Origin of the sequence: Umezawaea sp., assembly GCF_036375055.1 — a bacterium.
Taxonomy (GTDB): domain Bacteria; phylum Actinomycetota; class Actinomycetes; order Mycobacteriales; family Pseudonocardiaceae; genus Umezawaea.
In genome coordinates this window covers 1-54,886 of sequence record NZ_DASUSQ010000006.1, presented here as the reverse complement: position 1 = coordinate 54,886, position 54,886 = coordinate 1, and the positions used below count along the sequence as shown (strand labels likewise).

Genomic DNA, 54,886 nt, shown 5'->3' with positions numbered 1-54,886 from the left:
CGGCGAGGCAGGGTGAAGGGCCCGCCCGGCTCCGTGGGCCGGGCGGTGGCCGTCGGGCGGGCCTGCCCCCGCTCGTCGAAGGCGTGGATGACGTCGCGCACGGTGTCCTCGTGCGCGGCGAGCAGCCGGGCGGTCGAGGCCACCGGTGTTCCCCGTCCCCGACGGCGACGAACCGCCGTCGGGGACGGGATCACCACGGGTCAGGGCTTGAGCAGACCCCAGTACGCCGCCCACGGCACGAACACCGCGCCGACGGCGGTCAGCACCCGAACACGCACACCCGTCCGCGTCCCCCTGGAGCGGAGCACGGCCAGCACCGTCGCCGCGGGCACACCGGCCGACAGCAGTTGCAGCACCAGCCAGGGCACGGACCGGCCGCCGACGACCGGACCCACCGAGGGGTTCTCGGTGGTGGTCAGCCGGAAGAAGTAGCCGACCCAGCCGAGCACGGCGGCGAGGCCGAACCTCGACCCCCAGCGGACGGGCCCGCGAACGCCGCCGACGGCGAACGCGACCACGAACACCACCAGCGCGCCGATCTGGACCGGGCCGGACTCCCACCAGGCGACGCGGGCGAGCGGCCTGCTCCGCGCGTCCTGGTGCGCGGGCGCGTCGGTCGTGGCGCCGGTGGGGCCGTAGACGACCCACGAGGTGACCAGGTCGAGGTAGCCGGGGGCGAACTCGGGCAGCCGGTCGTAGCCGTCGGTGGTGCGGCGCGCGGCGTGGTCGGCGCCCGGCAGGGTCCGGAGGGCGCACCGCTCGTTGCCGCCGCGCTCGAAGGCCCGTCGGAAGATCTCCAGGCTCTCCCCCGGCGGGGTGAGGCGGTCCAGCTCGCCCCAGATCGCCAGCACCGGCTGCCGCACCCGCTCCAGCACGGGCACCGTGTCGTAGTGCGCCTCGGGGAACAGCCCACCCGCGACGAGCTGGCGCATACCGGTGTCGGCGACCGCGTCGACCATCGACCCGGTGACGCCCTGCCGCCGCAGGTGCGCGGCGGTGGCCCAGGCCTGCTGCCTGCTCGGCGTGAGGCCGTTCGCGCCGAGCGTCACCACGAACGCCACGTCCGCCGACCGGGTCGCGGCCAGCGGCGCCACCCAGCCGCCCTCGGAGAACCCCCACAGGCCGACCCTGTCCGGGTCGACCTCGGGTTGGGCGCGCAGCGCGCGCACGGCGGCGAGCGCGTCGTCGGCCAGCAGCGAGTAGTCGCGGCCGGTGGACGAGTAGCCCGTCGTCCGCTTGTCGTAGGCGAGCACGGCGATGCCCGCCGCCGCGAACGCCTCGGCCTCGTCGCGGAGCCCCGAGGCCCGCCCCGGACCGGAGCCGTGCACCAGCACGAGACCGGGCAGGCCGGACGGTCCGGTCGGGAGGTGGAGCGTGCCCCGCATGATCAGCTCGCCGCTGGCGAACGTCAGGTCACGGATGATCACTGAACGGCTCCTTCAGGCCGGAAGGCGAGCAGCGCCCTGGACACCGACAGCACCGGCGTGCCGTCGACCAGGCTCTCCCCCTCCACGGCCACGGTGTGGACCAGGTCCTTGACCAGGCGGACGTCGTGCCTGAGCACGTCGCCGGGCAGGACCCGGTGGTGGAACTCGACGTCGGTCAGCTTCCCGGCCAGCATCACCTCGCCCGGCGCGGCGACCCGACCGAGCCCCAGGCGGATCAGCAGCCCGGCCGCCTGCATCCAGGACTCGACCAGCAGCCCCTCCGGGTAGGCGTGGTCGTCCTCGTCGGACAGTCCGGCGTACCAGGGTTCGTTGCAGGTGACCGCTTTCACCGCCGTCAGCCGGGCGCCCTCGACCACCTCGGTCACCCGGTCGACGAGCAGCACGGGGTAGCGGTGCGGCAGCAGCGCGCGGACGCCCGTCACCTCGATCACCGCGACTCCCCCGCGAGGAAGCGGAGCCGCACCACGGCGGCGGCCCCCCGGTCGGTGCTGACGTGCCCGGTGCACCACCGCGCCGCGCCGTCACCGCGCCAGTCCAGCGCGATGCGGACGGTGTCGCCGGGGAAGACCGGGGCGAGCCAGCGCACCGACTCCAGCGCGGCGAGCCGCAGGGGCCCGGCGTCCTCGGGGGCGGTGAGGTGGGCGCCGCGGCGCACGCACTCGACGACGCCCACTCCGGGGAAGATCGGGAGGTGCGGGTAGTGGCCGCGCAGCACGGGCTCGTCGGCGGAGATCTCGACCGTGGCGGTCGACGGTCCCGAGGCGTTCGCGACGACCTCGCTGATGACGAAACCGGTCACCGCGGCGTTCCGTAGCGGTGCAGCTCGGAGAAGAAGTCCGGCACGACGTGGAGTTCGCCCGCCGCGGCGATCTCGTCGTGGACGTGCTTGCCCACGGCGAGGTCCAGCACGCCGAGGCCGAACGGGGAGAACACCACCGGGTGATCGGTCGGCACCTCCACCGCGCCGGTCAGGACGTCGTGGAGGGTGCCGTGCAGGAAGTCGCGGTTGCCCACCACCTGCTCGGCCAGGTGCGGGGACGTGTTCGCCTTCAGGCAGTGCTCCACGTCGTCCACGACGTTCACCGAGGACAGGACCACCTCGGGGGACAGGTCGCGCAGCGACACGTTCAGCACGAGCGGGTTGTGCCGGAACCACGCCGGGTCGTGCACGTGCGGCTCGCTCGCGACGGTCGCGAACACCACCAGGTCGGACTCGCGGACCACCTCCTCCGCGCCGCCGCGCACCCGCGCCCGGCCACCGGTGCCCCGCACGTAGGACGCGAAGCCCTCGGCGTGCTCGCTGGACAGGTCGTGCACGGCGACCTCGTCGAAGTCCCACCCGGTCGCGGTGAGGTAGGTGTGGACGTACCGGGCGACGAGACCGGTGCCGATGAAGCCGACCCGTGACGGCCGAACCCGGCCCCGGCTCAGCCGGTCCGCCGCGAGCGCGGCCGACGCCGCCGTGCGGACGGCGCTGATGATGGAGCTCTCCAGGCAGGCGAACGGGTACCCGGTGTCGGGTGAGTTGAGCACCAGCACGGCGGAGGCCCTCGGCAGTCCGCTCGCCACGTTCTCCGGGAAGCTGGAGATCCACTTCAGGCCGTCGACGTTCACGTCGCCGCCGATGGACGCGGGGAGCGCGATGATCCGCGCGGTCGGCCGGTCCGGGAACCGCAGGAAGTACGACGGCGGGTTCACCGTCCGCCCGGCGCCGTGCGCCAGGTACGCGGCCTCGACCAGCTCGACGACGCGCTTCTCCTGCCCGTGCAGGACCTTGCCCACCTGCGCGCCGGAGATCACCGAAAAGGACAGGTCGTGCGACATGCTCGTCTCCATGCTGTCGGAACTGGTCATCGGTCGAAGATGCGGAACACGCCGCAGCCGACGTGGCCGTCGCCGTCGACCGAGGTGACGACGGCGACGTCTCCCCCGGCCCCGCAGGCGATGGCGGTGCTCAGCTGGAACGCGGCCGACGCCCCGTCGGTGTCGCCGATCAGGCCCGCGGGTTCCAGCACCCGCGCTCCCGCGCCGAGCACCGCCTCCACGGCGGCGAGTTCGGCGGACGACGACCCGGACACCGCCGCCGCCCACACGTCCCCCTCGGCCACTCCCGCCCGGTGCAGCGCCCGCCGGACGCGGGTGGCCAGCGCTCCCGCGGCGGCCTCCGGACGGGGCGCGTAGCCGAACTCCAGCGCCAGCACCTCGGCCACGGGCCGCCTCCCGTGCGCGAGCGCCGACTCCTCGGACTCGGTCAGGAACACGCAGCACCCCTCGCCGAGCGGGTCGCGCGCGCCGAGGCCGTGCCAGGCGAGCCACGAGCGCCGGGGGTTGAGGTCCTCCACGGCACCGGCGAGCACCACCGGCGACCGGCCCCCGCGGTGCAGGCGCCTGGCGTAGTTCAGCACCGAGAGGCCGGTCGTCCTGCCGGTGGTCACCGTCGAGTTGGACCCCTTGAGGCCGAACCTGATCGCGCACTGCGCGGCCGAGTAGTTCATCACGCTGCTGGGGAACGCCTTGGTGTTCACCTGGTACGGATACGGGTTCGTCAGCGACTCGCGCATGATGCCCATCGCCCGGTCCGAGCTGATCAGGCCGCCGCCGAGCACCAGCGCCCGTTCGGCGGGCTCGAACTCGGCCAGGTCGTGCTCGCGCAGCAGCAGGGCGACCGCGCCGACGGCCAGGCCCGCCGCCCGCCCGAGGTTGGCCAGGTTCTTCGTCTCGCCCAGGATCGCGCCGACGTCGAACCCGTCGACCGCGCCCTGCACGGCGAACGGGACATCATCCTCCACAGTGGACAGTCTGGGTTCACGCGCCAGCACGCCGTCGGCGAACGCACCGGTCCCCAGGCCGAACGGGGAGATCACGGACATCGCGGAGATGATCACCGGACCACCTCGTCCCGGTACCGCCGCAGGACGACGGCGGCGTTGGAGCCGCCGAAGCCGAGGGCGTTCACCAGCACCGTTCGCGGTTCGCCCTCCCTGGCCGCGTTGGGCACGCAGTCCACCGGGCACTCCGGGTCGGGGGTGCGGTGGTTGGCGGTGGGCGGCAGGAAGCCGTGCTCCATCGCCAGCAGCGCGGCGACGCACGAGTGGGCGCTCGCGGCGCCCATGGTGTGCCCGATCATCGACTTGATGGCCGACACCGGCGGAACCGCGCCGCTCCCGAACACCTCGGCGAGCGCCGCGGACTCCATCGAGTCGTTGGTCGGCGTCCCGGTGCCGTGCGCGAAGACCAGGTCGACCTCGCCCGGCGCGACCCGTGCGTTGACCAGCGCCCCGCTCATGCACGCGGCGACCGACTCCCCCACCGGCCTGGTGGGGTGGAAGGCGTCGCAGTTGAGGTTGTGGTCGAGCACCTCGGCGTGGATGACCGCTCCCCTGGCCAGCGCCGTGTCCAGCGGTTCCAGCACCAGCACGGCGGCGCCCTCGCCGAACACGACGCCCGTGCGGTCCACGTCGAACGGCCTGCACACGTCGCGGGACAGCGCGCCCATCCGGTAGAACGTGGCGAACGTCCGGCGGCAGAAGGCGTCCGCGCCGCCGCACAGCGCGTAGTCGGCGTCCCCGGACCGGATCGCGTCCAGCCCGTAGCCGATGGCGTAGGTGCCCGCGGCGCAGACGTCGGGCAGCGTGATCAGCTCGACGTCCTCCAGTCCCAGCTCGTCGGCGACGGCCACCGGCATCCGGCTGAACCGGGCTCGTCCGGCCAGCAGCGGGTCGAGGTCGGCCAGGCCCTTCGCCACCTCCACGGCCGCCAGGTCGTCCAGGTCGCGGGCGTCGCCGTCGGTGGTGCCGATCGCGATCACGCCCGAGGCGCCGCGCAGCCGCTCCAGGTCGAGGCCCGCGTCCCGCACGGCCATCCCGGCCGCCGCGGCGGCCATCCGCGTGGCGCGGCCGTACTCGGACCGCTCGTCGTCGGCGAAGTCGGGGACCTCGCAGGACAGTCCGTGGGCGAACCCCTCGGTGTCGAAGGCGGTGACCGGTCCCGCGCCGTCCCGGCCCGCCCGCAGGCCGGCGAGGAAGCCCTCCCGGCCGCTGCCGATGGCCGAGATCACGCCGAAGCCGGTGACCACGACCCGCCGCTCAGGCACCGTACCCACCGTGGACCTCCACGACCGAGCCGGTGACGTACGTTGCGCGGTCGGAACTCAGGTACGCCACCAGGTCCGCCACCTCCTCCGGCCTGCCCGCCCGTCCGAGCGCGATCCGCTCGGACATCTCGCGCCGGACCGCCTCGGACAGGTCCTCGGTCATCCGGGTGTCGATCAGTCCCGGCGCGACGACGTTGGCCCGGACGCCGCGGGGGCCGACCTCCCTGGCCAGCGACTTGGCGAAGCCGATGATCCCGGCCTTCGCCGCCGCGTAGTTGGCCTGCCCAGCCCTGCCGTGCACGCCGGAGACGGACGAGATCATGGTGATCGACCCGGACCTCCGCTTCACCATCGGGAAGAGCACGGCCCGGCAGACGTGGAAGACGCCGTCCAGGTTGGTCCGCAGCACGTCCTCCCACCTGGCCGAGGACATCGACACCACGAGGCCGTCGGAGACGATGCCCGCCGACGTGACCGCCGCGCTGATCGGGCCGAGTTCGCGCTCGGTGCGCGCCACCCAGTCCGCGACGGCCCCGGCGTCGGTGACGTCGACCCTCGCGGCGAGCGCGCGCACGCCGAGTTCGCCGATCTCCTTCTCCAGCTCGACCGCGCTCGCCTCGTCCGACCGGTAGGAGAACCCGACGTCGAACCCGTCGGCCGCGAGCCGCAGGACGCAGGCCCGACCGATGCCGCGCGAGCCGCCGCTCACCAGCGCCACGCCCGCCATCAGCGCTCACCCGCCAGGCGCAGCAGGACGGCGGCGACGGTGCCGTGCGGATCGCCCGACACGACCACCACCGGTCGGCCCGCCGCCTCCGGCAGGCGTTCGGCGATGCTGAGCACGGACGCGATGGCGAACGCCGAGGACGCCGCCCCGGTGTCGCCGATCTGGTGGCCACCGGGAACGCGGGTCAGCGTCCTGAGGTCGAACAGCTCGGCCAGCGCCTCCCGCTCCGGCTCGGACGCGGTGGTGGACACGACGGCCCACACGTCCGCCGCGGGCACGGACGCCCGGTCCAGCAGCGCGCGCACGCAGTCGTGCAGCGCCGGACGGGCGGAGCCGTCCAGGCACACCCTGGTCTCGACGCCCAGCACCTCGGCCAGCGCCGCGCGGTGCGTGGAGCCCGGTTCGAGCCGGAAGAACGCGCCCCCCTCGCCCAGCGGTGACCCGGAGCCCCTGCCGTGGTGCGCGAGCCAGGCCCTCGCCGACGAGTACTCCTCGACCGCGCCGACGATCACCGAGTCCGCCCGGCCCGCGGCGAGCAGCCTGTCGGAGTAGCGCAGCGCGTGGACCGCGGCGCTCCGACCACCGGCCAGGGTGGTGTTCGGTCCGGTGATGCCGTAGCGGATGGCGCACTGGGCCGCCGCGCAGTTCATCGACCCGCTCGCCAACGTCTTGGTGTTCAGCAGGTGCGGCCTGCTCTTCACCAGCGAGTCGCGCATGTGGTCCATCTCGGTCTGGACGCTGCCCGACGTGGTGCCGAGCACCACACCGGCGCGCTCCCCCGTGTCGACGCCCTGCTCGACCAGTCCGCCGACGGCGACCAGCGCCAGCGCGCTCGCCCGGTCGAGGTGCCGGAGCCCCTTGCCGCCGACGAGTTCCTCCACGTCGAAGTCGGGCACCAGGCACGCCCGGTCCTCCGGCACCGACCACCGCTCGGGGTCGACCGGGACGGCCGTCGGCCGTCCCGACCGCACGCCCGCCGCGTAGGCCTCGCGGCCGTGGCCGAACGGCGACACCGCCGACCATCCCGTGATCACCGGCGCAGCGCCCGCCATCAGACCGTCCTCCCGTGCTTGCCGAGCACCAGTACCGCGTTGTCCCCGCCGAAGGCGAGGCCGTTGTTCTGCACCACCCGGAGATCCGCGTCCACCGCGTGGTTGGGCACGCAGTCGACCCCGCACGCGGGGTCGGTCACCCGGTGGTTGGTGGTCGGGGGGATGAACCCCCTCGTGATCGCCAGCGTGCTGGCGACGGCCGCCAGCGCGCTGGCGGCGCCCATGGTGTGACCGAGCATCGACTTGATCGACACCGTCCTCGGCGGCTCGTCCCCGTGGACGTCGCGGATCGCCTCGCACTCCGTCACGTCGTTCAGCTTCGTGCCGGTGCCGTGCGCGGAGATCAGGTCGACCTCGTCGGGCTTCACCCCCGCGTCGTCGAGCGCCAGTTGCACGCACCTGGCGACGCTGGACCGCGACGGGGACACCGGGTGCCGGGCGTCGCAGTTCAGGCCGTAGCCCAGCACCTCGGCGTGGATCGTCGCGCCCCGCTCCAGCGCGGAGTCCAGGCTCTCCAGCACGAGCACCGCCGACCCCTCGCCGGTGAGGATGCCCCTGCGGTCGCGGTCGAACGGCCTGCACACGTCCGGGGCGACCAGCCCCAGCCGGTGGAAGGTCGCGAACGTCCGCCTGCTCAGCGCGTCCGAGCCGCCGCACAGCGCGAAGTCCACCTGGCCGAGCCGCACCGCGTCGACCGCGTCGCCGATGGCGTAGTTGCCCGCCGAGCAGGCCGTCCCGATGACGTAGGCGTCCACATCGGACAGCCGCAGCTCGCGGGCGATCGACAGGGCCAGGTTCTGGGCCGACACCCGGTCGACGAGGTCCGGGTCCATCCGCTCCGGGCCGTCCACGACCGCGGTCTCGGCCAGCCGGTCGACGTCCTGCGACTCGCCGCTGGTCGTGCCCATCACCACCAGGCCGCGACGTTCACCCAGCGCGCAGGCGTCGCCGCCCGCGTCCTCCACGGCCATCCGCGCGGCGGCGACCGCGAACCGGCTCGCCCGGCCGAGGTTCGCCGCCGGGACGGTGCGGATCCACCGGTCGGGGTCGAACCCCGTGACCTCGCAGGCGACGTCGGACGGGAAGCCCGAGGCGTCGAACGCGGTGATCGGACCGGCGCCGCTGCGACCGGAGCGCAGGCCGTCGGCGAACGCGTCGACGCCCACACCGATGCTCGACACCACGCCCATGCCGGTCACCACCACCCGGCGGCGTTCCTCGACCCGCGCGGTCATCGCACCGCGACGTTCTCGTCCACGGTCGACGACCACCCGGCGAACTCCGCCACGACCTCGTAGACCGAGTCGAGGTCGACCATGCGCGGCAGCTCGTCCTGGTCGATCGCGATGCCGAACTCGGTCTCCAGGTTCGCCAGCAGGTCGATCGTGCTCAGCGAGTCGACGCCGAGGTCATCGGTGAACAGCGTCGTGTCGTCCAGCTCGTGCGGTTCGACCTCGAAGGCCGCGCACGCCAGTCTCTTGATGGTGGCCTTGCGCTCATCGACTACCGCGCTCATCGGCGTATCCCTTCGTTCGTCCTGCCGGTGGCCGCGGAGCGGGGTCGAAGTTGCTCCGCAGCCAGTTGTCGTCGTAGATCGAGTCCAGGTAGCGCTCACCGAGGTCCGGCGAGATCAGCACCGCGGTGCCGCCGCGCGACTCCTCGTGGGCGTCCAGCCAGGACATCGCGCCCGCCAGCACCGTGCCGGTCGAGCCGCCGAGCAGGAACCCGTGCGCCGCCAGCTCCTGGCACATCGCGATGGAGTCCGGTTCGGCGACGTGCACCACGTCGTCCACGTAGGACCGGTCGAAGATCTCCGGCCGGGTGCTCGTGCCGAGGCCGGGGATCAGCCTGCGGGCCAGCGGTGTCCCGAAGGTCACCGATCCCACCGCGTCGACCGCCACCACCGTGACCGGCAGCCCCTCGTCGCGGAAGTACCTGGCGCAGCCCATCAGGGTCCCGGTGGTCCCGGCCCCGACGAACAGCACCTCGACGTCGGGGAACTGCTTGACGATCTCCGGGCCCGTGGTCCGGTGGTGCGCCCGCCAGTTGCCGGGGTTCGCGTACTGGTTCAGCCAGAGGTTCCGCTCGTCCCGCGCGCACAGGTCCCGCACGTGCTCCAGCCGCGCGCCGAGGAACCCGCCGTCGGCGCCCGGCTCGGTCACCACGTGCACCACGGCCCCGTAGCTCTCCATGAGCCGCACCGCCGCCCGGTTGCACCGGACGTCGGTGACGCAGGTGAACCGGTACCCGCGGCTCGCGGCGATCATGCTCAGCGCCACGCCGAGGTTGCCGGAGGAGGACTCCACCAGCGTCGTGCTCGACGTGAGCAGGCCCGACCGCTCCGCGGCGTCGACCATCTCGGTCGCCGCCTTCAGCTTGATCGACCCGGCGAAGTTGAAGCCCTCGCACTTCATGTAGAGCCGACGGCCGACGACGTGTTCGAGATCGATGTACAGATCCTCAACGTTGAACTCGTGTGGCGCGGTGATGACCGGCACGGCAAACCTCCTCGGGGCGTCTCTTCCGCTGGTCAGTCACTGGTCCACGCCTCTCCCCACCGCTCCCGGTAGGCGACCTCGGGCACGGGTGTGCGCCTGCCGACCGAGAACCGCCCCACCGGCCAGCCGACCGGCACCAGCGCGGCGGGCACGACCCCGCTCGGGATGTCGAGGATCTGCCTGAGCTCGTCGTAGATCGACACCGGACCGGCGGCGTCGCCCTCGGGCGTGATGCCGCCCAGTGCCTGCAACGTGGTCAGGGTCGCCCCGAGCCCGACGGCGCGGGCGGCGAGCAGCATGTTCTGCACGGCCGGGTAGATCGACGCGGCGTTGAAGAAGTCGGCCGGGTTGCGCCGGGTCGGCAGGTAGCACACGACGATCACGACCGGGACCTCGTCGAAGTGCGCGGCCAACTGGCCGGCCGCGGCCATCTCGCGCCCCTCGTCGGGTGCGGCGTCGTTGCGGACCACCTCGGTGCGGGACCACGCGAGCACGTCCTGGTAGCCCTGCTGGTACCACTGGCCGAGCCTGGTGCGCTGCGCCGGGTCGCGGACCACCACGAACCGCCACGGCTGGCGGTTCTTCGCCGACCCGGCCTGGATCGCGTGCCGCAGCACGAAGTCCACGAGTTCCGGTCCGACGTCGGCGCGCTGGAAGCGGCGCACGGCGCGCATCGTGGTGATGCAGTGCGACACCGCGGAGATCGCGCTCGCGGACAGCGCCTCGCTGTTCGGCGCCTTCACGACGGTCATGACGTGCCTCCCTCGTACGGCGTCAGCGGAACCAGGTGCCGCGAGATCGTGCGGAGCTTCTCGCGGGTCTCCTCGCGCTCCCGCTCCGGACGGGACCGCGAGACGATCCCGGCGCCCGCGCGCAGCCACGTGCGGCCCCGGCTGTGGAACAGCGAGCGCAGCGCCAGCGCGGCGTCGAGGTCGCCCCGCGCGCCGCAGGTGAAGACCGTTCCGCTGTACAGGCCCCTCGGTTCGGTCTCGAACCGGTGCACGGCCTCGTACGCGGCGTCCCTCGGGATGCCGGAGACCGCCGCCGCCGGGAACAGCCGGGCGAACGCGTCCCAACAGGACAGTCCGAGGTCGAGCCGCCCGGTGATGGTCGAGTCGAGGTGCTGCACGCTGCCGCGCTGCCGCACCGACATGAAGTCCTCGACGTGCGCGGTCCCCGGCAGGCAGATCGTCGCCAGGTCCTCGCACGCCGAGCGCACGGAGATCGCGTGCTCGAAGACCTCCTTGGGGTCGTTGAGCAGGTCGTGGCGCAGCCGCGCGTCGGTCGCGTCGTCGCCGGTGCGGGCGCACGTGCCCGCCACCAGCCTGGTGGTGACGCGGCCGTCCGGTTCGACCTCCAGCAGCGTCTCCGGGCTGAACCCGGTCGCGGCCAGGCCGCCCATGTCCAGCAGGAACGACCGGGCGGGCGTGTTGGCCCGCCTGCCGACCACGTAGGTGCCGACGAGGTCGACGTCGAAGTCGACCGGGACGACGCGGGACACGACGACCTTGTCCAGCTTCCGCGCGCGGACCTCCTCCACGGCCGAGGCCACCGCGTCGAGGTACTCCGCCCCGTCGTCGTCCGACGTCAGCGGCCGGGTGGTGTGGACGGGCTCGGGCACGTCGGCGCGGACGAGGTCGGCGACGCGCTCCAGGGTGTCCCGGTCGGTCGCCCGGACCACGGCCCGGTCGCGCTCCAGCCTCACCTCGACGTGCGGGACGACGAGGTGCAGCACCACGTCGTCGCCGACCAGGTCCGTCCGGCCCGACTGGAGGTGCCCCAGTTCGAAGGCGGCGTAGCCGTAGGCCCGCCAGTCGCCGACCGGGACGCCCCGCAGGAACTCCTCGACCAGGTCGAGCGGCCGGACGTCCAGCGGCTGCCACTTCTCCTGCTCGGTGTCCCACCGCGTGGTGGCGCCGAGGCGGTCCACGACGACCTCGCCGAGGGCTCCGCCCGCGAACGTGGCGGTGCCGCCGGCCTCGTAGACCACGTGCGGGTCGAAGCCGCCCGAGCGGGCCAGCCGCGCCGCGACGGCCACCGGGTCGGTGGCGACGTCGAGCACCAGCTCGTGGTAGCGGTTCGCGGCCGTGCCGGGAACCGGTTCGTGGTAGCGGGTCACGCCCCGACCTCTTCCACCTGTCGGGCGGACCGCACCCCGGCGGCCAGCTCGCGGAGCCGCTGCTTGCGGATCTTCCCCACGGGGGTCAGCGGCATCTCGTCCACGACCTCCAGCCGTTCCGGGAACTTGAAGGCGGCCAGACCGCTGGCGGCGAAGACCTCGCGGACCTCCTCCAGGGTGAGCGTCCGGCCGTCGCGCAGGACCACGCAGGCGCAGACCACCTCGCCGAGTTCCCGGTGGGGTGCCGCCACCGCGGCGGCCCGCGCGATCTGGGGCATCCGGTTCAGGACGTCCTCGACCTCCTCGGCGTGGATCTTCTCGCCGCCGCGGTTGATCACGTCCTTCACCCGCGACTCGACCACGAGGTTGCCGCTCGGGTGGCGCCGCACGACGTCGCCGGTGCGGTACCAGCCGTCGACGGTGAAGCACTCGGCGTTGTGCTCGGGGACCCGGAAGTAGCCGGGGATCGTGGTGGGGCCCCGCACCAGCAGCTCGCCCGCCTCGCCGTCCTCGACCTGCCGCCCGTGCTCGTCGACGACGCGGATCTCGTCGGCCGCGCTCATCGGACGGCCCTGCGTGGCGACGACGACCTCGATCGGGTCGTCGAGCCGGGTGAAGTTCAGCAGCCCCTCGGACATCCCGTAGACCTGTTGCAGCGCGCAGCCCAGTGCGGGCTCCACGCGCAGCGCCAGCTCCCGCGACAGCCGCGACCCGCCGACCTGGAGCAGCCGCAGGCTGGACAGGTCCCACTCGGCCGACTCGGACGATTCGAGCCACCGCTGCACGACGGCGGGCACGGCCGCGGCGACGGTCACCCGGTGCGTGGCTATCGCCTCGAACGCGACCTCGGGTCGCGGGGACGACACCACGACGACCCGCCCGCCGTTCATCAGCGTGCCCAGGAGGCCGGGGCTGCCCAGCGGGAAGGTGTGCGCGGCGGGCAGCGCGACCAGGTAGGCGGTGCTCCGGTCGAAGCCGCAGACCCGCGCGCTGTGCCGCGCGCCGTACTCGTAGTCGTTGTGCGTCCTGGGGATCACCTTCGGCACACCGGTCGTGCCGCCGGACAGCAGGAACAGCGCCGTGCTCGACGGGTCGGGGGCGAGCGCGTCCAGCCTGCGCCTGCGCTCCCACGTCTCCGCGTCGGGCCGGACCAGCGCCCGCAGGTCGACGTTGCCCGGCTCCACGTGGTCGCCCGCCACCAGGACGTGCTTGACGCCGCCGCAGGTCGAGGCGACCCGCCGGGCCAGGGCCTGGTGGTCGTAGTCGTGCACCCGGTCGGGCACGACGACCGCCTTCGCCGCCACGTGCCGGGCGATGTGGGTCAGCTCCTGCTCGCGGTGCGCGGTCAGCATCATCGTGGGCACCACGCCCACCCGCGTGCAGGCCAGCATCAGCACGATGAACTCGGCGCAGTTCGGGAGCTGCACGACGATGCTGTCACCGGAGCGCAAACCCAAGCCCAGCAACCGTTCCGCGAGCACGTCGACCTCGGCGGCGAGGTCGAGGTAGGTCAGGCTCCTGCGCTCGTCGACCACGGCCACGTCGGACCCGTAGCAGTCCGCCCAGGACGTGACGAGCGAGCCGATCGCCCGGCCGCGCCAGTGGCCGAGCGCCCGGTAGCTCGCCGCCCGCTCGTCCGGCCAGGTCACCACTCCGCTGGGGGTCATCGGCGGGAGCCCTCACCGCTGGAGGTCGCCGCCGGGGCGGTGGCGACGAGCCTGCCCGCGAGCAGCGGGACCTCGCGCATCAGACCGGCGAGTTCCGCCATGTCCTCCGGTGCCAGGGCCTGCGGTCCGTCGCACAGCGCTTCCTCGGGCCGGGGGTGCAGGTCGACGATCAGCCCGTCGGAGCCGACCGCGACCGCCGCCCTGCTCAACGGGAACACCAGGTCGCGTCTGCCACCGGAGTGCGAGGGGTCGACGATCACCGGGAGGTGGGTCAACTGCTGCACGATGGGCACGGCGCTGATGTCGAGCGTGTTGCGGGTGGACTTCTCGAACGTGCGGATCCCCCTCTCGCACAGCACGATGTCGAGGTTGCCCTGTTCCGCGACGTACTCCGCGGCCATCAGCCACTCCTCGACGGTGGCGCTCATGCCCCGCTTGAGCAGCACCGGCAGGCCGGTCGCGCCCGCGGCCCGCAGCAGCGCGAAGTTCTGCATGTTGCGGGTGCCGATCTGGAGCATGTCGGCGTGGGACGCGACGAGGTCGACGTCACGGGTGTCGAGCACCTCGGTGACGAACGGCAGACCGGTCTCGTCCCGCACGTCGCTGAGGATCTTCAGCCCGTCCTCGCCGAGGCCGTGGAAGGAGTACGGGGAGCTGCGCGGCTTGTACGCCCCTCCCCTCAGCATGGCGGCACCCGCGGCGGCCGCCATCAGCGCGGACTCCATGGTCTGCTCGGGCGTCTCCACGGCGCACGGGCCCGCGACCAGGGTCACCGTGCCAGGGCCGAACGGCACCCCGCCGACGGTCACGGTCGACCTGTCGCGCTGGTGTTTCGCACTCACTAGCTCATAGGGCGCGGTGACGAAGTCGCGCCGAACTTCCAGCCGGCTGTCGGGCACTGCAACTCCTTGCTATCGGTGTAAGGGGGAGTCAGGCGACTCGGTAGCGGAGGCCGGTCAGCTCGACCCGCGAGTTGACCGCGAGCTTGCGGAAGATCCGCCCCAGGTGGGCGTGCACCGTGTGCGGGGAGACGAACATCCGCGCGGCGATCTGCCGGTTGGTGAGCCCCTCGGCCACGAGGTCCGTGACCTGGCGCTCGGTCTCGGTGAGGCTGTCCCAGCCGGTGGCGGAGCGCTCGGCGTGGGTCCAGTGCTTCCGGCGGACGCCGAGCGCCCTGAGTTCGCTGCGCACCCTGGCCACGTCGCCGGTCGCGCCCGCCGTCTCGTACCTGGCCATCTCCTCTTCGAGGGCGGACACCAGGTGTGCCGTCGCCTTCGGATCGGAGTTGTTGCGCTGCAACAACATCTGGCCGACCTGGCGGTGCAGCGCGGCGGCGACCGGCGCGGCGATGGTCTCGTGCACCGCCCGCCAGACGAGGTCGTGGCTGAACGACAGGGTGTCCGCGTGCTCGTCGCAGTCGAGCAGGCCGACCCGCAGGACCTCGCGGATGCCGCGCAGGACGTCGGCGGACGTCCGGCCGAGCACCTCGGCCACGTCCGCGAGCCGGAACGACCTGCCGAGGATCGCGGCGATCTCCAGGACGCCGATCGTGTCGGTGCTGAAGCCCTCCAGCCTGGTCCGGACGGCCGACGTCAGGTGGCGGGGCAGGCGGCGCGTGGTGAGCCGGGCCCCCGACTCGCCGACCTCCACCGCGTCCTCCGCGCGCAGGCCGTCGAGCAGCTCCGTCAGCAGGGCGGGGTTGCCGCGCGCGCCGGCGGCCAGCTCGGCCAGGTCGTCACCGGGGGGCGCGGCGAAGTGGTCGGTGACGATCCTCGCGACGGCGTCGTCCGGCAGCGGTTCCAGCCGCAGCCGGGTGGCGCCCAGCGCGGTCAGCCGGTCGAAGAGCCTGCCGACCGTGATCGCCTCCCCGGCCCCGTCCCGGCAGGCGAGCAGCCACACCACCGGGCTGTTGCGGAAGTGCGCGACGAAGGACTGCACCGCCGCCAGCGTGATCTGGTCGGCCCACTGGAGGTCGTCCAGCGCGATCACCAGCGGTCCCGCCGCGGCGCGTTCCTCGATCTTGCCCAGCAGTTGCGCCGCCAGCTTCATCGGGCTGCCCGCCAGCGCCCAGATCGTCTCGCCGAGGGCGGAGACGACGGGTGCGAGCGGGGTCCAGCGGGTCAGCTCGTCGGCCTGGGCCGAGCAGGTCCGGATCCCCTGCTCGGCGGCGACGGCGAGCGCGTCGGCGATCATCCGGCTCCGGCCGATACCGGGAGGACCCTCCAGCAGGACGACCGAACCACGTCCGTCCCGAACGTCGAGGAGGGACAGGACCAGACGTTGCCAGTCCTGACCATGGTCGTTTCCGGAATTCATCGGCACTATTTCCTCCCTCTGCCCGAACGGATCCGGCACGGCCGATCCGTGAATTCGACGCTATGACAAGTCGCGCAAGTCCGTCCATGCGCAGAATGCGGAATTCGAGATAACCCGTCAGCTAACACCAAAAGAGACGCGAGAGGTGGCGAGTTGATGCCCGAATTTACTTCACGGGATTCCCTTATCACCACAAGCGCTGATCGGAACCGGTATTGCGGTGCCGGCAGAACGCGGCCGGGCCGCGGTTCGCGAGCCGTCGAACGGAAACCGGGCCCGCGCCGCCCTAGGCGGCTTCGGAGAGCGCGTACGCGGTCATCGCCGCGCCGAGCACCCGGACCCCGCGGCTGCTCATCGGGTCGTACCCGGTCAGCTCCTCGATGCGGCGCAGCCGGTAGTCGAGCGTGCTGCGGTGGATGCGCAGCTCGGCGGCGGCGCGGGAGCGGTTGTAGTCCGCCCTGATCAGCGCGGCGAGGGTCTCGTACCAGACGCTGCTCGACGAGGTCAGGGACGCGATGATGGCCACCAGGCTGTTCGCCACCGCGTCGTTCTGGGTGACCGCGTACTCCACGAGCACGTCGTCCAGGACGTAGACGCCGGGGGAACGCCCGGCCGCGAGGACGAGGTCCAGCACGTCCGCGGCTTCCCGGTACCCGGCCGGGACCTCGGTGCCCGGCCTGCTCGCCATGGCGCACCAGGCCCGCCCGTCGAGCCACTCGCCGAACTCCTCGACGAGCCAGGTCGTGCGGAGGTCCTCGCCGTCGGGCACGAGCACGACGGCGCCCCTCTCCCCGATCACGTACCGCGTGCCCGCGACGCCGTACCCGTCGAAGTACTCGGCGACCTGGTCGACCACCGCGGCGGTCGGGTCGCCGAGCACCAGGACGAGGTACGCGGCGCTCGTGTCCGGTCCGCCGGGCACGAGCGCCGCGACCTCCTCCTCGGCGGGTCTGCCGATGGGCGTCCGCGCGGACGGGCCGCCGGGACCGTGGTCGACAGTGGTCATGCGGTCGTCTCCCCTGCTGCTCCGCGAACTGCGTCGAAGTGGTGGTCGAGCACGTCGAGCACCTCGGCTTCCCGTGCGTCGAGGTAGAAGTGGCCGCCCTGGAAGGCCAGCACGTCGAACGCGCCGGTGGTGTGCCGGGACCACATGACGGCCTCGTCCATGCCGGTCAGCGGGTCCTCGTCGCCGACGAGGACCGTGACGGGGCACCGGACGGTCGCGTCCGTCCGACCCCGGTAGGTCTCGACAGCCCTGAGGTCGGCGCGCAGCACGGGCAGGAACAGGCTCGCCATGCCCTTGAAGTCGAGCACCGCCGAATCCGTGCCGCTCAGCAGGCGCAGCTGCGCCACGAGCCCCTCGTCGTCGCGCAGGTGCACCGCCTCGTCGCGGTGGCTCGACGGGGCGCGGCGGCCGGACGCGAACAACCGCGTCAGCTCGCGCCCGTCCGCCTCGGCCCGCTGAGCGACCTCGAACGCGACGACGGCGCCCATGCTGTGCCCGAAGAACGCGAGCGGCAGGTCGTCCTCGTCCCGGAGCGCCTCGTGGACCCGGTCTGCGAGCACCCCGATGTCCTCGACGAACGGCTCGCCCCTGCGGTCCTGCCTGCCGGGGTACTGGACCGCGAGGACGTCGATCCCAGGGCTGAGCGCCGCGGACCAGGAGAAGTACCTCGACGCCGCTCCCCCGGCGTGCGGGAAGCACACGAGGCGCGCGACCGCCTGCGACGTGCGGTGGTACCGGCGAATCCACGGGTTGACGTGCATGGGTGGAGGAACCATCCGAATCTTCAGCTCACCTGACGGGCGGCGCGCGCGGCGCGGACTCGCCGGACGCCGAACTCGCACCACCGCACCCGAAATAGGAAAAGAGATTTACCCACCGAAGTCCGCCGGGTCCGACCCGAACGTCGCAGGTGAGCCGAGAAAAGCACCGACCGCATTAGAACTCCTGCGATCCACCGCACACGGCTACTGCCTCTCCCGATCCACACACATTTCCGGCGTGTGAATAAAGATATCAGCGGGTTCGGGCGCAGTCAGCCGACGGAGGTCGTTTGAGCCTTAATCTCGTGGCCGTGCGGCCGGATGGTTCGGTGTCGGCCGCCGCGAGCATCGGAGGTTTGGTTCGGGTGCGGGCCGGTCTTCGGCGCGAGGGCGACCAGATGTGACGCAGGACTCTCAGCCACGGCTATCGCGGGCCCGGACGCACGCCTACCACCCGGTCACCGACAGCGGTGACCGGGTGCTGTCGGCAGGCGCGCCGGGGAAGCGGCACGGGACGTCTACGGCTCGCGGGTGAAGAACGGGTCGTCGAACACGTAGAGCCAGCGGCCGTCGGGCTGTCGGCGGGCGACCTCGGTGGTGTCCACGACGGTGGCGGCCCCGTCGGGTCCGGTCAGCGTCGCGGTGTGGGACATCAGCGCCAGCCCCGGCCCGTGCAGAACCGAGCGGCGGACGAGGTCGACGGCGACCCCGGCCCGGACCAGTTCCCGGAGTTCGGCGCGGATCGCCTCGTGGTCCACGGCCGGGTCACCCGAGGCCCGCCCGAGGAGCGCGCCCGCTTCGTACAGCGCCACCAGGCCGTCGAGGTCGCGGGCGCGGAGGCGTTCGACGAACAGCTCCCCGAGCCGTTCGGGGGTGCGGGCGACCTCCGCCGCACCCGGACGGAGGTAGGACGGCCGGTCGCCCCAGCCCGCGGCGGTGACCACGTCGAACCAGGTGACCACGTCACCGGGCGGGCCGGCGATGGCGGCGACGTGGCCGGGGAAGTTGATCGGCGACGCCTTCGCGGGCGTCCTGGCGATCTGGGCGGCGATGTCCTCCGCCAGGGTGTAGCCGATGTCCTGGCGTGGCCACGCGAGGAGGGCGGCGGTCACGAGGTCGTCGGGGAGGGCGGCGCGGCCGACGCCCGCGATGTCCGCGGCGATGCCGAGCTGGGCGGCACCGGCTTCCGGCGACACCCCGGCGGCGATGCCGTCGGAGGTGTGCAGGGCGATCCCGGTCCACACGGCGGCGGCGCGCTCGGCGTCGACCCCGGCGTCGAGCAGGAAGCTCCGGGCGAGGTCGGCGCCGTCCACCTCGAAGCGCTGCTCCCCGTTCCCCGCCTCGCACAGGCCCAGGTCGTGCAGCAGGCAGATCAGGAAGACCAGCTCCTCGTCGTAGTCCCTGCCCGGTTCCATCCCCGCCGCGGCGGCGGTGGGTCGGACGAACAGGAAGCTCCGGGCGCTGTGGGCCATGACGTGGTCGGGCAGGAGGGAGGCGGCGTGGGCCACCGCGGCGTCGGCGACGGCACTGGGGCCGGACAGGCCGAGATCGCTCGACGTCAGCCGTCCGCCGGTCTGCTGGGAAGTGTTGATCATCCTTCGATTCTGGGCAGCCCGCACCGGTCGAACCAGTGGCTCGAACAACGAATACTGTTAAGATCGCGCCATGCACCGGGTAGCCGTCCTGGCGTACGACACGGTCGTGGCGGCCGAGCTGGCCATGGTCGTCCAGGTGTTCGCGACGGCGAACCACTGCGCGGACGCCGCCTTCTACGAGGTCGGCGTGGCGGGTGCGGCGGGCTCCGTGGTGACCGCGTCGGTGCCCGGCCCCTCGCCCGCGCACATCCCCTCGCCCGCGCACGTCCCCTCGTACACCCTCGGCCCCGACCGATCCCTGGCGTGGGCCGTGCCCGCGGACACCGTCGTCGTCCCCGCGCACGGGTCGTTCCTCGACCCGCCGCCCGACGCCGTGCGCGCGGCGCTGCTGACCGCGCACGGCCGAGGAGCGCGTCTGGCGTCGCTGTGCGTCGGCTCGTTCGTCCTCGCCTCCACCGGCGTGCTCGACGGCCGCCCGGCCACCACGCACTGGTACTGGGCCGACGAGTTCGCCGTCCGCTTCCCCGCCGTCGACGTGCAGCGGGAGAAGCTCTTCGTCGGGCGGGACGGCGTCTACACCTCCGCGGGCATCACCGCCGCGCTCGACCTGGCGCTCAACCTGGTGGAGCAGGACCTCGGCGCCGCCACCGCCGCCGCCACGGCGCGCTTCCTGGTCGCCCCGATGCGCCGCGAGGGCGGCCAGGCCCAGTTCATCGAGTACGACGTCCCCGGCAGGGCGGACGCGCTGAGCGACACCCTGCGCTGGGCCGAGGAGCACCTCGCGGACGACCTGAGCGTGGCGGACCTGTCCGCCCACGCGAACATGGCCCCGCGCACCTTCACCCGGCACTTCCGCGCCGGTGTCGGCACCACCCCCGTGGACTGGCTGCTGCGCACGCGCGTCCGCCGCGCCAAGGAACTGCTGGAGCGCACGACGTGGTCGATCGACCGCATCGCCGCCGAGACGGGTTTCCGCTCGACCGTCACCTTCCGCCACCACTTCGGCAGGCTGGTGCGGGTGACCCCCGCCCGGTACCGGCGGACGTTCGGGTCGGCGTAGCCGAGCGGGGTAGCGGTGCACCACCCGCTCGGAACCGGTCGGCCGTCAGGCGACGGCGCCGAGTCCGGAGCCGCCGTCGGCGACGATCTCGGTGCCGGTGGCGAAGCGCCCGGTCGGAGGCGGCGAACAGGATGAAGTCGGCGATCTCGTCCGAGGTGGCCGTGCGCGGGATGGCGAACCCGTCGACCGGCACCGGTTCCCGCCCGTCGGGGCCGTAGGCCAGCGGCGTGTCGATGACATCGAGGCGCACCCCGAGCGCCGGACCGGGCAGCGCGGCGGCGCTCCGGTCGGCCCCCGTCCTGGCCGCGACGACGGTGTTCGCCCCGGCCTGGGCGAACCGGGTGGACAGCACGGTGCCGAGCGCCCCAGGGGCGCCGGCGACGAGGACGGTCTTGCCGGTGAAGGCGAACACGGGACCGACTCCTTCGTGGTCGGTGGTGATCAGTTGCTCGCGGCGGCGGTCACGTCGTCGGCGTCGGTCGAGTGCGCGAGGTCCCGTCCGGACTCCAGTGCCCGCAGGCGGTCGCGCAGCGCGCCGGTGGCGAGCGCGTACGCGTCGGAGCCCAGCGTCAGGCGCAGCGGGGGCTCGGCCTGGTCGGTGGAGGCGATGATGGCCGCCGCGATCTTCGCGGGGTCACCGGGCGCGGGCAGCGGGGGCAGTTCGCCCGCGACCGCGCGGCGCAGCCGCCCCGACGGGCCTTCGGCGTACTCGGGCAGCGCGGGGCCGAAGACCGAGCCGCCCTGGCCGAAGTTGGTGCGGGCCATGCCGGGCTCGACGATCGTCACGCCGATGCCGAACGGCGCGAGTTCGGCGGCGGCGGACTCCCAGAAGCCCTCGATGCCCCACTTCGTCGTGTGGTAGAGGCTCATGCCGGGGAAGGCGATCTGGCCGCCGACGCTGGCGACCTGGACGAACCGCCCGCCGCCCTGGCGGCGCAGGTGCGGGGTGGCGGCGCGGGCGAGCTGGATCGACGCGGTGAGGTTGGTCGCGATCTGCCGGTCGATCTGCTCGTCGGTGGCCTCCTCGGCCGCGCCGAACAGGCCGTAGCCCGCGTTGGAGACCACGACGTCGATCCGGCCGAGGTCGGCGAAGGCGCGGTCGACGGCCTCGCGCAGCGCGGGGGTGTCGGTGACGTCCAGCCCGGTGCGCCAGAGCCGCTCACCGTGGCGGACGGCCAGGTCGTCGAGCACCTCGGGGCGGCGCGCCGTGGCCGCGACCCGGTCCCCTCGGCTCAGGAGCTGCTCGGTGAGGTGGCGGCCGAAGCCGGACGACGTGCCGGTGATGAACCAGGTGCGGGTCATGTGGACTCCTCCGTAGGTAACTAACTAGATACATTCCTACACGACGGCCTGTCCTATGTAAATACCTGGATGGTTATGTACGATGGCCCCATGCCACCCGACGCCACCGAGACCAAGCGACGCCTCCTCACCGCGGCGGTCGAGGAGTTCGCCACCCACGGCCTGGCCGGTGCCCGCGTCGACCGCATCGCCGAGAACGCCTCGGCCAACAAGCGGTCGATCTACATGCACTTCGGCACCAAGGAGGAGCTGTTCGACCGGGTCGTCGCCGACAGCATGTCCGAGCTGGCGCAGGCGGTCTCGATCGACGCGGGCCACCTGCCCGACTACGCGGGCGCCCTGTTCGACCGGCTGCGGCAGCGCCCGCACATCACCCGCCTGTACCTGTGGGCCGGGCTGGAACGCCAGCAGCCCATCGACGCCGAGGTGCGGGAGTACCGGCGCAACGTCACCGCGATCGAGGCCGCGCAGGACGCGGGTCGGGTCCGCACCGACATCCCGGCGGTGGAGCTGATGGCCATGGTGATCGCGCTGGTCATCAGCTGGGACACGGCATCCTGGTCGCTGAAGGCGCTCCAGGCCGGGACCGGGCACGACCCGGTCGACGACCGCAGGGCCGCGGTGACCGCCGCCGTGGCGGGCCTCGTCCACCCGCGCTGAGCACGCGGACGCGCGTCAGCGGCCCTGGCGAGGGCGTCCGCGTGCCACCCGGCCGGCGCTGGACGTGCCGTGGTCGGGTGTCGGGCAGCGGCTCCGCGACGGGCACCGGGCCCGTGCGCGTCAGATGACCGCCGTGAGCGGCAGGTGGACCACGGGCGGCAGGGGCGCGCTGGACGACTCGGTGTCGAACGACCGGACGAGCAGTGCCGCGAAGCGGCGGGAGGCGGCCACGGCGTTCGCGTTCGAGGTGGCGCGGATGCCGCCGTTGGCCATGAGCACCATGATCAGGTCGTCGAGCACGAGGCGCACGCCCTGCCGCGCTACCCGACCACCGCCCACGGCGGGCGGCACCGGGTCGCGCCGGCCGACGGCGAGGCCTGCGGCGAGGTCATCCGCGCGGGCGAAGGGGCGATCGCGTCCAGCGACAGCGGCCACCGCGAGCCCGAGGCCGTCCCCGGCGACCCGAGATCTTGCCCGACAACCCCGAGACCTTCCCCTCCGACGTCCGGCAGGTCGCGGCCGTGTGCCCGGCGCTGACCATCACCGTCCAGGGCTGGTTCAATTATCTTAAGATCCACATCTTGAAAATTAAGGTTTTGACGGGTATAAATTGAACTATGGCCGACGAGGCACTGGACTGGCAGGAACTCACGAATCTGACCCGTGGTCGGCCCTTCACGGTTGAACGGGTGCGCCTGGCCGACAGCGGCATCGCGATCGAGGGCGGGTTCGAGCTGCCGCAACTGGCTCAGCTCACCGTCGAGGACCAGGTCTTCGTCACGGCGTTCGTGCGGTGCCACGGCTCCATCAAGGAGATGGAGCGGATCTTCGGGGTGAGCTACCCGACGATCAAGTCCCGCCTGAACCGGATCACGCAGATGCTCGACTTCGTCGAGACCGATCCGGCGCCATCGCGGGCCGACGTCATCGACAGGCTGCGCCGCGGGGAGATCGACGCCCAGCAGGCTCTGTCCGAACTGGACGGTTGATCGTGCTGCCCCAACTGGTGACCGTGCGGGTTCGCCGCCCGCGCGGTCGCACCATCAGGGTCTGGGTGCCGCTGCTCCCCTTCGTGCTGCCGCTCCTCCCCGTCGTGGCGCTGGCGGCGGTCGTGGCCTGCCTCCTGCACCACGTCAGCGTGCCGCGGGCGCTCGTGCGCGGCTGGCGCTTCGTCTCCGCGCTGCCCGGCACCCGGTTCGACATCGAGCAGGGCGGCACGGCCGTGCTCATCACCATCAAGTAGGGGGAACGCGATGAACGAGCAGCGCAAGGACGTCCTCGACCTGCTGGCCGAGGGCAAGATCACCGCGGACGAGGCCGAGCGGCTCATCACCGCGCTCGAACGGGACCAGCCGCCCGCGGTGGTGGACCTCGACGCGCGGCCGAGGGGCAGGGCGAAGTACCTGCGGCTGGAGGTGGACACGCTGGACAACGGCGAGCCGGGGCGGATCAACGTCCGGGTGCCGCTGCAACTGCTGCGGGCGGGCGTCCGGCTGGCGGCGCTGATCCCGCCGCAGGCACTGGACCGGGCGTCCGCCGAGTTGGCCAAGTCGGGTGTGCCGATCGACCTGAAGCAGCTCAAGCCCGAACAGCTCGAAGCCCTCGTGGAACACCTGGACGACCTCGTCCTGGACGTCGACCAGCCCGACGCCAAGGTGCGCGTCTTCTGCGAGTAGGCCGTCATCACCACATCACCTTCTCGGAAAGGATCGACAGCATGACCGCAACACAGGACCAGCGGCGCGGTGACCTGGTCGAGGACGGCTGGGGCCGGGTCGCCGACGTGTTCCGCGCGAACTTCGAGGGCGACCCCGGCGAGGTCGGCGAGGTCGGCGCGGCGTGCGCCGTCTACGTCGGCGGCCGTCCCGTGGTCGACCTGTGGGCAGGCCTCGCCGACCGCGAGGCGAACCGGCCGTGGGGCGGCAGCACCGTCGTCCAGGTCGCGTCCACGACGAAGGGCGCCACCGCGATCTGCGCGCACCTGCTGGTGCAGCGCGGTGAACTGGACCTGGACGCCCCGGTGGCCCGGTACTGGCCGGAGTTCGCCGCCGCAGGCAAGGAGCGGATCCCGGTGCGCTGGCTGCTGTCGCACCAGGCCGGGCTGCCGGTCCTGGACGGACCGCTGACGTTCGAGCAGGCGTGCGCCTGGGACCCGGTGATCCGTGCGCTGGAGAAGCAGCCGCCCCTGTGGGAGCCGGGCACCGAGCACGTCTACCACGCCGTCACCTACGGGTTCCTGGTCGGCGAGGTCGTGCGCCGGATCTCCGGCAGGTCGCTGGGCACGTTCTTCGCCGACGAGGTGGCCCGCCCCCTCGGCCTGAGCGCGTGGATCGGGCTGCCCGAGGAGCACGAGGACCGGGTGGCCGCGCTCCACTACGCCGCACCGTTCAGCGTGGAGGAGCTGATCACCGGGCTGGTCGGGCTGACCGGGCTGGACGCGGACACGGTCACCGCCTGGGTGCGAGCGCTGTACTCGCCGGGCTCGGTCCAGATGCGCGCGGCGGAACTCGGTGGGGCGCTCGACAACTCGTCCGACTACTTCACCTCGCGCGCCTGGCGCGCGGCGGAGTTCCCGGCCGCCAACATGGTCGCGGACGCGCACTCGCTGGCACGGATGTACGCCGCGACGGTGAGCGAGGTCGACGGCGTGCGACTGCTGAACCCGGCGACGGTCGAGACGATGACGGCCGTCCACACCGACCGGACACCGATGCACGGCCTGCCGCCGGGCCTGAACATCCCGGCCGACCGCTCGTTCTACATGTCGCTGGGCTTCATGCGGGCGGCGCCGCCGATGCCGATGACCGGGCCGAGCTCATTCGGCCACCCCGGCTCAGGCGGATCCATCGGCTTCGCCGACCCCGACTCCGGCGTCGGCTTCGGCTACGTCACCAACAACTGGAACTTCCGCCCCGACGACCCGCGTGCGGCAGACCTGGCCAGGGCCGTCCGCGACTGCCTCGGCTGACAGGTGTCGCGGTCGGTCGGCGCAAGACCGACCGCGACACCCGCGGCAGACGGCCGCGTACTCCTCGACCGGGTCCTCCCCGTGCGCGGACGCGGCCTCCGCGGGGTCGAAGGACACCGTCCCGGACCGGACCGCGCCGTCCGGCAGTCCACTCCGGACGGTTGTCTCCCCCGCATCGCGGCCACCTGCCGGAACTCGGCCGCGCAGACCGACCGGTGCGGCTCACCAGTACGATGACCGGCGTGAATTCCCCACGACGGCGCAGGATCGACGAGATCGGCGAGGAGAGCCGCCGCCGCATCCTGGACGCGGCGGAGGAGCTGTTCGGCGAGCGCGGGTTCGACCGGACGTCCTTCGTCGACATCGCCGAGCGCTCGGGCATCAGCCGCGGCTCCATCCCGTGGCACTTCACGAACAAGGACGGTCTCGTGATGGCCGTCGTCGAGCGCGCGATCGACCGCGCGATGCCCCCGGAGCGCTACCAGTTCGTGCCGCCGCTCGCCGAGGTGTTCGAGGACTCCGCGGCGCTGGTGCGTGACGAGAACGCGCCGCTGCTGTTCATGATCCTGGCCGAGGCGATGACCGGCAGGGGTGCCGTGCACGGTCAGTACCAGGCGTTCCTCACCCGGAGGCGGGAGGGCCTCGCGCGCTGGTTGCGCGCGCAGCGCCCCGAGGGGGTGGATCCCGGGACGGCGACGGCGAAGGAGCGGACGTTCGCGGGGGTGCTCAACGGGGCGCTGCTCGGGATCCACCTCCAGGCGCGCGTCGACCCGGACGGCTTCGACCTCGACGAGGCGCTGCGGTCGGCCGCGGCCCTGTTCGAGAAGGACCTCGCCGAACTCTGGGACACCCCGCCCGCCGCGGGCCGGAAACCCCGCGAGCGCACCGGTTGAGCCGCGTTCCCCCTCAGGCGGTCGGGACCGGGATGGACTCCAGGAGGGCCGCCATCCGCGCCTCCAGGTAGGGCCGCACGGCGTCGTCCGTGTGGATCCACAGCGCTCCGGCCTCCATGCCCGCGACGACCATCTCACCGACGGAGTCGATGTCGGTGCCACCAGCGAGGTAGGCCTCGACGGCCTCGCGGACGCTTCCCCCCAACCCGATGCCCACGCCCTCGTCCGCCGCCAGGGTGTTGCGGACGATGTCGGTCGCGACCGGGCCGGGGCACAGCACGCTGACCTCGACGCCGTGCCGCGCCACCGCCGACCGCAGCGACTCCGACAGCCCGACCACCGCGAACTTCGCGGTCACGTACAGCACGTTCGGCGAGGCATCCGCCACCAGGCCGGAGCCCGACGAGGTGTTCACCACGTACCCGCCCCGACCGCGCTCGATCATGCGGGGCAGGAACGTCTGGATCCCGTTGACCACACCGGTGAGGTTGACCCCGAGCGCCAGGTCCCACTTGTCGTACCCCAGCTCCGACACCGGCGAGTACGGCGCGATGCCCGCGTTGTTGAACAGCAGCGTGACGTGGCCCAGCTTCGCCTCGACCTCGTCGGCGGCCGAGGCGAACGCGGCGCGGTCCCGCACGTCCAGGCGAACGGCCTCGACGGCCGTGATCCGCGACAGCTCGTCGCGGCTGCGCTCCAGCGCCGCCTCGTCGACGTCGGCCAGCGCCAGGCGCACACCCCGTTCGCCCAGCGCCCGCGCGATGCCCAGACCGATGCCCTGGGCACCTCCGGTGATGAACGCGACCGAACCTTCCCATTCCCGCACGGGACCGCCTCTCCTCGACGTGCTGCCGGACCTACCGACCAATCGCTATGCTGACTAACATAGAGAATGTCGGCAAGCATTGTCTACGCCGTCCGAAGCAGAGCCGTTGAGGGGCCGTGATGACCGAAGAAGACCGTGCCGTGACCAGCCGTCCCCCCGCGCCGGGACCCGGCGGCGACGCGGAGCCCGCACCCGAGATGGGGTTCCGGGAGGTCGTGTCCGCCGGCGGGGGCACGACGCTCGTCGTGATCGCCGGGTTCCAGGCCCTCGACAGCGTCGACAACGCGATGTTCGGCGTGTTCGCACCGGACGTCCGCGAGTCGCTCGGCCTCACCTCGTCCGAGATCACCCTGGTCGCGGCGCTGGCCGGCGTCATGGTGGCCGTCGGCGCACTACCCCTCGGCTGGCTCGGGGACCGGCGCCGCCGCACCACCGTCGCGGGCCTCTGCGCCCTCGTCTGGACCGCCGCCATCGCGTTCCTCGGCGTGGTGCAGAGCTTCTGGCAGCTCGTCACGACCCGCGTCGTCGCGGGCATCGGCAAGGCCAGCGAGGGGCCCGTGCAGGTCTCGATCCTCTCCGACGCCTACCCGCCCGCGGGCCGCGGCCGGGTGCTCGGCATCCACCGCGGGGCCCAACCTCTCGGCATCATCGCGGGCCCGGTGCTGGCCGGGATCTTCGCGCTGCTCGTCCCCGAGGGGCACGAGCCGTGGCGGTGGGCGTTCCTCTTCCTCGCCGTGCCGGGGCTGGTCGTCGGCCTGAGCGCCCTGCGGCTGCGCGAACCGGTCCGCGGCCACTTCGAGCAGGAGGCGCTGCTCGGGGGCGACCCGTCGCCGAACCCGAGCGCCACGCCCGTGCCGCTGCGCGTCGCGTTCGCGCGGTTGAGGAAGATCCGCACCTTCTCCTTCGTCATGGTCGCGCTCGGCGCGTTCGGCCTGTGCGTGGCCACGGTTCCGCTCTACCTGAGCTTCATCCTCGAAGACCACTTCGGGCAGGGGGTCGTGGCGCGCAGCGGGATCGCCGCCGTCAGCGCCGTCGGCGGTCTGGCGGGCGCGGCGCTCGCGGGCGTGCACAGCGACCGGCTCTTCCGCCGCAGCCCCAAGGCGGCCCTGTTCCTGGCCGGCGGGGCGCTCGCCGCGCTCGGCGTCGGCTTCGCCTTCCAGGCCTACTCCCCCAGCATCCTGGCGTTCACGCTCATCGGGATGTTCACCCAGGCCATGACGTTCGGCGGCCTGGTGCCGTTGAGCCTCGTCGTCGCCTCGGTGACCCCTCCCGAGTTCCGCGCGACGGCGTTCGCCGTGGTGGGCCTGTACCTGGCGTTCGTCGGCGGCCTCGGCGGCGCCCTGATCACCGACGTGGCCGAGCAGCTGTGGGGTGCCCGGACGGCCGTCGCCGTGGTCGCGCCGACCGCGTCCGTCCTGGCGGGCCTCGTCCTGGCCGCGGGCGCGGGCCACCTGCGCGGCGACATCGCACGGGCCGCCGCCGACGTGGTCGGGCAGCGGCGTCCCGCGTGAGGGCGCCGTCCACGGTGGACGGACGGTGGTCCACCGTGGACGGACTCCGGGTCACACCTCGACGGGCACCGCGTCGGCCCGTGCCGCTCCCCGCGGCGAGGGGGACGGGGAGAACCGGAGGCCGGGGAGGTTGCGGCGCCGGACCATGATCTCGGCGACGACGATGTTCGGCAGCCAGCACAGGAACGGCACGGCGGCGTACGCGTCGGTCATCAGCTGGTCCACCTCCGCGTCCGGGCCACCGACGCCGAGCGCCACCTGGAACAGGATCAGCACCCCCAGCCACAGCCTCAGCGTGGGAGCGGCGAAGGTGAGCGCGAAGCTGCGGATCATCCACGCCTGGTGGCTCGCGACGTCGCCCTCGCGGACGGCGCGGTAGCCGCGCCACGTGGTCCAGCCCCAGAGCACGGACAGCGTGCCGAAGCCGAAGAACCCGACGAACGCGGCGGAGCTGAACGCGGACATCACCAGCCCCGAGACCGAGGCGAACGCGATCGACACCGCGTAGGTGCGGCCGATCCAGCGGTGCACGGCCCGGTAGCGGCGGCGGATGGCCTTCGCGAACTGGAACGGCCCCACGACGAGGGCGGTTCCCGCCGTGGCGATGTGGACGTAGAACGCGATCCGCACGGGGAACGGCCTGCTCGCGTAGGTGGAAGCCAGGCCCACGCCCTGCTCCCCGAGGGTCGCGAGGCTGCCCACCGCGTACTGCCCGACGAAGTACCCGGAGATCGCCAGGGAGATCAGCGTCACCGCGGTCCAGCTGACGGGGGAGGCGCGGCGGGGCCGTTCCGGGGCCGCGATCGGTGGCGAAGTCGGCGCGGTCATCGCGATGAACCTGCTTTCCGGGGGTGTGCGGGTGGTCCGCGCGTGAGGGCGGACCCCAGCGAGGAGGGGCGTGGGGGAGGGACGAGAACGCGCCGGAACACCGTGCGGGAACACGCGCCGCCGAGGGCTGCGCGGTCGACGACGCGGCGTTCCGGATGCAATCTGGACAGTGTGAGTTTCACTCGCGCGGCGCGCGGTTGTCAAGTGGCGGCCCCACGTCCTCGAACCCTCCCGGCAGGACGTCGACGGCAGCCCGCCGGGACGGGGGGCACGTCCGCGCGTGTCAGGATCTCCCCATGGAACAGCGACGGAAGCGCACCACCTACCACCACGGTGACCTGCGGGCGGCGCTCGTCGAAGCGGGCGTGGAACTGGCCCGCACGGGTGGTCCGCACGCGGTCGTCCTGCGGGAGGTGGCCAGGGTCGTCGGCGTCGCGCCGAACTCCGCCTACGGCCACTTCGCGACGCTGGGCGCGCTGAAGCGCGCCGTGGCCCAGAAGGCGCTGCGCGAGATGGGCGGCGCGATGCTCGCCCGGCTCGCCCGGTTCGAGGAGCCCGCCGACCCGGCGGAGGCCGCGAAGGCGTACCTGCGCGAGGTCGGCCGCGCCTACGTGCGGTTCGCCCTGGACGAGCCCGGCCTCTTCGCCACGGCCATGGGCGGCGATCCCGCGGGCACGAAGACACCCGGTTTCGTCGAGGACACCGCGGATCCGAGCTACGAGGACCGCCCCAAACCCGACACGGTGGTCCTGGACGCGCTCTCCCGGCTGACCGAGGCGGGCTACACGACGCCGGGGACGGTGCAGGCCGCGGTGATGGCCTGCTGGGCGACGGTCCACGGCCTGTCCACGATCCTGCTCGACCTCCAGCCGAACCTGCCGGAGGCCGAGCGGGACGCGGCCGTCGACTCCGCCCTCGACGTGCTGATCCTGGGGCTCACGACGTCGAGGCGGCAGCCGTGAGCCGCACCCGTCAGGGCTCCGCGATGTCCAGCGCGACCCCGGACAGCGGGCGGCCGACGCACGTCAGCACGTAGCCGTCGGCCTTCTGCCGCGGTGTCAGGCAGTTCGGCTCGTTCATCGCCACCTCCCCGCCGCGCAGCTTCACCGCGCAGTCCCCGCAGTTGCCGACCGTGCACGAGTACGGCATCGGCAGCCCCGCCGCGAGCCCGGCGTCGAGCATCGTCTGGCCGGGCTCGACCACCGCGGAGCCGACCGGGCTCGTCCCGTCCTGGACGACCATCTCCTGCGGCGCGGTGGCCGCACCCGCCGGGTCGGCCCCGCTGGTGTAGCGCTCGCGGTGCACGCGGTCGTCGGGCACGCCGAGTCCGGTCAGGACACCCTGGACGGTGTCCATCAGCGGCTCGGGCCCGCACAGGTAGAACCGGGCGTCCCGCGCGGGTCGCAGTTCGGCGAGCCAGTCGCGCACGCCCTCGGCGTCGAGCCGTCCGCGCTGCCCGGTCAGGACGTGGGTGACCGTCAGCCGCTCCGGGTTCTCCCCCGCCAGCCGGAGGAGTTCGCCCGCGAAGATGACGTCCTCCTCGCGGCGGTCGCTGCACAGCAGCGCGACCCGGCCCGCCCCCGGTGCCGCCAGCAGGGTGCGGATCACGCTCATCATCGGCGTGACACCGCTGCCCGCCGCGACCAGGACGACCTCGTGGCCCGCCGCCGCGTCGACGTGGAACGACCCCGACGGGCCGCGCAGCGCCAGCCGGTCGCCCACGCGCAGGGTCCGGTGGACGTGGGTCGAGAACCGGCCGCCGTCGACGTGCTTGACCGTGACCTCCAGCCGGGACGCCCCCGGCGCCGACGACGCGGAGTAGGCGCGGCGCACCGGCCTGCCGTCGACGTCGGCGACCAGCGTGAAGAACTGGCCGGGCCGGAAGTCGAAGGTGCCCGGACCGTCGGCGTCCTCCAGCACCAGGGTGACCGCGTCGGGCGTCTCCCGGCGCACCTCGGCGATCCGCACCTCCCGCGGGCGGTTCACCGCGGGGTGGACGGCGGGGGCGGTCGGCCGCGCGTCGACCTCCACGTCGTCGTAGCCCTCCTTCCGCAGCCCGGACCGGTAGGCGAGGTTCATCACCCGCCTCAGCAGCCCGCCGATCCCCGGCACGCCCGCGACGCCCTTGAGCACGCGGGCGAGCATGCCCTTCTCGGCGGCGGCCACGTTCGCGGCGAGGTGGTCGCCCGCCAGCACCATCAGGTCCGGCACCGCGCCCCGCTCGGGAGGCGCGGCGGTCCACACGCGCGAGCGCGCCACGGCGTCGTTGGCCGTCACCTCGGCGCGGTCGACGTCGACGAGCAGCGCGGCGTGCGGGGGTGTGCCCCGCAGGGCCATCGTCGCCAGCAGCGCCGGGTCGTCCGTGATGGAGCCCCGGCCGCTGACGTGCAGCACGCCGGTCCGGCCGGGGACGAGGGCGGCGAACGACAGCCGGTCGTCCTGGAGGAGGTTGCGCAGGCTGTCCGCGCGCTTGTTGCCCCTGCGGTCCGCGATGACGAGCGTCCGGCCGTCGAGGACGCGCGCGACGGTCGGCTGGTCCCCGCGCGGACTGGTGTCGCCGCCGCCCGATCCGTCCCAGGTGGACAGTGCGAGGAACGGTGCGGCGGCCAGGAAGTCCGCGACGCCGGGTCCACGCAGCGGCCCCTCCCCCACGACCTCCGGCGCGGGTCCCGCGGGAGCGGAGGGCTGCCACAGGCGCGACCGGATGACGGCCTGTGCGCAGTGGACGTACGCCTCCTCCACGTCGACGACCGTCTCGGCGCCCGTCCGCTCGACCGCGGAACCGTTGACGCGCAACGTCTCCCCCACCCCCGGCAGCAGGAACACGAACGACACCGGGCCGTGCGCGCGCCCGTCGGGCAGGGTGAACGAGATCTGCGTGGGCGAGTGGACGCGCACGAAGCCCGGCGCGCCGCCGATGAACGTCGTGCGGGGGACGCCGTCGGCGTCGCGGTAGCCGAAGCCCGCGAGCGGGCAGTGCGCCAGGACGGCCCGGCACCCCTCGTCGAGCGCGCTGATCTGCTTCAGCTTGATCATCGACGGGGGCCGCCCGAGGGCCGCCTCGACCTCGTCGACCGTCGTCATGCGGTGCGGCGATAGCTGGGGCTGGCTCACGAGGCGCCACCTGAAGTTTTGTTTCCGCAGCTCATAGGACTATTGTGAGCATTAGCTCAGATATTTTCCACTCGCTTTTGCCCACCGCCGGGAGGACTCGGATGCCGTCGGCCGACCGCCGCCTAGAGCCACGTCGCAAGCCCCGCCAGGTGCGTGCCGAACTCACGCGCGACCGCATCCTCACCGCGGCTGCTCACATTTTCGCCGAGCACGGCTACGCCGCGGGCACCACGAACCGCATCGCCGAGCGCGCCCGCATCTCCATCGGCTCGCTGTACCAGTACTTCCCGAACAAGGACGCGATCCTCGCCGAACTGCTGATCCGGCACATCGACCGCGGCACCTGGACCGGCGCCGACGACCTCGACCTCTCGCCGGGGACGCTGGGGGCGACGGTCAGGGCCCTCGTCCGCGACGCGATCGACAACCACGGCGACGACCCCCAACTGCTCCGGGTGATGATCGAGGAGGCGCCGGTCTCCCAGGAGCTGCGCGACACGATCGACCGGCACGGCACGCGGCGCACGGCCCAGCTCCGCGACGTCATCGTCCGGCACCCGGACGTGCGCGTGGGCGACCCCACCGTGGCCGCGGAGATCATCCTGCTCACGGTGGAGATCAACACGCACAAGTTCATGGCGGCCCCGCGCACCACCCCCGTCGAGACGTTCGAGGACGAGCTGGTCGCCATGGTCACCCGCTACCTGCGCGGGGACCGGTGAACCGCGCCAGACCTCCAGCGCCGCGGGCGTGAACCCGCCCTCTCGAACACCCCGGACGCACCGAACGGACTCGCCGGGTCCACCGCCCCGGCGTCGGTGAGCGGGGTGGGCCCCGCGCGCACCGGGTCGACGCCTGCCACCGCGCACACCGCCGTCGCCGGTCGTCCGGCCGGGACGTCCCCGGTGCGGTGGCCGCCCTAGCAGGATGGGCGATGTGGCCGGGCGCGCACCCGGACAGGCTCGGGCGATGCGTTGCCACATCGCGTTCCTGGGGATCGACGGCGCCGGGAAGTCGACGCTCGCGTCCGCCCTGGCGACCCGGCTGCGGCAGGAGGGCGAGCGGGTGCGGCTGGTCTCCCTCAAGGACTACCTGCGGGCCGACTCCGACGTCCCGCTGCTGCGCACCGTGTACCGCTCGGCCCTCCAGGCGGCGTACGCGGGCGCGAGGACACCCGGCGGCGACCCGGCGCTGCCGCTGGTGCCCGCCGACGTCGAGGACCCGGACGAGGCCCTGGGGTCGATCCCGGTGGCCTCGAACGACCCGGCCTCGATCCTGGCGGCCGGGCTGCTGGGCGTGTCCGCCGAACTCCTGCTGCACCAGCTCGTCGTGGCGCCCGCGCTGGCCGGGGGCGAGGTGCTGGTGCAGGACGGCCACGGGCTGAAGACCGCCGTGAAGGCGGCGCTGATCGCCGAGGCGGCGGGCGGGGACGGCACCCGTTTCCTCGGTTACGCCACCGAGGTGCTCCCCCGGCCGACGCTCGGGGTGTTCGTCCGCGGCGAGCCCGCGCTGGCCTCCCGGCGGCGGCTGGCCCAGCACGGCCGGTTCGGCTTCTCCGAGCACCTGGGCCTGGCGGGACGGCCGCGGGCGACGTTCACCTCGTTCCAGCACCGCGCGCAGCAGCTCTACGCCACCGTGGCGGCCGACCGGGGGTGGCTGACGGTCGACATGACCGACCGGCCCGTCGAGGAGAACGTCCGGGCGGCGCTGTCCCTGATCGGCGAGGAGCTGGCGTGACACCGGACCGCGGGTTCACCGCGCGGCACCGGGAGGTCGCCGCGGACCTCCTCGCGACCCGCCTCCCCCACCGGGAGCGGATCGGGGCGGTCGTGCTCAGCGGCAGCCGGGCGGCGGGCCTCGGGCACGCCGAGTCGGACCTGGACGTGTACGTGCTGCTGCCCGACGAGGAGACCAGGACCGCGTTCCGGGCCCACCTGCCCCCGTCGGCGGAGCTGGAGGAGCGCTACGGCGTGCGGATCGACGTGAACCCGCTGACGGTGCCGCAGGTCCGCGGCTTCGGGGAGCGGCTGGCGGGGTTCCCGGTGCGGATCGCCGACCGCAGGGACCTGTGGGCCACCCAGTACGAGTACTACGACTGGTCGCGCACGATCCGGCTGGTCATCGGCGAGCGGGTCTTCGCCACGGCGGCGGGCCACGACCTCCTGGCCGGGCTGGACCGCACCGTGCTGCGGCGGTGGCTGATGGCGATGTGGTCGGCGCGGCAGACCTCGCTGCTGGAGGACGCGTCGGGCGCGGTGCGGACCGGGGACCACCTGACCGCGCTGGCCGCGGCGGAGGCGACCCTGCGGTGCGCGCTGGAGGTCGCGCTGGTCGGGCTGGACGACCTCTACCTCGGCGACAAGTTCCTGTGGCGCCGGATGGCGAACCACCCGGACCTCGCGGGCCTGCTCGACGACGGAGACCTGTTCGGGCTCGGCGGGCGCGACCCGGAAACCGTGGTGCGCCACCGCCTGTGGCTGGCGGGCCACCTGTCGGCGACCACGCTGCTGTCCGCCTGGTCCGCTCCGGTGCGCGCGGTTCCCGCCCCCGCCGTGCCCGACGGCGGACCGCGGCGCAGTCCCTACCGGACGCTCCTGCGCCTGGCCGACGGCTTCGTGCTGGGCGGGCTCGACGACGGCGTGGTGATCACCGAGGAGACCGCCCGCCGCTGGTGCGCCCTCGACGGCAGACCCTGGCACGGGGAGGTCCCCCGTGAGCTGCGGCCGTTCGTCCTCGACGCCCACCGGGGCGAGTCGGGCACGGCGGCGCACTACTAGGTAGTGACTAACCACGCAAGCACCGGTATAACTTGTTCTTATAAGTCAAGAGTGAGGAACATCACATGGCCCGCACAATGACGTGTGACAATGACTCCGGGGGAATCTCCCGCCGTACCTTCATCGCTGGAACAAGTTCTATTCTGGGAGCCGTGGCCCTCACCGGCCAGGCTTCAGCGGCACCGGTGGGGGCCGCCTCCGCGCCCACCGCGATAGCCGACGCGGCCACCGTCCCCGCCCTGGTGATCGGCACCGGGTACGGCGGTTCCGTGACGGCGCTGCGCCTCGCCGAGGCGGGCGTCGACGTGCACATGGTCGAGATGGGCATGGCGTGGGACACCCCCGGCGCGGACGGCAAGGTCTTCGCCAACACGACGAACCCCGACCAGCGGTCGTTCTGGCTCCGGACCAGGACGAAGCAGCCGCTGAGCAACTTCCTGGGCTTCCCGATCGACCGGACGATCCCCCGCTACACCGGGATCCTCGACGCCGAGGACTTCAGCGGCATCACCGTCTACCAGGGCCGCGGCGTCGGCGGCGGCTCGCTCGTCAACGGCGGCATGGCCGTCACGCCCAAGCGCGAGCACTTCGGCGGCGTCCTGCCGTCGGTGGACCCGCGGGAGATGTACGACGTCTACTACCCGCGCGCCAACGCCGAACTCGGGGTCGCCTACATCGACCCGGCCTGGTTCGACACCACCGCGTGCTACCAGTACGCCAGGGTCGGCCGCAAGCACGCCCAGCGGTCCGGCTTCCCGTTCGTCTTCGTGCCCACCGTGTACGACTGGGACTACATGAAGCAGGAGGCGGCCGGGACCGCCACGAAGTCCGCGCTGGCCGGGGAGATCCTCTACGGCAACAACCACGGCAAGAAGTCGCTCCAGAAGACCTACCTCGCGAAGGTCAGGGCGACCGGCAGGGTCACCATCTCCCCGCTGCACAGGGTCACCTCGGTCGTGCCCGCGACGGGCGGCGGCTACACGGTCACCATGGACCAGCTCAACACCAACGGCGACACGGTGACCACCAAGGCCGTCACCGCGGCCAGGGTGTTCTTCGCGGCGGGCAGCGTCGGCACCAGCAAGCTGCTGGTCAAGCTGAAGTCGACCGGCGCGCTGCCGAACCTGAGCGCCGAGGTCGGCAAGGGCTGGGGCGACAACGGCAACGTCATGTGCGGCCGGGCCAACCACCTGTGGGACCCGACCGGCGACCTCCAGTCGTCCATCCCCACCGCCGGGATCGACAACTGGGCGGCCGGGGGCGCGTTCGCCGAGGTCGCGCCGCTACCGACCGGGATCGAGACCTACGCCTCGTTCTACCTGTCGATCACCAAGAACACCCACCGCGCCGAGTTCTCCTGGAACGCCGCCGCGGGCAGGGTCGACCTGAACTGGCAGACCGCGTGGAAGCAGCAGTCGATCGACGCCGCCAAAACGATCTTCGACAAGATCAATTCCAAGGAGGGGACGATCTACCGGACCGACCTGTTCGGCGTCTACAAGATCTGGGGCGACCACCTGACCTACCACCCCCTCGGCGGCGCCGTGCTGAACAGGGCCACCGACAACTACGGCCGCCTGCACGGGTACGCCGGTCTCTACGTCGTCGACGGCGCGCTGATCCCCGGCAACACCACCGTGAACCCGTTCGTCACCATCACCGCTCTCGCCGAGCGGAACATCGAGAAGATCATCGCCACCGACCTGTGACGGTGGTCCGGGGCGAACCCCGCCTCAGGGCTTGGGCAGCACGCACGCCGCGTCGAGGCCCAGAACGCGGTTCAGCCTGCCGAACGCGAGCCAGGCGCCGATGCTCATGCTCAGCTCCACGATCTCCACCTGGCCGTAGTGCGCGGTCATCCGAGACCAGAACTCGTCGTCGAGACCGTGGTGATCCAGTGCGTACCGCTCGGCGTACTCCGCGGCCAGCCTGGTGCGGTCGTCGAAGGCGTCGGTGGTGCGCCACTGGGTCACCGCGTCGGCGAACCCCTCCTCGACCTTCTGACCGTCCCGGTCGGTCCGCCAGTCCAGGCAGAACAGACACCCGTTGATCTGCGCGATCCGCAGCCGCGCCGCCTCGAACTCGCGCAGCCCCAAGGTGGTGTGGCTGTACACCGACAGCGAGAAGTTGGAGGCGGCGACCCCGATGCCGGGGACCATCTCGCCCCACACGTAGCCGATGGGGTCCTTGCCCGGCGGGATGTCGACGTTCATCGCGGTGTCCTTCCGATCTTGCCCGCCGCGGGGCGGAGCGGGACGTCCAGGGCGTCGTACAGTCCGGGATCGGCTTCCACGAGCCAGTCGACGGCGTTCACCAGGCGGCCGACCGCGGTCGCGTTGCCTCCCGCGGACCGGTTCTCGCCCTCGTCGTCGGCCTCGATCGAGACCTCGATGCGCGGACGGCCCTCGATGATCACCTTGTGCGCGCCGGAACCGGAGGGCGGCAGCGGCCAGTCCGTCGCGCACGACGGGTGGATGCGCGTGACGTGCTCGACGACGATGCGCGGCTCACCGCCGACGATGCCCTGCACCTCGAACCGGACCGCGCCCTGCGTGCCCGCCTCGAACTCGCCCATGGTCCTGGTGGTCACCGTGTCGTCGAGCGCGCGCCGGTCCACGGTCTCGCGGATCTCGTCCAGCTCGACGCCCAGCGCCCTGGCCATCAGCCGGATCTGCCCGCCCCACACCATCGTCGGGACCGTCTCCATCAACATCGGCGCCTGGTAGTCCATCGGCTGGCCGAAGCCGATCAGGAACCGCACCGCGTCGGGCTGGTCGTAGGTGGAGTAGTCGAAGACCTCCTGGCAGCGGATCCCGTCCACGACGCTGCCCAACCCGCTGACCAGCAACGGCATCACGTCGTTCGCCCAGCCCGGATCCACACCGGAGACGAACAGCGAACCCCCGCCCGCCTCGACGGCGGCCAGCACCGGGTCCCTCAGCTCCGGCGGGGCGCCGTGCCGGTCGTAGAGCGCGTACAGCGAGGGCGTGACGACCACGGCACCGGCCCGGATCGCCCTGGTGATGTCGGCGAGGGCGTCGTCGGGCCGGATGTCGCCGGACGCCGCGTACACCACGGCACCGGGGCTCGCGGCCAACACCGCGTCGACGTCGTCGGTCGCCGCGATCCCGAGTTCCACGTCGAGTCCGGCGAGGTCGCCCGCGTCGCGGCCGACCTTGTCGGGGTTGTGGACGAGCACGGCGGCCAGTTTCAGCGCTGGATGGGCGTCGACGGCGCGAATCGCGGCACGACCGACGTTCCCGGTACCCCACACCACTGTGGCGATCATGTGTTGCAGGCTAACGACATCACGCTCCCGTGCATACCGCCGCGGCGATCCCGGTCCGATGTCCACCCGCGGGGAGCAGTGGCGGCCGTCCGCGAAAACCTCCGCCGCTCCTGGGGTGTCGGGCCGGTCGTCACCGGGCCGCCGCGGCGAGCCCGCCCGCCGCGCGGAGGTACGGTTCCGCCTCCCCGTCGTGGCCGAGTCCCAACAGGAACAGCCCGGTGGAGACCACCTCGGTGACCGCCCACTGCCGGACGGCCTCCGGGTCGACCCCGGCCAGCCGACCCAGGTGCCGGCAGCCCCGTGCCATCGTCTCGACCGCCCGCCGCGGGTCGCTCGCCGCGAGCCCGTCGATCCACTCCCGCACACCGCGGGCCAGGACCACGCCGAGGTCGTGCGCGGGTTCGGAGGCGAGCCCCTCCGGGTCGACGAGCCGGAAGCCTGCACCCGCTCCCCGCAGGGCGTTGAACGCGTGCACGTCGCCGTGCACGAGCACCGCCCGGCCGGGGTCGGCGGCGGCCTCGCGGGCGGTGGCGCAGGCGACGGCCAGGTCCACGACCGCCTCGGGGCACGGGCGGGCCAGCGCCTCCCACGTCGAGGGGATGAAGTCCACGTGCCAGCGGGCCGCCTCCGCACCGTCGGGGAACCGGCCGTCGTCCGGGACCGGGCGCCACCCGCGGGCGGCGGTGCGCGCCAGCGCGTCCACCTGGCTCTCGACGGTCCAGCCCAGGTCCGCCATCGGTGGGCCGAGGCGTTCGAGCAGCAGGGCCTGGCGCGGGACGTCGTGGCGGAGCAGCCCGACGTACGGGTCACCGCCCGCCAGCAGCAGGGCGGACAGCACCCGGTCGAAGGGGGCGAACGCGTCGATCCCCGGCGGGATCGACACCTTGAGCACGACCGGCGTGCCCGCGCGCGTCACCGCCTCGGCGACGTACGCGGCCTGACCACCCTCCAGCGGCGCGCCGACGGTGATCGACCAGTCGGCCTCCAGGCTCGCGACCAGGGCGGGCAGGTCGGCCAACCACGCCCGCCCGACGGCACCCAGCGCCCGCGCCGACCGCGCGAGCCGGTCGGGGACGACGGCAGGTGCTCCGTGCCGAGGATCTCCTTGGTGGGACATGGCTTCCCCGTTCCGGCGGGACGAACCGGCGGCCCGCCCGGCTGCCGCCCGCGGGCGGTCCTGGTGCGCGCGGCGGCGGAACAGCGCACGCGACCACCGTAGCCGATGTCCGGCGCACCGACTTGACCTCTACTTTGGTCGAGGTCTTAGCGTTCTTCGCATGACGCGACCACCCATGCAGCCACCCGCTGATCAGCCGATCGGGTTCTGGACCTTCCGCGCGGGAGAGGCGATCCGCGCCCGCATCCGCGGCGCCCTGGAGGAGAGCGGGGTGGCACAACCGGAGTGGTGGGTGCTCCACCAGCTCTCCCGGTACCCGGACGGCGTCGACCGGGCCGTGGTGGTCGAGACGATCGGGTCGAACGACACCCCGGCCGCCATCGAGTCGGCCATCGACGGGGCGGTCGAGAAGGGCTGGATCCGGGTCGACGGCGCGGCGCTGCACCTGTCGGAGGTCGGGACCGAGCGGTTCGAGCGCGCCGCCGCCGTGCAGAAGGTGCTGCACGAGGAGCGGATGCGGGGCATCACCACCGAGGAGTACGCGACCACCATCTCCGTGTTGCAGAGGACGATCACCAACGTCGGCGGCGAGGCCTGGCACTGGTGACGGCGGTCGGGGCGCGCCGCGGCGCCCCCCGACCGTCCACTGTGGACGTCCTACGACCCGGCCGGGGCCCTGGCGTCGAGCGCGTGACCGAGGCGCACGTCGTGGTCGGCCTCGCCGTCCGCGAGCACCACCTCGCTGCTCGCGGGCGGGTAGCCGCTCGCGACCACCGTGTAGGCACCCGAGGGCAGGTCCCGCACGACGTACCGGCCCTCGCCGTCCGTCCACGCCACCGCGGCCACGTTGCCGTCGCGGTCGAGCACGGTGATCCGCGCGTCCGGGACGACCTTGTCGCCCACCGTCCTGGCGACGCCGGACAGCAGCACCGAGTTGAGCAGCGCGACGTCGTGGTGCAGCGCGCCGCCCGCGGGCATCGTCAGCGGCACGGCGGCCGACCGGAAGCCCGGCCCGCTGACGATCAGCGTGTACGTCCCGGCCCCGACCTCGCGGAAGGCGTAGGCGCCGTTCGCGGTGGTGATGGAGGCCCCGTTGACCTCGCCGCGGGAGTCGATCAGCGTCACGGTCACGTTCGCGACCGGAGCGCCGGTCGCGGTCGCCGTGACGGTGCCGGTCACCTCGCCCGCGCCGACCAGCGTGACGTCCACCGCCTCGGGGCCGCCGCCGACCACGACGTTCCAGGCCTGCGGCTGGTGCCCCTGCGCGGACACGATGAGGACGTAGTCGCCGGGGCCCCGGCTGCGCACGGAGTAGCTCCCGTCGGGGCCGCCTGTGCCGCGGGAGACCTGGCGGCCGAACCGGTCGAGCAGGGCCACCGCCGCGCCGGGCACGCGGGTGCCGTCCTGCCTGCGCACGTGCCCGGTCACCGGTGCCCCGTGGGCCTCCTGGCGCCGCTCCCGCGTCGGGGTGCCGAACGCGCCGTCGAAGCGGTTGAGCGGGCGCCGCCGCTGGAGCGGGGGTGCGGCTCCCCCGCGGTCGGCGGGCGGCGGTGCCTGCTCCGGGGAGCGGCGGTGGTCACCGGGCTCGAACCCCTCGGGTGCCGAGAGCCACCCGCCGATCAGGGCAGGGCCGCCGTCGGCCGCCACGGCGACCTTGATCGCCTCCATGACCTCGGTCGGCTCGTCGTCGGCCCGCGGGACGGCGATCGGCTCGACACCGGCCTGTTCGACGGGGGCGGGAGCGGCGACGGCGGGCGCGACCGCGGTCGGCTCGACACCGGTCGGGGCCGGGGCCGCCCCCGCGGCGGCGAGCGGGATCTCCTTCATGGCCAGCAGCACCAGCGTGGCCAGCAGCGCCACGGCACCCGCGACGTAGAACACGGTGGTGATCGACTCGGTGAAGCCGATCAGCACCGGGGTGCGGATCGCCTCCGGCAGGTCCCGGATGCCGCTGGTGTTGCTCGCCAGGTCCGGGAGCCGGTCCCCGGAGCCCGCGGGCACCTCGTCGCCCAACGCCCTGGTGATGTTGCCCGGCAGCACGGTGAACAGGATCGTCAGGAACACCGCGACACCGGCGGTGCCACCGATCTGGCGGAAGAACGTCGCCGACGCGGTGGAGGCACCCATGTCGCTGCGCGGGCCCGCGTTCTGCGCGGCGAGGACCAGCGTCTGCATGCACTGCCCGAGGCCGAGCCCGATGACGGCGGCGGCGACCAGCGGGTGCCACAGCGCGGAGTCGTAGTCCACCTGCGCGAAGAGGAACGAGCCGCCCGCGATCAGCACGGTGCCGAGGATCGCGAAGACCTTGTACCGCCCGGTCTTCGACGTGACCAGACCGGACAGGATCGAGCTGATCATGATGCCCGCCATGAGCGGCAGCATCAGCAGGCCGGACTTGGTCGGCGTGTGGCCCTGCACGACCTGGAGGAACTGCGGCATCATCGTGATCGCGCCGAACATCGCGACGCCGACGATGACGCTGCCCAGGATCGCCATGCTGAACGTCGAGTTCTTGAACAGCCGCAACGGGATCAGCGCCGCGTCCCGCATGCCCCGTTCGACCAGGGTGAAGGCGAGGACGCCCGCGCTGCCGACGGCGTAGCAGTAGATCGACCGCTCGTCGCCCCAGCCCCACTTCTGGCCCTGCTCCGCGACGAGCAGGAACGGCACGACCGCGACGACCAGCGTCAGCGCGCCCCACCAGTCGATCCGGTGGTCGTGCCGCTCGTGCGGCACGTTCAGCACCTTGGCGACCACGATCAGCGCGATGATGCCGATCGGGACGTTGATGAGGAACACCCAGCGCCAGCCCGCGACGCCGCCGAGGGAGTCGAAGCCCGCGAGGAGACCGCCGAGGACCGGTCCGAGCACCGTGGACAGACCGAAGACGGTCATGATGTAGCCCTGGTAGCGCGAGCGTTCGCGCGGCGGGACGATGTCCCCGATGATGGTCATCGCCAGCGACATCAGGCCACCCGCGCCGAGGCCCTGCACCGCGCGGAACGCCGCCAGCTCGTACATCGACTGCGCGAACGTCGAGGCGAGCGAGCCGCCGACGAAGATCGTGATCGCGACCAGGTAGAACGGCTTGCGGCCGTAGATGTCGGACAGCTTGCCGTAGATCGGCGTGACGATCGTCGAGGTGATCAGGTACGCCGTGCTCACCCACGCCTGGAGGTCGAAGCCGTCCAGGTCGTTGGCGATCTCGACGATCGCGGTGCCGACGATGGTCTGGTCGAGCGCCGCGAGGAACATGCCGCACACCAGGCCGCTCAGGATCGTGACGATCTGGCGGTGGGTCAGCCGCGGCGGTTCCTCCACTTCGGACACCCGCTCGCGTTCTTCGACGGTGGAAGTCATGTGGAAGCCCCCCTGGCCTGTGACACCTCGGTGTTGTCCGCGAACTGCGCGGAGTTCTTCTCGATGCCCGCGTTGAGCTTGCCGAACAGCCGGTTCAGGTTCTGGCGGTCGTCGTCCGCCCAGTCCTCCAGCACCTCGGCCAGCCACTGGTTGCGCTGCTTGCGGTTCTCCTCGAACACCCGCAGCCCCTCGGCCGTGGGCGCCAGCAGGCAGGCCCGGCCGTCCTTGGGATCGGACTGGCGTTCGAGCAGCCCGTGCTGGACCAGCAGGCTCGACTGCCTGCTGATCGTGGAGATCTCCGAGTGCAGCGACTCGGCCAGCCAGCTGGCCCGCTGAGGGCCCTCGTGGATGAGGGTGAAGAGCATCGCGTACGCCATCCGCTCGATCCCGTCCGGACCCTGCTTGATGACCTGCGACTTCGTTCTGTTGATCAGGCGGACGAAGCGCACGAGCTCGTGGCCGAGCTGGTCCGCGAGGTCCAGCTCGGCCTTCGGCCTCGCGGAGCTGTGGGGAGCCATGGTGTTCCTCCGCACGACGAGCTGTTGGTTGACGAGCGCAACTAGTTGCCGAACGCAAGGATGCACGGCGACAGCGGTGGGGGCAAATGTTCGAGCACGCGGTGGAAATGGCGAAAAACTGGCAATACCGGATGGTTGACACGAACTGCTGCCACATGGGATGGAATTCCGCATCAGCGCCGGTCATAACGTGGTGACCACGAATTCCGGAATGTGTCCGATATCAACCCTTTGTCGCGAAAGCCGTGAGCGAGGGGCCACCACCCCTATCTTGTTGACCGTTGGCGCCGTGCCGCACATCACGGCCGAGGCCCGCCCGCCGACCGGCATCGGAACCCCTGCCAGGGCATCCGCGGCGAAGGTGTCCGCAGTGCGGTTGGTCCCGCTTCATCGGGGTATGCACCCATCCGGGTAGCGATGCCCTTCCCCGACACCGAGCACTACCGACGGTGATAAGACTGGTAAACGGTCCGATTGAGCAGCCAACCGTGGCCGATCGGTCGTTTCAGGCGACCACGATCCGGAACGACGGAGGCCACCATGCTGCACGTGGACCTGACGGTGAGTTCGAGCGGTGACGTGGTGTTGGCGATGGCGGGCGAGGTGGGTCCGGCCGCGGCGGGTCTCCTCGCCGAAAGCCTCGACCGCGCCCGCGCGGCGGTCGCGGGGTCGGGCGCGATCGTGGTGGACCTGACGGGGATCCGGCTGCTGGACGACGCGGGCGTGGCCGTGCTGCTGGCGTTCGGCCGGGAGTGCGACCGGCGCGGCGTGCCGCTGCGCGTGGTGAGCGAGCACCCCGCGCCGGCCGGGCACCCCGCACCCGCCGACCACTCCGCACTGGTCGACCACGACGCCGCACCCGTCCCGGACACCGTGGCGGTGCCCGCCGCGCGGCGGCCGGAGGAGGTCGACCACCGGGCCGTCGTGGGCCAGGCACTCGGGATCCTGATGGCGGACCTGGGTCTCGACGAGGAGCGGGCGCGGGCGCGGCTGACCGAACTGGCCCGCCGCTCCGGCCTGGACGAGGTCGCCGCCTCCATCGAGGTCGTCTCCCGGACGGCGGCCCGCCCCACCGCCGCGACGCCGTCGAAGGCCTCCGCGACGCGCACGGCGCCGCGACCGCTGGAGATCGACTTCGTCGCCGCGTCGTGGGAGGCGGAGTCGACGGAGTACCGGACCCACATCGCCGACCTCGCCGCGGCGCTGAGCCGCTCGGGCCACGCGGTCACGCTGCACATCCGCCGCGACTCCCCCGAACTCCCCGACGTGGCGCGCACCCGACGCGGGTACCGGCTCGTGCGCGTGCCCGCCGGGCCGCCCTTCCCCCTGTCGCAGGAGGCCCTGCTGTCCTGCCTGGACGGGTTCGCGGCCTGGCTCGACCACCGGTGGGTCGACCACGTCCCCGACGTCGTCCACCTCCACTCGTGGATGTCGGGGCTGGCGGTCCGCGAGTGCGACGCGCCGCTCGTGCAGTCGTTCCACGGGCTCAAGGTCGCCGAGCGGCACGGGCTCCACGCGGTCGAGCGCGAGATCGGCCGGGGCGTCGGAGGCCGGGCGAACCTGGAACTGCTGATGGCGCTGGCCGCCGACCACGTCATCACCGCCAGCGGTGACGAGAAGCGGGGACTCGTGCGCAGCGGGGTGCCCGCCACGAGCGTGTCGCTGGTGCCGTGGGGCGTCGACACCGACAGGTTCAGCCCCGAGGGCCCCCGCGCCGTCCGCGGCCCGCTGCGCCGGGTGGTCGCGTTGGGCGAACTGGTGCCCCACAGCGGTTTCCGCGCGGTCGTCGAGGCGGTGGCCGGTGTTCCCGACGCCGAACTGCTGTTCGTCGGCCCCTTCCGCTCGCCCTTCCGGTACGAGACACCCGAGCTGCGCGGGCTCGCCCGGCACGCGCGCGACCACGGCGTTGCCGACCGGACGCGGTTCCTCGGGCGCGTCGAGCGCCAGGACCTGCCCGCGCTGCTGCGCTCGTCCGACATCGCGGTGCACGTGCCGCGGCACGAACCGTCGGGCATCGCCGCCCTGCGGGCGATGGCGTGCGGCGTCCCGGTGATCGCGTCGGCGGTGGACGCGCTGGCCGACATCGTGGTCGACGGGCTGACCGGCAGCCTCGTCCCGCCGCGCGCCCCGGTCGCGCTCGGCCGGGCCCTGCGGCGCCTGCTCGGCGATCCGACGCGGCGCGGGATCTACTCGGCCACGGGCGTCGACCGCGTCCGCAGCCGGTACTCGTGGAACCGCGTCGCCGCGGACGTGGCCGACACCTACCACCTCGCCGTCGGCACGGCCCGCCGCAGGTCGAGGACCGAGACCCCACGCGGGCGCGGGCAGCTCTGACCGCGCGGGCGGGCGGTCGCCGTCGGGACGACCGGGGGCCGCCCCGGAGAGGGCGCGCAGATCGGCGAAGGCTCGGAGGAGTTGCGCGTCCACACCCGGCGAGGGGTCGGGGGCCCAGGCCTGGACGGCGTGCTCGAAGGCGGCCCAGCCGGTCCGGGCGGCCGGGTGCGCGAGCCCTTCGGGGACGCCGCGCGGCCGGACGTGACGCGCACCGCGCGCGTCGGGCCGGTGCTCGGTGCACCGGCCCGGCCGCGGGTCGAGCCTCAGCGGGTGGTCAGGCGTCCTTCGGCTCCAGCACGAACACCGGGATCTGCCGGTCGGTCTTCGTCTGGTACTCCGCGTAGGACGGGAAGGCCGCCACGGCGCGCTCCCACCACTCGGCGCGCTCGTCGCCCTCGACCTCGCGGGCGGCGTAGGTCTTCGTCACGGTCCCGTCCTGCAACGCGAACTCGGGGTGCGCCTTGATGTTGTAGTACCAGGTCGGGTGCTCGGCGGCACCGCCCTTGGACGCCACGACCGCGTACCGGCCGTCGTGCTCCACCCGCATGACGGGCGTGTAGCGCAGCGCTCCGGTCTTCGCACCGCGCAGCGTCAGCAGCACGATCGGCGCTCCGAGGACCCTGATCCCCTCCGTGGTCCCCGTCTCCAGGATCTTCTTCGTCTGGTCCTGCACCCACGAGGTGGGGCTGAGTGCCACAGTTTCGTCCGACATGCCCCACCCCAACGATCGCGGGGCCTCCGTTATTCCCGACCCCCGACCTCGATCGGCGGGACTCGGTGGCGAACCGGTCGGTGCCGACCACGACGAGCAGGGCGAGCGGCGGGCACGTCAACACGCGTTGTCGATCAGGACGTCGAGGTCGCCGGACCGGGCACGGGCGAGTTCGCGGGCCGTGGTCAGGCCCGGTCCACCCGGTCGTGGGTACCGGCTCCGTTCGCCGGTCGATGACGGCCCCACCGGTGAACGGAGTCCTCGGGAGCGGAGGGAGGACGCGCTCAACCGCTGGACGGGAGGTCGTGGTCCAGCGCGTCCGGCCGTGCCTTGCGGGCGAGCAGGTTGACCTCCTGGAACTGCCTCCGGTCGGCGGGCTGGGGCTCGCGCACCATCCGCGCCACCTCGGCCAGCCCGGCCTCGCGCAGCAGCGACGAGAGGTGGTCGGGCCACCACCGGTAGGCGGGCGCGACCGCGTGGTCGAAGACCTCGGTCGGGTGGTCCGGGTCCCCGCTCGCCCAGAACCCCACCAGGAGGTGACCGCCGGGCGCCAGCACCCGGTGGAACTCCGCCAGGACGGCGGGCAGGTCCGGCGGCGGGGTGTGGATGACGGACCACCGCGAGAGCACGCCGGCCAGCGCGTCGTCCTCGATGGCGAGCGCGGCCATCGAGCCCACGTCGAACCGCAGCCGCGGGTAGGCCCGGCGGGCCAGCTCGATCATCGCGGGAGAGGCGTCGACGCCGAACACCGCCGGTCCCAGCCCGTCCAGGTGGGCGGTGACGTCGCCCGGCCCGCAGCCCAGGTCCGCGACCCTGCCGTCCCCCACGACCTCGGCGAACACGCTCAGCATCGCCCGGTCGAGCGGCCGGTCGCGCAGCGCGTCGCGGAACAGCCGCGCGTAGGTCGGGGCCGCGGCGTCGTAGGCCTCCCTGGTGGCGCGGAGGGCGTCGTCTTCGACCATGCGCGGGAGGGTAGTGCCCCGGCCGCGGGCCGGGCGGCGTGCCCGGCGCCGTTCGGCGGAACCCGGCCCGGTGCGACAGGCTGGTGGTCGTGCGCGTACTCGTGACCGGAGCGTCGGGATTCATCGGCGGCAGGCTCTGCCCCGTCCTCGTGGAGGAGGGGCACGACGTGCGCGCCATGACGCGCCACCCGGAGGACTACCGGGGCGCGGGGACGGCGGTCCGGGGCGACGTGCACGACCCGGACTCGCTGGCCGACGCGCTGGAGGGCGCCGAGGTCGCCTACTACCTGGTCCACTCGCTGGACGACCCGCGCTTCGCCGACCGCGACGCCGAGGCCGCCCGGACCTTCGCCAAGGCCGCGGCGGACGCCGGGACGCGCCGGATCGTCTACCTGGGCGGCCTGGGCAACGACTCCGACGACCTGTCCGAGCACCTGCGCAGCCGCCGGGAGGTGGAGTCGCTGCTCGCGGGCTCGGGGGTGCCGGTCACGACCCTGCGCGCCGGGATCGTCATCGGGCACGGCGGGATCTCGTGGGAGATGACCCGCCAGCTCGTCGAGCACCTGCCCGCGATGGTCGCGCCGCGCTGGGTGCGCACCCGCTGCCAGCCGATCGCCGTCGCCGACGTCGTGCGCTACCTCGTGGGGGTGCTGGGCGTGCCGGAGACCGAGGGGCGGCCGTTCGACATCGGCGGGCCGGAGGTCCTGGAGTACGCCGAGATGCTGCGCCGGGTCGCCGCGATCGAGGGCCGCCGCGTGCCGGTGCTGCCCGTTCCGCTGCTCACCCCCGGGTTGTCCTCGCGGTGGCTGGCGCTGGTCACCGACGTGGACGTGCAGACGGGGCGGTCGCTGATCGACTCGATGGCCAACGAGGTCGTGGTGTGCGACGACTCGATCCGCTCGCTGGTCCCGTTCACCCCGGCCGACTTCGACGCCGCCGTGCTCACCGCGCTGGGCGAGCGGGCCAAGGCCCGGCGCGGCGGTGACCGCGGATGACGCTGCGGCAGCGGCTGCTCGCACGGGTTCCCGCCTGGCTGGTCGAGAAGGTCCCGCGCGAGCACGACGAGCCCGACGAGGTGTTCCACAGGCGCCGCCGGGTGGTCGCCGCGACGTCGCTGGCGGGTGCCGGGCTGCTCGGCGCGTCCCTGTCGTCCACACCGGACTCGGCCCGCTTCTACGGCCTGACCGCGGCGACCGCGGCCACGTGGGTCGTCGGCGGCCTCGCGTCCGGCCCGCTGCACCTGGGCCGGGTGCGCTACCGCGACACGCTGCGCCGACCGGTCGTGACACCGGTCCTGGTGGGCGTCGGCGCGTTCGGCGTCTTCTACGGGTGCGCCCTGGTGTGCAGGCACGTGCCGTTCCTGGACCGCGCCATCTCGCGGGTCCTGCGCTACGCCGACCGCGGCTCGACGGCCCCGGTGCTGGCCACGACGCTGCTCAACGGCGCAGCCGAGGAGGTCTTCTTCCGCGGCGCGCTGTACGCGGCGGCCGGTCGACGACGTCCCGTCGTGACGTCCACGGCGGTGTACGTGCTGGCGACCACCGCGACCCGCAACCCGTCGCTGGTGCTGGCGTCGGGCGTGATGGGGGCGCTGTTCGGCCTGCAACGCCGGGCGACGGGCGGCATCCAGGCCCCGCTCATCACCCACCTGACCTGGTCGGTGCTCATGCTGCGCTTCCTGCCGCCGCTGTTCCGCCACCACGGCCTGCCGGTCGACCCGGACCTGCCGTCGGACACCGGCTGACCCTCACGCGCCGGCGGTGAGCGGGCCGCGACGGCGTTCGAGGGCGGCCCGCCCGCACCGTCACCGTCGTGAGCAACCGGGTCGCGGCGTCCGCGCGCTCCGGGAGGGCAGGGTGTTCCGCGTCCGCCGGTACGTGGACAGCGCTCACCTCCAGACGTCCGCCGCGCACGTCGTCGAGGCGGCGGGTTCGGGGTCGTCCGGAACGGGCTGAGCCTCGTTCCGACCACGCCAGGGGCGTGGCGGGCACGAACCCCGCGGCGAGCCCCGGCACCGGGAGCACGCCCCGACGGCGAACGTCCTCGGCGCAGCCGTCACGAGGCTCGACCGGGTCTCGGCCCGCCGACGGCCGCGATCGCGCTGCCCGGAAACACCCTCCCGAGCGCCGTCGCCCTGCCCTCCCACCGCCCTGACCGGGTGCGCGGCGCCGTCGTGAACTCGGCGGGCGTGGCTGACCTGACCCGGTGGTCCCGTTCCCCTCGGCGGCTCGGCTGAGCCGCTCCCCCGACTTGACGTCGACTCTGCCTATTCACCTATAGTGCTAGGTACCTAGTTAAACAGGAGCGCCCCAGTGATCGAGTTCCACTTGGACCCGAGGTCCGGCCTGTCGCCGTACCAGCAGGTGGTCCAGCAGGTGCGGCACGCGTTGCGGCTGGGCCTGCTCCAGCAAGGCGACCAGCTCCCCAAGGTGAAGGAAGTGGTCAAGGCACTGGCGATCAACCCGAATACGGTCCTGAAGGCCTACCGCGAACTGGAGCACGACGGCCTGGTGTCCGCGCGCCCCGGCGTCGGCACCTTCGTGATCGGCACCCTGGCCTCCCCCGCGCCAGAGGACCTGGCACCGCTGCGCAGCGGCCTGGCCCTCTGGCTGAAGCAGGCACGTGCGGCGGGCCTGGACGACGAGGGCATCGAAGCCCTGTTCACCACTTCCCTCCGCGACAGCACCACCGAGGAGAATCAGTGACCTCAATCGTGAGGACCTCAGCGCTGACCAAGCGCTACCGCAGGACCGCGCTCGACAACTGCACGATCGACGTCCCCGCTGGTCGGGTGACGGGCCTGATCGGGCAGAACGGCGCGGGCAAGTCGACCCTGCTCACCATCGCGGCGGGCATGCTGGAGCCGACGTCCGGCTCCATCGAGGTGTGCGGCGGAACACCGGGCAGCGGCAGGGAACAGCTGGAGAAGGTCGGGTTCGTCGCGCAGGACACCCCGACCTACTCGCAGCTGACCGTGGCAGAGCACCTGCGGATGGGCGCGGCCCTGAACCGGCGCTGGGACGCCGCGCTCGCCGAGAAGCGCGTGGCGGCCCTCGGGCTCGACCCGCGGCAGAAGGCGGGCACGCTCTCCGGCGGTCAGCGCGCGCAGCTGGCGCTCACGCTGTGCGTGGCCAAGCGGCCGGAGCTGCTGCTGCTCGACGAGCCCGTGGCCGCGCTGGACCCGTTGGCGCGCAGGAACTTCCTCAGCGACCTGATGGAGGTCGTCGCGGACACCGGCATGAGCGTGGTCCTGTCGTCGCACCTGATCGCCGACCTGGAACGGGTCTGCGACCACCTGGTGCTGCTGGTGACGGGCCAGGTGCGGATGGCGGGCGACGTGGACGACCTGCTGGCCACCCACCACCGCCTGACCGGCCCCCGGACCGAGCGCGAGGAGGTGCCCGGCGCGCACGTGCTGCACGCGAGCCACACCGAGCGGCAGACGACCCTGCTGGTGCAGGCGGACAACCCGATCGACGATCCCCTGTGGACGGTGAGCGACGTGTCCATCGAGGACCTCGTGCTGGCCCACATGGAAGCCGCGCAGTCCGCGCGGGCACTGGAGGTGGCACGATGACCTGGTTGACCCTGCGGCAGTTCCGCGTCCAAGGCATCGCCATGGTGGGTCTGGTGGGAGCGCTGGCGGTGCTCTTCGCCGTCGCGGGCAAGGCGGGCCCGGCCCCCAGCACGCTCGTGAACTCCCTGTACTACGTGGGGAACATCGCGATCTTCGTGCTCCCCGCGCTGCTCGGCGCGTTCTGGGGCGCGCCGATGGTGGCGCGCGAGGTGGAGGCGGGCACCCACAGCCTGGCGTGGAACCAGGGCATCACGCGGGGGCGGTGGCTCGCGACGAAGGTCGTGCTCGTGGGCGGTGCGGCCGCGCTGCTCACCGGCCTGGCGAGCCTCGCGGTGACCTGGTGGGCCGGCGGCGCGTCGCAGGAGGCGATGGGCCGCCTGCTCCCGGTCACGTTCGGCGCGCGCGGCGTGGCGCCCGCGGGCTACGCGCTGTTCGCGTTCTCCCTCGGTCTGGCCGCGGGGATCCTGCTGCGCCGGGTGCTCCCGGCGATGGCCGTGACGCTGGCCGTGTTCCTCGCGGTGCAGATCGCCGTGCCGGTCGTGGTGCGCGACCTGCTGCTGCCCACCACGCAGGAGACGGTGGCGATCACCCCGCAGAACATGGAGTACGTCTACCTGGTGAACGCGGGCCGCCCCGAGGACGGGGTGCGGGAGGTGGGTGTCCGCGGTCCGGAGAACGCGTGGGTGATCGACAACACGCTGGTGGACGCGGCGGGCAACCCGACCGCGGTGCCGCCGGTGCTGGCCTCGTGCATGATCAAGCTGCACACGACCGGGGTCGCCAGGGACGAGTTGGAGACGTGCCTGGCGAAGACCTCCGAGGCGGGCTACCGGCAGCGCGTGACGTACCACTCGGCGAGCAGCTTCTGGCCGTTGCAGTGGACGGAACTCGGGCTGTTCCTCGTGCTGAGCGGCGGCCTGGTCTGGTTGTCGTTCCGCAGGATCCGCAAGGTCCACTGACCGGTGCGGTGGGCCGCGGCGACGCGGCCCACCACCCGTGCGGGCTCACCAGGTGTGCGCGACGTCCACCACCAGTTTGTCGGTCAGGGTGAACGCGCGGAACGGCAGCCGCGCCCGCACGCCGAGCCCGACCATCGTCTGCCCCTCGAACGACCCCGCCCACGCGACCTGCCGGAACGTCCGGTACCCGGCCACGTCCACCAGTTCATCGCGGTTGGCGTAGGTGTAGGTCGGGTTGAACGACTCGTCGTACGCGGGCGAGTGCGCGACGATCCGCAACTTGGCCCCACCGCGGAGCGGCACGAGTCTGCCCGATCCGTCCTCGTGCACGTCGCTCACGTAGTCGACCTGGAACCCCTCGCTGGTACCCCGGAAGTCGAACACCACCCGGTCGTAGCAGTCGTGCCGCCCGGCCCGCAGGTCGGTCATCTCCCCGGTCGCGCCGGGCGCGGCCACCTTCGCCGCCGACCCCCACGCCGTGTCGCAGACCGACTCCGCCGAGGCCGCCGCGGGCACCCCCACGACCGCCGAGGCCAGTACCGCAACCAGCAGGACCGCTTTGCTCACCATCACCGTCACCCCTCTGCTGAACGAGTCGAGAACTCGACCCTGCCAAGGTGACGCCTGCCACGTCCGAGGGTTGCTCACAAATCCTGATGGCATCGATCCCCATAGCCCTGCCCTATCGGCGGGATGTCGCGAACCCGGAACAGGACGTCGCGGCGGCTAACGCTCCACCGCCGGGGAACGACGTGGAATAGGTGGTGCGAATGGGAAGCACGTGATGCCCGCGGCAGCCGGTGGCGGCCCGCGCGCGCGGCCGTGGTGGCTTGACGCGGTGTGGACGGCGGTAGCCGCCGAGCTGCGGGGCCACCTGCGAAGCGGACTGCGCGGGGTGCTCACGGAGGACGTGGTGCGGTTCTCCACCGCACGAGCCTTGGTGGCGGCGGGTGTCGACGCGACCGGGCTGCGGGTCGAGGCACCGCACCCGACGTTGAAGGGCTCGCGGGTCGACCTGGTGGTGGGACGGGATCGTCCGGCGGCGCTGGTCGAGTTCAAGTTCCCCCGAGAACCGAACGGGTGGAACGCCCCGTGGACGATGACCATGGGCGAGGTCCTCAAGGACTTCTACCGGCTGGCCGCCTACCCCGGCGAGGTCGACCGGATCTTCGTCTACGTCGAGGGAGCCCGCCTGCGCGGGTACATGGCGGGCGTCGCGAGGCGGCACGGAATCGACCTGGACACCGACACCGTCACGCTGACCCCCGCTGCCATCGCGAGCCTGCCCGCGACGGCGTCGATCGCCGTCGGCACCGACCTGACCAAGCATCCCGTCACCGCGACGCGTTTCGCACTCATCCCGGTCGACGACACCCTCCGCCTGGCCGTCTACCACGTCGACCCGCAGGTCGACAGCGCGAGCGCGAGCAGGCCCGACCTGGGTCGGTGGCCGAACCCGGTCGCCGCCGCGCCGCCGCCGCCGAGTTCTGCCGCCGCTCGGGCAGGTGCGCGCCGGGAGATCCTCGACGCGGTGCGAGCCGTGCTCGGCAGGTCCGGCGCGTCCACCTTCACGCTGGCCGAGATCGTTGCCGAGATGACCAGGCGGCACAGCGGCTACGCCGAGTCCACCGTCCGCACCATGGTCACCTCGCACCTGTGCCGCGACGCCCCGGACCACGCTTCCACCACCTACGACGACCTGGAACGAGTGAGCCGAGGCGTCTACCGTCTGGCGAGGGACTGACCGTCGCGTGGAATCGCGACGCAGGAGCCCGTCCGCAAGCGGTTCGGAGGCGATCGCCTCTCCGTGCACGGCGCGATCGCACACCACCTGCCCGCCGTTCACGCCCTCGCGCACGACCCGCCACCGCTGGCCGAGCTGGTCAGCCGCATTTCCGAGGTGCACCCCCGTGCCGCGGCACCCCACGCCACCAGCTCGGTGCCGGGCCCGCACAGCCGCACGACGTCCCCCGACCCGTCGACCGCCGCCACCACCCGACTCGTCACCCCGATCACGCGCGCGGTCTCCCGCCGCCCCTGACGGCTCACGCGGTGCCCCGGCCGGCGTCCGCCGCACCGTGCAGGTCGTCGAGCTGCCGCTGCACGCGTTCCGCGTCGGCGTCACGGCCCTGTTCCCGGTACAGCTCGACCGCTTCCCGCCACGCCGCGCGCGCCTGGTCGTGGGTGCCGAGGGCGGCGTGGGGGTGGCCGAGGTTGTCGAGGGTGTTGGCGGCCTCGCTGGCGTTGCCCAGGGTGCGGTACAGGGCGAGGGCCTGGTGGTAGTGGTGGACGGCTCGCTGGTGGCGGCCGGTGTGGTGCTCGATGTAGCCCAGGCTGTCGAGGGTGGCCGCCTCGCCGTCCAGGTGGTGGTGTCGGCGGCACAGGGTCAGCGCGTTCCGGCAGTGGTCGCGGGCGGTGTCGTAGTCGCCCAGGCGGGCGGCGAACCAGCCCACCGCGTTGAGCGCCTCGGCCTCCCACACCGGGTGGTCGAGGGTGCGGTAGATGTCGAGTGCGTGGTGGACGTGCTCCAGCGCCCGCCGGTCGTCGCCCTGGGACTCCCACGCCTCCGCGATGGCGTGGTGCGTGGTGGCCCGCTGGACGGGGTCGTGGTGGTGTTCGGCCAGCGCCAGCGCCTCGTGCAGGTGGGCGACGGCCTCGTCGTGCCGTCCCAGTTCGGCGTGGGCGTCGCCGAGGAGCCGGTGGGCCGCGATGCGGTGGGTCGCGTCGGGCAGGAACGCCGCGGCGTCGAGCGCGGCCCGCCACGCGGTCAGGTCGTCGTGGCGGCGCCCGCGTCGGTGGTGGAAGGTGCCCAGGGTCCACGCCAGGTGCCACACGAC

General features: G+C 72.9%; 57 protein-coding genes (1 of these 57 cut by a window edge). 22 read left to right on the top strand and 35 right to left on the bottom strand.

Features of this window, described 5'->3' with window-relative positions:
* The 20 genes from VFZ92_RS01915 to VFZ92_RS01820 form a co-directional block, all read right to left on the bottom strand.
* A protein-coding gene (locus VFZ92_RS01915; RefSeq protein WP_330873898.1) for a hypothetical protein crosses the window boundary here: on the bottom strand, window positions 1-143 show its 5' portion. The gene continues 31 nt to the left of window position 1, outside the view; 143 of the gene's 174 nt are visible here — the first part of the coding sequence; the start codon lies at window positions 141-143; its stop codon lies off the left edge, out of view.
* A 57-nt stretch (window positions 144-200) separates the two neighbouring features.
* Window positions 201-1,427: an alpha/beta hydrolase family protein gene (locus VFZ92_RS01910; protein WP_330873897.1), complete on the bottom strand. Its 1,227-nt coding sequence runs from the start codon at window positions 1,425-1,427 to the stop codon at window positions 201-203.
* Window positions 1,424-1,879: a 3-hydroxyacyl-ACP dehydratase gene (locus VFZ92_RS01905; RefSeq protein ID WP_330873896.1), complete on the bottom strand. Its 456-nt coding sequence runs from the start codon at window positions 1,877-1,879 to the stop codon at window positions 1,424-1,426. The genes VFZ92_RS01910 and VFZ92_RS01905 overlap by 4 nt, the downstream gene beginning before the upstream one ends.
* The gene (locus tag VFZ92_RS01900; RefSeq protein ID WP_330873895.1) at window positions 1,876-2,247 is read right to left on the bottom strand and encodes a hypothetical protein; all 372 of its coding nucleotides are present in this window, start codon (window positions 2,245-2,247) and stop codon (window positions 1,876-1,878) included. Before VFZ92_RS01900 ends, VFZ92_RS01905 begins: the two co-directional genes overlap by 4 nt.
* Window positions 2,244-3,302 (bottom strand): 2,3-diaminopropionate biosynthesis protein SbnB, encoded by a 1,059-nt coding sequence (gene sbnB, locus VFZ92_RS01895; RefSeq protein WP_330873894.1) that lies wholly within the window; start codon window positions 3,300-3,302, stop codon window positions 2,244-2,246. Before sbnB ends, VFZ92_RS01900 begins: the two co-directional genes overlap by 4 nt.
* A complete protein-coding gene (locus tag VFZ92_RS01890; RefSeq protein ID WP_330873893.1) occupies window positions 3,299-4,333 on the bottom strand; it encodes a beta-ketoacyl synthase N-terminal-like domain-containing protein in 1,035 nt (344 codons plus the stop codon). The genes sbnB and VFZ92_RS01890 overlap by 4 nt, the downstream gene beginning before the upstream one ends.
* Window positions 4,330-5,550, bottom strand: a complete 1,221-nt coding sequence (locus VFZ92_RS01885; protein ID WP_330873892.1) for a beta-ketoacyl-[acyl-carrier-protein] synthase family protein — start codon at window positions 5,548-5,550, stop codon at window positions 4,330-4,332. Before VFZ92_RS01885 ends, VFZ92_RS01890 begins: the two co-directional genes overlap by 4 nt.
* The gene (fabG, locus tag VFZ92_RS01880; RefSeq protein ID WP_330873891.1) at window positions 5,534-6,268 is read right to left on the bottom strand and encodes a 3-oxoacyl-ACP reductase FabG; all 735 of its coding nucleotides are present in this window, start codon (window positions 6,266-6,268) and stop codon (window positions 5,534-5,536) included. The genes VFZ92_RS01885 and fabG overlap by 17 nt, the downstream gene beginning before the upstream one ends.
* Entirely contained in the window at window positions 6,268-7,320 is a 1,053-nt protein-coding gene (locus VFZ92_RS01875) for a beta-ketoacyl synthase N-terminal-like domain-containing protein (RefSeq protein ID WP_330873890.1), read from the bottom strand. The genes fabG and VFZ92_RS01875 overlap by 1 nt, the downstream gene beginning before the upstream one ends.
* Entirely contained in the window at window positions 7,320-8,555 is a 1,236-nt protein-coding gene (locus tag VFZ92_RS01870; RefSeq protein ID WP_330873889.1) for a beta-ketoacyl-[acyl-carrier-protein] synthase family protein, read from the bottom strand. The genes VFZ92_RS01875 and VFZ92_RS01870 overlap by 1 nt, the downstream gene beginning before the upstream one ends.
* The gene (locus tag VFZ92_RS01865; protein ID WP_330873888.1) at window positions 8,552-8,836 is read right to left on the bottom strand and encodes an acyl carrier protein; all 285 of its coding nucleotides are present in this window, start codon (window positions 8,834-8,836) and stop codon (window positions 8,552-8,554) included. The genes VFZ92_RS01870 and VFZ92_RS01865 overlap by 4 nt, the downstream gene beginning before the upstream one ends.
* Window positions 8,817-9,818, bottom strand: a complete 1,002-nt coding sequence (gene sbnA / locus VFZ92_RS01860; RefSeq protein WP_330873887.1) for a 2,3-diaminopropionate biosynthesis protein SbnA — start codon at window positions 9,816-9,818, stop codon at window positions 8,817-8,819. The genes VFZ92_RS01865 and sbnA overlap by 20 nt, the downstream gene beginning before the upstream one ends.
* 32 nt (window positions 9,819-9,850) lie before the next feature.
* Entirely contained in the window at window positions 9,851-10,570 is a 720-nt protein-coding gene (locus VFZ92_RS01855; protein ID WP_330873886.1) for a nitroreductase family protein, read from the bottom strand.
* The gene (locus tag VFZ92_RS01850; protein WP_330873885.1) at window positions 10,567-11,937 is read right to left on the bottom strand and encodes a salicylate synthase; all 1,371 of its coding nucleotides are present in this window, start codon (window positions 11,935-11,937) and stop codon (window positions 10,567-10,569) included. Before VFZ92_RS01850 ends, VFZ92_RS01855 begins: the two co-directional genes overlap by 4 nt.
* Entirely contained in the window at window positions 11,934-13,604 is a 1,671-nt protein-coding gene (locus VFZ92_RS01845) for a (2,3-dihydroxybenzoyl)adenylate synthase (RefSeq protein WP_330873884.1), read from the bottom strand. Before VFZ92_RS01845 ends, VFZ92_RS01850 begins: the two co-directional genes overlap by 4 nt.
* Entirely contained in the window at window positions 13,601-14,503 is a 903-nt protein-coding gene (gene aroF / locus VFZ92_RS01840) for a 3-deoxy-7-phosphoheptulonate synthase (RefSeq protein ID WP_330873883.1), read from the bottom strand. Before aroF ends, VFZ92_RS01845 begins: the two co-directional genes overlap by 4 nt.
* A gap of 31 nt (window positions 14,504-14,534) precedes the next feature.
* A complete protein-coding gene (locus VFZ92_RS01835) occupies window positions 14,535-15,920 on the bottom strand; it encodes a helix-turn-helix transcriptional regulator (protein WP_330873882.1) in 1,386 nt (461 codons plus the stop codon).
* A gap of 286 nt (window positions 15,921-16,206) precedes the next feature.
* Window positions 16,207-16,926, bottom strand: a complete 720-nt coding sequence (locus tag VFZ92_RS01830; protein ID WP_330873881.1) for a helix-turn-helix domain-containing protein — start codon at window positions 16,924-16,926, stop codon at window positions 16,207-16,209.
* On the bottom strand, window positions 16,923-17,687 hold the full coding sequence (locus tag VFZ92_RS01825) for a thioesterase II family protein (RefSeq protein ID WP_330873880.1): 765 nt from the start codon (window positions 17,685-17,687) through the stop codon (window positions 16,923-16,925). The genes VFZ92_RS01830 and VFZ92_RS01825 overlap by 4 nt, the downstream gene beginning before the upstream one ends.
* 518 nt (window positions 17,688-18,205) lie before the next feature.
* Window positions 18,206-19,282, bottom strand: coding sequence for an HD domain-containing protein (locus VFZ92_RS01820; RefSeq protein WP_330873879.1), 1,077 nt, complete (start codon window positions 19,280-19,282; stop codon window positions 18,206-18,208).
* Between the two features lie 70 nt (window positions 19,283-19,352).
* On the opposite strand from VFZ92_RS01820, the gene VFZ92_RS01815 reads away from it, so the two are divergent.
* Window positions 19,353-20,342, top strand: coding sequence for a GlxA family transcriptional regulator (locus VFZ92_RS01815; protein WP_330873878.1), 990 nt, complete (start codon window positions 19,353-19,355; stop codon window positions 20,340-20,342).
* Here the strand turns inward: VFZ92_RS01815 and VFZ92_RS01810 are convergent.
* Together VFZ92_RS01810 and VFZ92_RS01805 are read right to left on the bottom strand one after the other, a co-directional pair.
* Window positions 20,266-20,754, bottom strand: coding sequence for a hypothetical protein (locus tag VFZ92_RS01810; RefSeq protein WP_330873877.1), 489 nt, complete (start codon window positions 20,752-20,754; stop codon window positions 20,266-20,268). The genes VFZ92_RS01815 and VFZ92_RS01810 overlap by 77 nt on opposite strands.
* 29 nt (window positions 20,755-20,783) lie before the next feature.
* On the bottom strand, window positions 20,784-21,644 hold the full coding sequence (locus VFZ92_RS01805) for an SDR family oxidoreductase (protein ID WP_330873876.1): 861 nt from the start codon (window positions 21,642-21,644) through the stop codon (window positions 20,784-20,786).
* 90 nt (window positions 21,645-21,734) lie between these two features.
* Between VFZ92_RS01805 and VFZ92_RS01800 the strand changes: the two genes are divergently transcribed.
* Window positions 21,735-22,304 (top strand): TetR family transcriptional regulator, encoded by a 570-nt coding sequence (locus VFZ92_RS01800; RefSeq protein ID WP_330873875.1) that lies wholly within the window; start codon window positions 21,735-21,737, stop codon window positions 22,302-22,304.
* Between the two features lie 120 nt (window positions 22,305-22,424).
* On the opposite strand, the gene VFZ92_RS01795 is transcribed toward VFZ92_RS01800, so the two are convergent.
* Window positions 22,425-22,613 (bottom strand): hypothetical protein, encoded by a 189-nt coding sequence (locus tag VFZ92_RS01795; RefSeq protein ID WP_330873874.1) that lies wholly within the window; start codon window positions 22,611-22,613, stop codon window positions 22,425-22,427.
* A gap of 380 nt (window positions 22,614-22,993) precedes the next feature.
* Between VFZ92_RS01795 and VFZ92_RS01790 the strand changes: the two genes are divergently transcribed.
* From VFZ92_RS01790 to VFZ92_RS01770, 5 genes are all read left to right on the top strand, one after another.
* Window positions 22,994-23,293, top strand: coding sequence for a DUF2089 domain-containing protein (locus tag VFZ92_RS01790; protein ID WP_414719783.1), 300 nt, complete (start codon window positions 22,994-22,996; stop codon window positions 23,291-23,293).
* 2 nt (window positions 23,294-23,295) lie between these two features.
* On the top strand, window positions 23,296-23,547 hold the full coding sequence (locus tag VFZ92_RS01785) for a hypothetical protein (RefSeq protein ID WP_330873872.1): 252 nt from the start codon (window positions 23,296-23,298) through the stop codon (window positions 23,545-23,547).
* Window positions 23,548-23,557: 10 nt separating this feature from the next.
* Window positions 23,558-23,980 (top strand): SHOCT-like domain-containing protein, encoded by a 423-nt coding sequence (locus VFZ92_RS01780; protein WP_330873871.1) that lies wholly within the window; start codon window positions 23,558-23,560, stop codon window positions 23,978-23,980.
* 41 nt (window positions 23,981-24,021) lie between these two features.
* Window positions 24,022-25,272 carry a serine hydrolase domain-containing protein gene (locus VFZ92_RS01775; protein WP_330873870.1) on the top strand — a complete coding sequence of 417 codons (1,251 nt, stop codon included), beginning with the start codon at window positions 24,022-24,024 and terminating at the stop codon, window positions 25,270-25,272.
* A 242-nt stretch (window positions 25,273-25,514) separates the two neighbouring features.
* Complete coding sequence (locus VFZ92_RS01770; RefSeq protein WP_330873869.1) at window positions 25,515-26,165, top strand: helix-turn-helix domain-containing protein; 651 nt, start codon at window positions 25,515-25,517, stop codon at window positions 26,163-26,165.
* 13 nt (window positions 26,166-26,178) lie between these two features.
* Here the strand turns inward: VFZ92_RS01770 and VFZ92_RS01765 are convergent, their stop codons facing one another.
* Window positions 26,179-26,991 carry an SDR family oxidoreductase gene (locus VFZ92_RS01765; protein WP_330873868.1) on the bottom strand — a complete coding sequence of 271 codons (813 nt, stop codon included), beginning with the start codon at window positions 26,989-26,991 and terminating at the stop codon, window positions 26,179-26,181.
* 119 nt (window positions 26,992-27,110) lie between these two features.
* On the opposite strand from VFZ92_RS01765, the gene VFZ92_RS01760 reads away from it, so the two are divergent.
* Window positions 27,111-28,502 (top strand): MFS transporter, encoded by a 1,392-nt coding sequence (locus VFZ92_RS01760; RefSeq protein WP_330873867.1) that lies wholly within the window; start codon window positions 27,111-27,113, stop codon window positions 28,500-28,502.
* A gap of 51 nt (window positions 28,503-28,553) precedes the next feature.
* On the opposite strand, the gene VFZ92_RS01755 is transcribed toward VFZ92_RS01760, so the two are convergent.
* Window positions 28,554-29,330, bottom strand: coding sequence for a DUF2306 domain-containing protein (locus VFZ92_RS01755; RefSeq protein ID WP_330873866.1), 777 nt, complete (start codon window positions 29,328-29,330; stop codon window positions 28,554-28,556).
* 296 nt (window positions 29,331-29,626) lie between these two features.
* Here VFZ92_RS01755 and VFZ92_RS01750 point away from each other — a divergent pair, with 296 nt between their 5' ends.
* Window positions 29,627-30,292 carry a TetR/AcrR family transcriptional regulator gene (locus tag VFZ92_RS01750; protein WP_330873865.1) on the top strand — a complete coding sequence of 222 codons (666 nt, stop codon included), beginning with the start codon at window positions 29,627-29,629 and terminating at the stop codon, window positions 30,290-30,292.
* 10 nt (window positions 30,293-30,302) lie between these two features.
* Here VFZ92_RS01750 and VFZ92_RS01745 read toward each other — a convergent pair whose 3' ends face one another.
* Window positions 30,303-32,414 carry a 2Fe-2S iron-sulfur cluster-binding protein gene (locus VFZ92_RS01745; RefSeq protein ID WP_330873864.1) on the bottom strand — a complete coding sequence of 704 codons (2,112 nt, stop codon included), beginning with the start codon at window positions 32,412-32,414 and terminating at the stop codon, window positions 30,303-30,305.
* A 179-nt stretch (window positions 32,415-32,593) separates the two neighbouring features.
* Between VFZ92_RS01745 and VFZ92_RS01740 the strand changes: the two genes are divergently transcribed.
* From VFZ92_RS01740 to VFZ92_RS01725, 4 genes are all read left to right on the top strand, one after another.
* A complete protein-coding gene (locus VFZ92_RS01740; RefSeq protein ID WP_330873863.1) occupies window positions 32,594-33,166 on the top strand; it encodes a TetR/AcrR family transcriptional regulator in 573 nt (190 codons plus the stop codon).
* A gap of 247 nt (window positions 33,167-33,413) precedes the next feature.
* Window positions 33,414-34,181, top strand: a complete 768-nt coding sequence (locus VFZ92_RS01735) for a hypothetical protein (RefSeq protein ID WP_330873862.1) — start codon at window positions 33,414-33,416, stop codon at window positions 34,179-34,181.
* Window positions 34,178-35,221: a nucleotidyltransferase domain-containing protein gene (locus tag VFZ92_RS01730; protein ID WP_330873861.1), complete on the top strand. Its 1,044-nt coding sequence runs from the start codon at window positions 34,178-34,180 to the stop codon at window positions 35,219-35,221. Before VFZ92_RS01735 ends, VFZ92_RS01730 begins: the two co-directional genes overlap by 4 nt.
* A 77-nt stretch (window positions 35,222-35,298) precedes the next feature.
* On the top strand, window positions 35,299-36,930 hold the full coding sequence (locus tag VFZ92_RS01725) for a GMC oxidoreductase (RefSeq protein WP_414719787.1): 1,632 nt from the start codon (window positions 35,299-35,301) through the stop codon (window positions 36,928-36,930).
* A gap of 24 nt (window positions 36,931-36,954) precedes the next feature.
* Here VFZ92_RS01725 and VFZ92_RS01720 read toward each other — a convergent pair whose 3' ends face one another.
* The 3 genes from VFZ92_RS01720 to VFZ92_RS01710 form a co-directional block, all read right to left on the bottom strand.
* Window positions 36,955-37,434 (bottom strand): carboxymuconolactone decarboxylase family protein, encoded by a 480-nt coding sequence (locus VFZ92_RS01720; protein ID WP_330873860.1) that lies wholly within the window; start codon window positions 37,432-37,434, stop codon window positions 36,955-36,957.
* Window positions 37,431-38,510: a dihydrodipicolinate reductase gene (locus tag VFZ92_RS01715; RefSeq protein WP_330873859.1), complete on the bottom strand. Its 1,080-nt coding sequence runs from the start codon at window positions 38,508-38,510 to the stop codon at window positions 37,431-37,433. The genes VFZ92_RS01720 and VFZ92_RS01715 overlap by 4 nt, the downstream gene beginning before the upstream one ends.
* A 130-nt stretch (window positions 38,511-38,640) precedes the next feature.
* Window positions 38,641-39,627: an aminoglycoside phosphotransferase family protein gene (locus tag VFZ92_RS01710; RefSeq protein ID WP_330873858.1), complete on the bottom strand. Its 987-nt coding sequence runs from the start codon at window positions 39,625-39,627 to the stop codon at window positions 38,641-38,643.
* A 160-nt stretch (window positions 39,628-39,787) separates the two neighbouring features.
* On the opposite strand from VFZ92_RS01710, the gene VFZ92_RS01705 reads away from it, so the two are divergent.
* Window positions 39,788-40,234: a hypothetical protein gene (locus VFZ92_RS01705; RefSeq protein WP_330873857.1), complete on the top strand. Its 447-nt coding sequence runs from the start codon at window positions 39,788-39,790 to the stop codon at window positions 40,232-40,234.
* A 50-nt stretch (window positions 40,235-40,284) separates the two neighbouring features.
* On the opposite strand, the gene VFZ92_RS01700 is transcribed toward VFZ92_RS01705, so the two are convergent.
* Both VFZ92_RS01700 and VFZ92_RS01695 read right to left on the bottom strand, forming a co-directional pair.
* A complete protein-coding gene (locus tag VFZ92_RS01700) occupies window positions 40,285-42,987 on the bottom strand; it encodes a DHA2 family efflux MFS transporter permease subunit (protein ID WP_330873856.1) in 2,703 nt (900 codons plus the stop codon).
* The gene (locus VFZ92_RS01695) at window positions 42,984-43,505 is read right to left on the bottom strand and encodes a MarR family winged helix-turn-helix transcriptional regulator (RefSeq protein ID WP_330873855.1); all 522 of its coding nucleotides are present in this window, start codon (window positions 43,503-43,505) and stop codon (window positions 42,984-42,986) included. Before VFZ92_RS01695 ends, VFZ92_RS01700 begins: the two co-directional genes overlap by 4 nt.
* Window positions 43,506-44,045: 540 nt before the next feature.
* On the opposite strand from VFZ92_RS01695, the gene VFZ92_RS01690 reads away from it, so the two are divergent.
* Entirely contained in the window at window positions 44,046-45,839 is a 1,794-nt protein-coding gene (locus VFZ92_RS01690) for a glycosyltransferase (protein WP_330873854.1), read from the top strand.
* A gap of 274 nt (window positions 45,840-46,113) precedes the next feature.
* On the opposite strand, the gene VFZ92_RS01685 is transcribed toward VFZ92_RS01690, so the two are convergent.
* Window positions 46,114-46,551, bottom strand: a complete 438-nt coding sequence (locus VFZ92_RS01685) for a nitroreductase family deazaflavin-dependent oxidoreductase (RefSeq protein WP_330873853.1) — start codon at window positions 46,549-46,551, stop codon at window positions 46,114-46,116.
* Window positions 46,552-46,835: 284 nt separating this feature from the next.
* Window positions 46,836-47,513: a class I SAM-dependent methyltransferase gene (locus VFZ92_RS01680; protein ID WP_330873852.1), complete on the bottom strand. Its 678-nt coding sequence runs from the start codon at window positions 47,511-47,513 to the stop codon at window positions 46,836-46,838.
* An 89-nt stretch (window positions 47,514-47,602) separates the two neighbouring features.
* Between VFZ92_RS01680 and VFZ92_RS01675 the strand changes: the two genes are divergently transcribed.
* The 5 genes from VFZ92_RS01675 (at window position 47,603) to VFZ92_RS01655 (ending at window position 52,049) form a co-directional block, all read left to right on the top strand.
* Complete coding sequence (locus VFZ92_RS01675; protein WP_330873851.1) at window positions 47,603-48,508, top strand: NAD(P)H-binding protein; 906 nt, start codon at window positions 47,603-47,605, stop codon at window positions 48,506-48,508.
* Complete coding sequence (locus VFZ92_RS01670) at window positions 48,505-49,257, top strand: type II CAAX endopeptidase family protein (RefSeq protein ID WP_330873850.1); 753 nt, start codon at window positions 48,505-48,507, stop codon at window positions 49,255-49,257. The genes VFZ92_RS01675 and VFZ92_RS01670 overlap by 4 nt, the downstream gene beginning before the upstream one ends.
* A gap of 568 nt (window positions 49,258-49,825) precedes the next feature.
* A complete protein-coding gene (locus VFZ92_RS01665) occupies window positions 49,826-50,218 on the top strand; it encodes a GntR family transcriptional regulator (RefSeq protein ID WP_330873849.1) in 393 nt (130 codons plus the stop codon).
* The gene (locus tag VFZ92_RS01660) at window positions 50,215-51,090 is read left to right on the top strand and encodes an ABC transporter ATP-binding protein (protein ID WP_330873848.1); all 876 of its coding nucleotides are present in this window, start codon (window positions 50,215-50,217) and stop codon (window positions 51,088-51,090) included. Before VFZ92_RS01665 ends, VFZ92_RS01660 begins: the two co-directional genes overlap by 4 nt.
* Complete coding sequence (locus VFZ92_RS01655) at window positions 51,087-52,049, top strand: ABC transporter permease (RefSeq protein ID WP_330873847.1); 963 nt, start codon at window positions 51,087-51,089, stop codon at window positions 52,047-52,049. Before VFZ92_RS01660 ends, VFZ92_RS01655 begins: the two co-directional genes overlap by 4 nt.
* 45 nt (window positions 52,050-52,094) lie before the next feature.
* On the opposite strand, the gene VFZ92_RS01650 is transcribed toward VFZ92_RS01655, so the two are convergent.
* Window positions 52,095-52,619: an AMIN-like domain-containing (lipo)protein gene (locus tag VFZ92_RS01650; RefSeq protein WP_330873846.1), complete on the bottom strand. Its 525-nt coding sequence runs from the start codon at window positions 52,617-52,619 to the stop codon at window positions 52,095-52,097.
* A gap of 214 nt (window positions 52,620-52,833) precedes the next feature.
* Here VFZ92_RS01650 and VFZ92_RS01645 point away from each other — a divergent pair, with 214 nt between their 5' ends.
* Together VFZ92_RS01645 and VFZ92_RS01640 are read left to right on the top strand one after the other, a co-directional pair.
* Window positions 52,834-53,793: a DUF7669 domain-containing protein gene (locus VFZ92_RS01645; RefSeq protein ID WP_330873845.1), complete on the top strand. Its 960-nt coding sequence runs from the start codon at window positions 52,834-52,836 to the stop codon at window positions 53,791-53,793.
* Between the two features lie 63 nt (window positions 53,794-53,856).
* Complete coding sequence (locus VFZ92_RS01640; protein WP_330873844.1) at window positions 53,857-54,090, top strand: hypothetical protein; 234 nt, start codon at window positions 53,857-53,859, stop codon at window positions 54,088-54,090.
* Window positions 54,091-54,094: 4 nt separating this feature from the next.
* Here VFZ92_RS01640 and VFZ92_RS01635 read toward each other — a convergent pair.
* Window positions 54,095-54,886 (bottom strand): tetratricopeptide repeat protein (locus tag VFZ92_RS01635; protein WP_330873843.1); only part of this gene is annotated, 792 nt, incomplete at its 5' end.

What these genes read in the sequence shown, in the direction of transcription:
- VFZ92_RS01680 (WP_330873852.1), bottom strand. Translation starts at nt 47,513, where the DNA reads ATGGTCGAAGACGACGCCCTCCGCGCCACCAGGGAGGCCTACGACGCC.
- VFZ92_RS01845 (WP_330873884.1), bottom strand. Translation starts at nt 13,604, where the DNA reads ATGACCCCCAGCGGAGTGGTGACCTGGCCGGACGAGCGGGCGGCGAGC.
- VFZ92_RS01760 (WP_330873867.1), top strand. Translation starts at nt 27,111, where the DNA reads ATGACCGAAGAAGACCGTGCCGTGACCAGCCGTCCCCCCGCGCCGGGA.
- VFZ92_RS01690 (WP_330873854.1), top strand. Translation starts at nt 44,046, where the DNA reads ATGCTGCACGTGGACCTGACGGTGAGTTCGAGCGGTGACGTGGTGTTG.
- VFZ92_RS01705 (WP_330873857.1), top strand. Translation starts at nt 39,788, where the DNA reads ATGACGCGACCACCCATGCAGCCACCCGCTGATCAGCCGATCGGGTTC.
- VFZ92_RS01685 (WP_330873853.1), bottom strand. Translation starts at nt 46,551, where the DNA reads ATGTCGGACGAAACTGTGGCACTCAGCCCCACCTCGTGGGTGCAGGAC.
- VFZ92_RS01735 (WP_330873862.1), top strand. Translation starts at nt 33,414, where the DNA reads ATGCGTTGCCACATCGCGTTCCTGGGGATCGACGGCGCCGGGAAGTCG.
- VFZ92_RS01755 (WP_330873866.1), bottom strand. Translation starts at nt 29,330, where the DNA reads ATGACCGCGCCGACTTCGCCACCGATCGCGGCCCCGGAACGGCCCCGC.
- VFZ92_RS01870 (WP_330873889.1), bottom strand. Translation starts at nt 8,555, where the DNA reads ATGACCGCGCGGGTCGAGGAACGCCGCCGGGTGGTGGTGACCGGCATG.
- VFZ92_RS01805 (WP_330873876.1), bottom strand. Translation starts at nt 21,644, where the DNA reads ATGACCCGCACCTGGTTCATCACCGGCACGTCGTCCGGCTTCGGCCGC.
- VFZ92_RS01655 (WP_330873847.1), top strand. Translation starts at nt 51,087, where the DNA reads ATGACCTGGTTGACCCTGCGGCAGTTCCGCGTCCAAGGCATCGCCATG.
- VFZ92_RS01875 (WP_330873890.1), bottom strand. Translation starts at nt 7,320, where the DNA reads ATGGCGGGCGCTGCGCCGGTGATCACGGGATGGTCGGCGGTGTCGCCG.
- VFZ92_RS01825 (WP_330873880.1), bottom strand. Translation starts at nt 17,687, where the DNA reads ATGCACGTCAACCCGTGGATTCGCCGGTACCACCGCACGTCGCAGGCG.
- sbnB (WP_330873894.1), bottom strand. Translation starts at nt 3,302, where the DNA reads ATGACCAGTTCCGACAGCATGGAGACGAGCATGTCGCACGACCTGTCC.
- VFZ92_RS01835 (WP_330873882.1), bottom strand. Translation starts at nt 15,920, where the DNA reads ATGAATTCCGGAAACGACCATGGTCAGGACTGGCAACGTCTGGTCCTG.
- VFZ92_RS01720 (WP_330873860.1), bottom strand. Translation starts at nt 37,434, where the DNA reads ATGAACGTCGACATCCCGCCGGGCAAGGACCCCATCGGCTACGTGTGG.
- VFZ92_RS01670 (WP_330873850.1), top strand. Translation starts at nt 48,505, where the DNA reads ATGACGCTGCGGCAGCGGCTGCTCGCACGGGTTCCCGCCTGGCTGGTC.
- VFZ92_RS01815 (WP_330873878.1), top strand. Translation starts at nt 19,353, where the DNA reads ATGCACCGGGTAGCCGTCCTGGCGTACGACACGGTCGTGGCGGCCGAG.
- VFZ92_RS01780 (WP_330873871.1), top strand. Translation starts at nt 23,558, where the DNA reads ATGAACGAGCAGCGCAAGGACGTCCTCGACCTGCTGGCCGAGGGCAAG.
- VFZ92_RS01750 (WP_330873865.1), top strand. Translation starts at nt 29,627, where the DNA reads ATGGAACAGCGACGGAAGCGCACCACCTACCACCACGGTGACCTGCGG.
- VFZ92_RS01715 (WP_330873859.1), bottom strand. Translation starts at nt 38,510, where the DNA reads ATGATCGCCACAGTGGTGTGGGGTACCGGGAACGTCGGTCGTGCCGCG.
- VFZ92_RS01725 (WP_414719787.1), top strand. Translation starts at nt 35,299, where the DNA reads ATGACGTGTGACAATGACTCCGGGGGAATCTCCCGCCGTACCTTCATC.
- VFZ92_RS01800 (WP_330873875.1), top strand. Translation starts at nt 21,735, where the DNA reads ATGCCACCCGACGCCACCGAGACCAAGCGACGCCTCCTCACCGCGGCG.
- VFZ92_RS01775 (WP_330873870.1), top strand. Translation starts at nt 24,022, where the DNA reads ATGACCGCAACACAGGACCAGCGGCGCGGTGACCTGGTCGAGGACGGC.
- VFZ92_RS01695 (WP_330873855.1), bottom strand. Translation starts at nt 43,505, where the DNA reads ATGGCTCCCCACAGCTCCGCGAGGCCGAAGGCCGAGCTGGACCTCGCG.
- VFZ92_RS01855 (WP_330873886.1), bottom strand. Translation starts at nt 10,570, where the DNA reads ATGACCGTCGTGAAGGCGCCGAACAGCGAGGCGCTGTCCGCGAGCGCG.
- VFZ92_RS01745 (WP_330873864.1), bottom strand. Translation starts at nt 32,414, where the DNA reads ATGACGACGGTCGACGAGGTCGAGGCGGCCCTCGGGCGGCCCCCGTCG.
- VFZ92_RS01830 (WP_330873881.1), bottom strand. Translation starts at nt 16,926, where the DNA reads ATGACCACTGTCGACCACGGTCCCGGCGGCCCGTCCGCGCGGACGCCC.
- VFZ92_RS01820 (WP_330873879.1), bottom strand. Translation starts at nt 19,282, where the DNA reads ATGATCAACACTTCCCAGCAGACCGGCGGACGGCTGACGTCGAGCGAT.
- VFZ92_RS01700 (WP_330873856.1), bottom strand. Translation starts at nt 42,987, where the DNA reads ATGACTTCCACCGTCGAAGAACGCGAGCGGGTGTCCGAAGTGGAGGAA.
- fabG (WP_330873891.1), bottom strand. Translation starts at nt 6,268, where the DNA reads ATGGCGGGCGTGGCGCTGGTGAGCGGCGGCTCGCGCGGCATCGGTCGG.
- VFZ92_RS01710 (WP_330873858.1), bottom strand. Translation starts at nt 39,627, where the DNA reads ATGTCCCACCAAGGAGATCCTCGGCACGGAGCACCTGCCGTCGTCCCC.
- VFZ92_RS01865 (WP_330873888.1), bottom strand. Translation starts at nt 8,836, where the DNA reads ATGAGCGCGGTAGTCGATGAGCGCAAGGCCACCATCAAGAGACTGGCG.
- VFZ92_RS01645 (WP_330873845.1), top strand. Translation starts at nt 52,834, where the DNA reads ATGCCCGCGGCAGCCGGTGGCGGCCCGCGCGCGCGGCCGTGGTGGCTT.
- VFZ92_RS01650 (WP_330873846.1), bottom strand. Translation starts at nt 52,619, where the DNA reads ATGGTGAGCAAAGCGGTCCTGCTGGTTGCGGTACTGGCCTCGGCGGTC.